This is a genomic window from Thermostilla marina (assembly GCF_054657455.1).
Genome location: NZ_BAAHYR010000001.1, coordinates 1497207 through 1554877 on the forward strand (window position 1 = coordinate 1497207; position 57671 = coordinate 1554877).

Annotated in this window: 48 protein-coding genes (2 of these 48 cut by a window edge); 38 read left to right on the plus strand and 10 right to left on the minus strand. The window is 60.6% G+C overall.

Annotated features, from left to right (window positions below; genetic code table 11):
* The 5 genes from ACYQ2I_RS05350 to ACYQ2I_RS05370 form a co-directional block, all read left to right on the plus strand.
* A protein-coding gene (locus ACYQ2I_RS05350) for a sodium-translocating pyrophosphatase (RefSeq protein WP_460165967.1) crosses the window boundary here: on the plus strand, positions 1-368 show its 3' portion. 2317 nt of this gene lie to the left of the window's left edge; 368 of the gene's 2685 nt are visible here — the last part of the coding sequence; the start codon falls outside the window, past its left edge; the stop codon is at positions 366-368.
* A 320-nt stretch (positions 369-688) separates the two neighbouring features.
* The gene (locus ACYQ2I_RS05355) at positions 689-3274 is read left to right on the plus strand and encodes a hypothetical protein (RefSeq protein ID WP_460165968.1); all 2586 of its coding nucleotides are present in this window, start codon (positions 689-691) and stop codon (positions 3272-3274) included.
* Positions 3275-3367: 93 nt separating this feature from the next.
* Positions 3368-3928 (plus strand): hypothetical protein, encoded by a 561-nt coding sequence (locus ACYQ2I_RS05360; RefSeq protein WP_460165969.1) that lies wholly within the window; start codon positions 3368-3370, stop codon positions 3926-3928.
* 75 nt (positions 3929-4003) lie between these two features.
* Positions 4004-5395: a sulfatase gene (locus ACYQ2I_RS05365; RefSeq protein WP_460165970.1), complete on the plus strand. Its 1392-nt coding sequence runs from the start codon at positions 4004-4006 to the stop codon at positions 5393-5395.
* Positions 5396-5439: 44 nt separating this feature from the next.
* A complete protein-coding gene (locus ACYQ2I_RS05370) occupies positions 5440-7095 on the plus strand; it encodes a hypothetical protein (protein WP_460165971.1) in 1656 nt (551 codons plus the stop codon).
* Between the two features lie 7 nt (positions 7096-7102).
* Here ACYQ2I_RS05370 and epmB read toward each other — a convergent pair whose 3' ends face one another.
* Complete coding sequence (gene epmB / locus ACYQ2I_RS05375; protein ID WP_460165972.1) at positions 7103-8155, minus strand: EF-P beta-lysylation protein EpmB; 1053 nt, start codon at positions 8153-8155, stop codon at positions 7103-7105.
* Between the two features lie 190 nt (positions 8156-8345).
* Between epmB and efp the strand changes: the two genes are divergently transcribed.
* Positions 8346-8915: an elongation factor P gene (gene efp, locus ACYQ2I_RS05380; protein WP_460165973.1), complete on the plus strand. Its 570-nt coding sequence runs from the start codon at positions 8346-8348 to the stop codon at positions 8913-8915.
* A gap of 31 nt (positions 8916-8946) precedes the next feature.
* Positions 8947-9933 carry an EF-P lysine aminoacylase EpmA gene (gene epmA / locus ACYQ2I_RS05385; protein ID WP_460165974.1) on the plus strand — a complete coding sequence of 329 codons (987 nt, stop codon included), beginning with the start codon at positions 8947-8949 and terminating at the stop codon, positions 9931-9933.
* Between the two features lie 79 nt (positions 9934-10012).
* Here the strand turns inward: epmA and ACYQ2I_RS05390 are convergent, their stop codons facing one another.
* From ACYQ2I_RS05390 to ACYQ2I_RS05400, 3 genes are all read right to left on the minus strand, one after another.
* A complete protein-coding gene (locus tag ACYQ2I_RS05390; RefSeq protein WP_460165975.1) occupies positions 10013-10837 on the minus strand; it encodes a thiazole synthase in 825 nt (274 codons plus the stop codon).
* 7 nt (positions 10838-10844) lie between these two features.
* Positions 10845-11060 (minus strand): sulfur carrier protein ThiS, encoded by a 216-nt coding sequence (gene thiS, locus ACYQ2I_RS05395; RefSeq protein ID WP_460165976.1) that lies wholly within the window; start codon positions 11058-11060, stop codon positions 10845-10847.
* A 256-nt stretch (positions 11061-11316) separates the two neighbouring features.
* Positions 11317-11922, minus strand: a complete 606-nt coding sequence (locus tag ACYQ2I_RS05400) for a hypothetical protein (protein WP_460165977.1) — start codon at positions 11920-11922, stop codon at positions 11317-11319.
* A 443-nt stretch (positions 11923-12365) separates the two neighbouring features.
* Between ACYQ2I_RS05400 and ACYQ2I_RS05405 the strand changes: the two genes are divergently transcribed.
* The gene (locus tag ACYQ2I_RS05405; protein WP_460165978.1) at positions 12366-13547 is read left to right on the plus strand and encodes a Gfo/Idh/MocA family protein; all 1182 of its coding nucleotides are present in this window, start codon (positions 12366-12368) and stop codon (positions 13545-13547) included.
* A 142-nt stretch (positions 13548-13689) separates the two neighbouring features.
* Here the strand turns inward: ACYQ2I_RS05405 and ACYQ2I_RS05410 are convergent, their stop codons facing one another.
* Both ACYQ2I_RS05410 and ACYQ2I_RS05415 read right to left on the minus strand, forming a co-directional pair.
* Entirely contained in the window at positions 13690-14370 is a 681-nt protein-coding gene (locus tag ACYQ2I_RS05410) for a zinc metallopeptidase (RefSeq protein WP_460165979.1), read from the minus strand.
* Positions 14371-14837: 467 nt separating this feature from the next.
* Positions 14838-15056 carry a hypothetical protein gene (locus tag ACYQ2I_RS05415; protein ID WP_460165980.1) on the minus strand — a complete coding sequence of 73 codons (219 nt, stop codon included), beginning with the start codon at positions 15054-15056 and terminating at the stop codon, positions 14838-14840.
* Positions 15057-15607: 551 nt separating this feature from the next.
* Here ACYQ2I_RS05415 and ACYQ2I_RS05420 point away from each other — a divergent pair.
* The 25 genes from ACYQ2I_RS05420 (at position 15608) to ACYQ2I_RS05540 (ending at position 47159) form a co-directional block, all read left to right on the plus strand.
* The gene (locus tag ACYQ2I_RS05420; RefSeq protein WP_460165981.1) at positions 15608-16873 is read left to right on the plus strand and encodes a Gfo/Idh/MocA family protein; all 1266 of its coding nucleotides are present in this window, start codon (positions 15608-15610) and stop codon (positions 16871-16873) included.
* 344 nt (positions 16874-17217) lie between these two features.
* Complete coding sequence (locus ACYQ2I_RS05425; RefSeq protein WP_460165982.1) at positions 17218-18219, plus strand: TerC family protein; 1002 nt, start codon at positions 17218-17220, stop codon at positions 18217-18219.
* Between the two features lie 27 nt (positions 18220-18246).
* On the plus strand, positions 18247-18750 hold the full coding sequence (locus tag ACYQ2I_RS05430; RefSeq protein WP_460165983.1) for a hypothetical protein: 504 nt from the start codon (positions 18247-18249) through the stop codon (positions 18748-18750).
* A 184-nt stretch (positions 18751-18934) separates the two neighbouring features.
* Positions 18935-20428, plus strand: coding sequence for a S1C family serine protease (locus ACYQ2I_RS05435; protein WP_460165984.1), 1494 nt, complete (start codon positions 18935-18937; stop codon positions 20426-20428).
* Between the two features lie 240 nt (positions 20429-20668).
* A complete protein-coding gene (gene alaS, locus ACYQ2I_RS05440) occupies positions 20669-23287 on the plus strand; it encodes an alanine--tRNA ligase (protein ID WP_460165985.1) in 2619 nt (872 codons plus the stop codon).
* 312 nt (positions 23288-23599) lie between these two features.
* The gene (rpmF, locus tag ACYQ2I_RS05445; RefSeq protein WP_460165986.1) at positions 23600-23788 is read left to right on the plus strand and encodes a 50S ribosomal protein L32; all 189 of its coding nucleotides are present in this window, start codon (positions 23600-23602) and stop codon (positions 23786-23788) included.
* A 12-nt stretch (positions 23789-23800) separates the two neighbouring features.
* Positions 23801-24709 carry an ACP S-malonyltransferase gene (fabD, locus tag ACYQ2I_RS05450; protein ID WP_460165987.1) on the plus strand — a complete coding sequence of 303 codons (909 nt, stop codon included), beginning with the start codon at positions 23801-23803 and terminating at the stop codon, positions 24707-24709.
* A gap of 82 nt (positions 24710-24791) precedes the next feature.
* Positions 24792-25559 (plus strand): 3-oxoacyl-[acyl-carrier-protein] reductase, encoded by a 768-nt coding sequence (gene fabG / locus ACYQ2I_RS05455; protein WP_460165988.1) that lies wholly within the window; start codon positions 24792-24794, stop codon positions 25557-25559.
* Between the two features lie 214 nt (positions 25560-25773).
* Entirely contained in the window at positions 25774-26049 is a 276-nt protein-coding gene (gene acpP, locus ACYQ2I_RS05460) for an acyl carrier protein (protein ID WP_460165989.1), read from the plus strand.
* On the plus strand, positions 26046-27296 hold the full coding sequence (gene fabF / locus ACYQ2I_RS05465) for a beta-ketoacyl-ACP synthase II (protein WP_460165990.1): 1251 nt from the start codon (positions 26046-26048) through the stop codon (positions 27294-27296). The genes acpP and fabF overlap by 4 nt, the downstream gene beginning before the upstream one ends.
* A gap of 183 nt (positions 27297-27479) precedes the next feature.
* Complete coding sequence (locus ACYQ2I_RS05470) at positions 27480-28760, plus strand: hypothetical protein (RefSeq protein WP_460165991.1); 1281 nt, start codon at positions 27480-27482, stop codon at positions 28758-28760.
* A gap of 255 nt (positions 28761-29015) precedes the next feature.
* Entirely contained in the window at positions 29016-30332 is a 1317-nt protein-coding gene (locus tag ACYQ2I_RS05475; RefSeq protein ID WP_460165992.1) for a beta-ketoacyl-[acyl-carrier-protein] synthase family protein, read from the plus strand.
* Between the two features lie 319 nt (positions 30333-30651).
* Positions 30652-31971 (plus strand): transcription termination factor NusA, encoded by a 1320-nt coding sequence (gene nusA / locus ACYQ2I_RS05480; protein ID WP_460165993.1) that lies wholly within the window; start codon positions 30652-30654, stop codon positions 31969-31971.
* A gap of 229 nt (positions 31972-32200) precedes the next feature.
* Positions 32201-35236 carry a translation initiation factor IF-2 gene (infB, locus tag ACYQ2I_RS05485; protein ID WP_460165994.1) on the plus strand — a complete coding sequence of 1012 codons (3036 nt, stop codon included), beginning with the start codon at positions 32201-32203 and terminating at the stop codon, positions 35234-35236.
* 60 nt (positions 35237-35296) lie between these two features.
* Complete coding sequence (rbfA, locus tag ACYQ2I_RS05490) at positions 35297-35698, plus strand: 30S ribosome-binding factor RbfA (RefSeq protein ID WP_460165995.1); 402 nt, start codon at positions 35297-35299, stop codon at positions 35696-35698.
* Positions 35699-35819: 121 nt separating this feature from the next.
* Entirely contained in the window at positions 35820-36806 is a 987-nt protein-coding gene (locus tag ACYQ2I_RS05495; protein WP_460165996.1) for a hypothetical protein, read from the plus strand.
* Positions 36803-38998, plus strand: a complete 2196-nt coding sequence (locus ACYQ2I_RS05500; RefSeq protein WP_460165997.1) for a tetratricopeptide repeat protein — start codon at positions 36803-36805, stop codon at positions 38996-38998. Before ACYQ2I_RS05495 ends, ACYQ2I_RS05500 begins: the two co-directional genes overlap by 4 nt.
* 28 nt (positions 38999-39026) lie before the next feature.
* Positions 39027-39782: a YebC/PmpR family DNA-binding transcriptional regulator gene (locus tag ACYQ2I_RS05505; protein ID WP_460165998.1), complete on the plus strand. Its 756-nt coding sequence runs from the start codon at positions 39027-39029 to the stop codon at positions 39780-39782.
* 59 nt (positions 39783-39841) lie between these two features.
* Complete coding sequence (gene nikR / locus ACYQ2I_RS05510) at positions 39842-40273, plus strand: nickel-responsive transcriptional regulator NikR (RefSeq protein WP_460165999.1); 432 nt, start codon at positions 39842-39844, stop codon at positions 40271-40273.
* 262 nt (positions 40274-40535) lie between these two features.
* A complete protein-coding gene (locus ACYQ2I_RS05515) occupies positions 40536-43238 on the plus strand; it encodes a GH39 family glycosyl hydrolase (protein ID WP_460166000.1) in 2703 nt (900 codons plus the stop codon).
* Positions 43239-43451: 213 nt separating this feature from the next.
* On the plus strand, positions 43452-44228 hold the full coding sequence (locus tag ACYQ2I_RS05520) for a DUF4198 domain-containing protein (protein ID WP_460166001.1): 777 nt from the start codon (positions 43452-43454) through the stop codon (positions 44226-44228).
* An 87-nt stretch (positions 44229-44315) separates the two neighbouring features.
* A complete protein-coding gene (gene cbiM / locus ACYQ2I_RS05525; RefSeq protein WP_460166002.1) occupies positions 44316-44954 on the plus strand; it encodes a cobalt transporter CbiM in 639 nt (212 codons plus the stop codon).
* Positions 44955-44977: 23 nt separating this feature from the next.
* Complete coding sequence (locus ACYQ2I_RS05530; protein ID WP_460166003.1) at positions 44978-45697, plus strand: hypothetical protein; 720 nt, start codon at positions 44978-44980, stop codon at positions 45695-45697.
* Positions 45694-46464, plus strand: coding sequence for a cobalt ECF transporter T component CbiQ (gene cbiQ / locus ACYQ2I_RS05535; RefSeq protein WP_460166004.1), 771 nt, complete (start codon positions 45694-45696; stop codon positions 46462-46464). The genes ACYQ2I_RS05530 and cbiQ overlap by 4 nt, the downstream gene beginning before the upstream one ends.
* Positions 46461-47159, plus strand: coding sequence for an energy-coupling factor ABC transporter ATP-binding protein (locus tag ACYQ2I_RS05540; protein WP_460166005.1), 699 nt, complete (start codon positions 46461-46463; stop codon positions 47157-47159). The genes cbiQ and ACYQ2I_RS05540 overlap by 4 nt, the downstream gene beginning before the upstream one ends.
* On the opposite strand, the gene ACYQ2I_RS05545 is transcribed toward ACYQ2I_RS05540, so the two are convergent.
* On the minus strand, positions 47142-48290 hold the full coding sequence (locus tag ACYQ2I_RS05545) for a cellulase family glycosylhydrolase (RefSeq protein WP_460166006.1): 1149 nt from the start codon (positions 48288-48290) through the stop codon (positions 47142-47144). The genes ACYQ2I_RS05540 and ACYQ2I_RS05545 overlap by 18 nt on opposite strands.
* Positions 48291-48442: 152 nt before the next feature.
* On the minus strand, positions 48443-49657 hold the full coding sequence (gene ribB, locus ACYQ2I_RS05550) for a 3,4-dihydroxy-2-butanone-4-phosphate synthase (protein WP_460166007.1): 1215 nt from the start codon (positions 49655-49657) through the stop codon (positions 48443-48445).
* 493 nt (positions 49658-50150) lie between these two features.
* Here ribB and ACYQ2I_RS05555 point away from each other — a divergent pair, with 493 nt between their 5' ends.
* Positions 50151-50675, plus strand: a complete 525-nt coding sequence (locus tag ACYQ2I_RS05555) for a hypothetical protein (RefSeq protein ID WP_460166008.1) — start codon at positions 50151-50153, stop codon at positions 50673-50675.
* 271 nt (positions 50676-50946) lie between these two features.
* Positions 50947-52626 carry a thiamine pyrophosphate-binding protein gene (locus tag ACYQ2I_RS05560; RefSeq protein ID WP_460166009.1) on the plus strand — a complete coding sequence of 560 codons (1680 nt, stop codon included), beginning with the start codon at positions 50947-50949 and terminating at the stop codon, positions 52624-52626.
* A gap of 32 nt (positions 52627-52658) precedes the next feature.
* On the opposite strand, the gene ACYQ2I_RS05565 is transcribed toward ACYQ2I_RS05560, so the two are convergent.
* Together ACYQ2I_RS05565 and ACYQ2I_RS05570 are read right to left on the minus strand one after the other, a co-directional pair.
* On the minus strand, positions 52659-53795 hold the full coding sequence (locus ACYQ2I_RS05565) for a PIN/TRAM domain-containing protein (RefSeq protein ID WP_460166010.1): 1137 nt from the start codon (positions 53793-53795) through the stop codon (positions 52659-52661).
* Between the two features lie 376 nt (positions 53796-54171).
* A complete protein-coding gene (locus ACYQ2I_RS05570) occupies positions 54172-54693 on the minus strand; it encodes an HIT family protein (protein WP_460166011.1) in 522 nt (173 codons plus the stop codon).
* A gap of 258 nt (positions 54694-54951) precedes the next feature.
* On the opposite strand from ACYQ2I_RS05570, the gene ACYQ2I_RS05575 reads away from it, so the two are divergent.
* The 3 genes from ACYQ2I_RS05575 to ACYQ2I_RS05585 form a co-directional block, all read left to right on the plus strand.
* Positions 54952-55797, plus strand: coding sequence for a segregation and condensation protein A (locus ACYQ2I_RS05575; RefSeq protein WP_460166012.1), 846 nt, complete (start codon positions 54952-54954; stop codon positions 55795-55797).
* A 94-nt stretch (positions 55798-55891) separates the two neighbouring features.
* A complete protein-coding gene (locus ACYQ2I_RS05580) occupies positions 55892-56785 on the plus strand; it encodes an MBL fold metallo-hydrolase (RefSeq protein ID WP_460166013.1) in 894 nt (297 codons plus the stop codon).
* A gap of 175 nt (positions 56786-56960) precedes the next feature.
* Positions 56961-57671: the 5' portion of a TolB-like translocation protein gene (locus tag ACYQ2I_RS05585; protein WP_460166014.1), read on the plus strand. The gene runs 567 nt beyond the window's last position; the window shows 711 of its 1278 coding nt (coding positions 1-711); its start codon is at positions 56961-56963; its stop codon lies off the right edge, out of view.

The window sequence follows — 57671 nt, forward strand, 5'->3', positions numbered from 1 at the left end:
AGTACGAAATGATCGTCCCGTCGGTATTGGGCTTGGTGACGCCCGTCGCCACCGCTCTGGTACTCGGCGTGGCGGGTGTGTTGGGCCTGCTGATGGGTGCTTTGGCGACCGGCTTCTGCATGGCGGTGTTCATGGCGAACGCCGGTGGTACGTGGGACAACGCCAAGAAGTACATCGAGCGCGGTGCCCACGGCGGTAAGGGGACCGATGCCCACAAGGCCGCCGTCGTCGGCGACACCGTGGGTGATCCCTTCAAAGACACCAGCGGTCCCAGCTTGAACATCCTCATCAAGTTGATGAGCATGGTCAGCGTCGTGGTGGCCGGTTTGGCCGTCCGCTACAGCCTCGCGGCGCTCGGCTGGTTCTGATGCGAGCGCACACGCGAGCTTTCGCGTACGCGGTATGAATACTTGAAGCGGGATCCCGACGATCCCCGGAACGCGACGCCCCTCGAAGCTGTAAGGCTCGAGGGGCTTTTTGTGTGCGCGACTTCAAGTTGCGCCGCCTTTCGCCGAAGCGGACGCTCGCGTCGACCCAGCCTGACCGATGATGCGGCCGGTGAAGGGGCCTTCATGCGTAGGCGGTGTTTTGATTGCGTTTACGCCCTCGCCGTGGTATAGTGAGGCGGGGGGGATGTGCCGTGACGTGGAAAGACGGAACTTCGTCGGTCGCTGGGGAGCAAGCATCTATGCGCATCCGCACACTCGGTTGGGTTGTTCTCGGGATTGGGGCGGTGACCGTGCCGATGGCCGCGGTCGGGCAGGGGGCGGAATTCCCTCCGCCGGACAAGTTGCCCGTTGTCGCGGGGGATTATCCTCGCGTGTTTTTCTTCCGACAGTCGGAATCGTTCGCCCGCGGGAAACGCATGCCCTACGACACGTGGGATGCGTGTTTCAGCCGCTTGATGGGCATCATGGGGAAGACACTCGACGAAGAAATTCCGGGTACGATTCCCGACAACATCGAGTATTTCACCCGTTTCAAGCAACGCCATCCGGAACAGGCGGTGTTGCTTCATTACAACGGGAACGCCCGCGATCCGCGGTTCGAGCGCGATGCGTTTTTCGCCGGGCATTGGTTGTACCATGTAGGATCGACGATCCTGAGTGACGTGCCGGCCGAAGAAGGGGAAACGGTCATCCGCGTGGCCGACCCTTCGTTGTATCGGACGAACATGGGGCGGTATCGCGACAAGAACGAAGATATCGGCCTGTGCGAATTGGATGAGCACGGACGTCCGAACTGGTTTCACGCCGAACAAGTGCAACTGGTAGCCGTCGACGTCGAAAACAAGACGATCACCGTTCGCCGGGGATGTTACGGGACGAAACCTCGGGCTTTCGCGGCAGGGAAGGCCTATGCCGCGGCACACGCAACGGAGGGACCGTGGGGCAGACGGTCGAATCTGCTGTGGTTCTACAACTACGCAACCTGCTGTCCCAAGGACTCTCAAGGGCGCACGTGCTGGCAAGTGCATGCACAAGACGTAGCCGACCGTTTTGCGCCGTCGGGCGAACTGGCAGCCTTCGACGGGTTGGAATTCGACGTGCTGGCCTTCCGACGCAGCGGTGGAAATCGGCCGTTGGATTGCAACGCCGACGGAATCGGTGACGACGGCATTTTCGACGGCGTCAACCTGTACGGTCTGGGCGTGATCCGTTTTCTCGAGGAGCTCCGACGGCGGATGGGTGAAGACAAGCTCATCATGGCCGACGGACAGCAGCAAGACAATGGTCAACGCGGCTTCAGCATCCTCAACGGGATCGAAAGCGAAGGCTTCCCGCACTTGTCGGACCATGAAATTGAAGACTGGTCCGGTGCCTTGAATCGGCACGCCTATTGGGCGGCCTTTTCACGCTCGCCGGTATTCAACTACATCAACCACAAGTTCGTGGCGCCGGGTGAGAATCCGGGAGAACACTACAATCCGGATCTGCCGTGGGGGCGTCATCGGCTTTCGTTTGCCGCGGCAATGTTTACCGACGCGGCCGTCTGTTTTTCGTACACGCCGCCGCGGGGTGACTCGAAATTTCCGATCGCCGTGTGGGACGAGTTTTGGGCGGGCAAAGAGCGGCGGTTGGGATGGCTGGGTAAACCGCTTGGGCCGGCCAAGACGCTCGCAATCGAGTCACCGAATTTGCTGGACACTCTCAAGCAGCCGGGACCGGAGGGCATGACCTCGGTGGCGTTTCCGGTGGAACTGTCCGGCGCCGAGGGCGCGAAGGACATCGGCCGCACGATCGAGTTTCAGCTCTACGGAGAAGACCTGTACTTCCAGATGACGGCCTCGTCTGACCCGCTTGCGGGCTATCCGGCGTCGATGGCCCGGTTTGTGAAAGTTCGCCTGCGTTCGCCGAGTGATGTGATGCGGCCGGAGACTTTGGATTCGGCGATGATGCAGTTGCGGGGCGAATCACCCAAGCCCTTGGATCGAGAAACCGGAGCGTCGTTGCGTTGGTCGGGACCCACGACCTTGGGCGGAAAGACGTTGCCCGCCTTTGCGGCGCATCCTCCGTACAAGACCAAGAAAGGCTCGGTTTGGTGGACATCGACCGTGTACGTTCGCCCGGGGGGCCGGCTGCATTTCGCGACCGGGATGGGCGAGCGGGCTCCGGGGCGCAGCGACGGCGTCGTGTTTCGCATCGAAGCACGCCCGATAGTGGGCGGTGCCGAATCCACGTCGCTCGGGCAGGCAACCGTCCTGTTCGAGCAAAACCAGGTTGCCTCCCGGTGGGAGGAGCACGACATCCCGCTTGCAGAGAAGTTGGGCGCCGCCTCGGTAGGAAAAACCTACGAGCTGCGGTTCATCGCCGATTGTGGGCCGAACGACAACGCGACCACCGACCATGCGTACTGGGGCGATGTTTGGGTGGGGACCTCGGCCCCCTTGCGTCTGTCTCGCCGCTCGGCCGAACACGGCGCTTGGGTGGGGCGGACGCCTTTTACGTCCGGATTCTATTTTCGTGGGTTGAAGCCCGGTCGGTACGCCTTGGAAATCACGTTCGAGGGCGCCGAGAAGGTCGTCATTCACGATATGTCGCTCCACGCAGCGCCGGATGCCAGGTACCGGCGCTTCGAAGGGGGGATTGTGTTGGCGAATCCGTCACTGCATCCGGTCGTGTTCGACTTGGAAAAGATCGCTCCCGGCGTGCGTTATCGCCGGATCAGTGGAACACCGGGGCAGGATCCGGAAACGAACAATGGGCAACCGGTCGGTTCGACCGTGACCTTGCCCGCCTTGGATGCGTTGTTCTTGGAGGTCGCCGACGAGTGACCATCGTCGGGTGGACGGTCGTTTCGCAGGCCTCCGGAGTACGAAAAGAGGGCGTTCTACGTCACGCGTTTCACACGTCGAAGGAGGTGGGCCATGAAACGATTCTCGGTCTTGTCGGTTGCGTTGGGGGTGATCGTCTCGGCACTGGCGAGCGGATGCTCCTCGGTGCATTCGTCGAAACCGATCGGTCTCGAGCCGGTGACGCTGCAACCGGAGGAATGGGAAGGTACCTGGCAAATCGTCGGTTCCGCCGGAGTCTTGACGGCACGCGTCAAGAACGCCGAAAAAGGCGAGCTGGAACTGGCCTCGATCAGTGAGGAAGACGGCAAATTCAAACTATCGACGGTCGCATGTTCGATCCGGAAGACCGACGACACCGTTTTCGCCAACCTGTACGACGCCGAGTCGTCGAAGTACTTGTGGGTCCAACTCAAAAAGGACGACGATCGGGTGGTGTGCTGGGTGCCCGACTATGATCGGATCGCGCCGTTGGTCGAGCAAAATCGGCTTCCGGCGACTCACGACAAGGACAACCGAACGATCGTGTTGGGCGAGTTGAATGCCGATCAGCAGCGGTTGTTGGTCGATCCGGAGCGACCTCCGTGCGTGCATTGGCAAGATCCGATCGTACTCGTTCGGCTGGGAAACAAATAGCGCACGACCCGCGTGAGAGATCGACGCTTGGGAAAAGACACCGAAGAACGAGCGCGCATTGCGAAAGGTAGGGGGATGTCTGCTTACCAAATGTGGGTGGTGGGGATCGTCGGAGGGCTCATCTGCGGCATACCGATGTTCGGCAATGAGTTGTCGGCGCCGGTGGATCGACGACCGAACGTGGTCGTCATCTTGGTCGACGACATCGGGTATGCCGAGTTCGGCTTTCAAGGGGCGACCGACTATCGCACTCCCAACAGCGATCGGTTGGCCGCCCAAGGCGTTCGCTTCACGCAAGGATACGTGACGGCGCCCTATTGCAGCCCTTCCCGAGCGGGTTTGTTGACGGGACGCTACCAAACACGATTCGGTCACGAACTAAACCCTGTGGGCGAAGGGAACCTGTCGCCCGAGGCCGGTTTGCCGCTGACCGAACGGACGTTTGCCGACGTGTTCAAAACCGCCGGATACGCGACGGCCTGCATCGGTAAGTGGCATTTGGGCGGCTTGCCCGAGTATCATCCGCAAAAACGGGGCTTCGACGTCTTTTTCGGCTTCTTACACGAAGGCCACTATTATGTCCCCGACGATGTCGAATCGATCGTAAATCATTTTCGGCCGGTCGAGCCGCCGTACAACGAACACAATCCGTTGTTGCGTGGGACGACTGTGGTCGACCGCTTCGAATACTTGACCGAAGCCTTCTCGCGTGAGGCATGTGCTTTCATTCGGAAACACGCCGATCGGCCTTTCTTCCTGTACTTGGCGTACAATGCGTGTCACAGCCCGATGCAGGCGACGCCCGAATGGTTCGAAAAGTACGCCGACATCGAAGATCCCCATCGGCGTGTGTTTGCCGCGATGATGGGCGCGCTCGATCGAGGGATCGGTGACGTGCTGCGGACGCTTGCCGAATCGGGCCTCGACGAACGGACGTTGGTCGTCTTGCTCAGTGACAACGGCGGTCCCGTCAAGGAGTTGACTTCGCGCAACGATCCCTTGCGAGGCGGCAAAGGGCAATTGTGGGAAGGCGGTATTCGAATTCCCTTTGTCATACGATGGAAGGGCGTACTGCCAGCGGGAACGGTTTACCGGCACCCGGTGATTTCGACCGACATCCTGCCCACGGCGTCGGCGGCCGCGGGCATTTCCGCACACGACGGGATCGCGTTCGACGGCGTCGATCTGCTGCCGTACTTGCAAGGACGAACCGAGGGACGGCCGCACGAGACGTTGTATTGGCGTTACGGGGAAAACATTGCGTTACGGCACGGCGATTGGAAGCTCGTTCGTCAGCGGGAACGGGGCAACGGCTCGCCCCGTTTCCAATTGTTCGATCTGGCTGCCGATCTCGGCGAAACGACCGACCTTTCGGAAGCCCGTGCCGAGGTCGCGGAACGCCTGAAGGCGATCTTGGACGAACTCGATGCGCAAATGGTGCCGCCCCGATACGTCCGAAAACGATGAATCCGCCGGTAACACCCGATTCGTTTTCTAGAAAGAGCATCGAGATGGCTCGCTACGATCGACGTACTTTCTTACTGGCGGGGGGAACGCTTGCGGCTTCGGCCGGAGGCTGGGGCGTTTACCCTTTGCAGTCGAGCAGGGCAGAGGGGCTCCCCTCGGTTACCGGCTCCACGGTACCCCGCGATCTCAAGGCGGGAATCTACGTGATCTGGTATCCGCACGACGAGCGGGCCGACACGTACCTTGGACAACCGTACGTCCGAGGAGGCCAGATCGTCCTGCAATGGGCCGAAGTCGAGCCGGAACCCGGGCGATACGTCTTCGACCGCATCGGCGACGATTTGGCCGACTTCGCGCGACGGGGGCAGTACACGACCCTGCAAATCAATGGGAACCGCAAACCCGCGTGGCTTTACGAACGGGTGCCTTACCTGAACGAGCGGCTTTCCGTCCAAATCAACGATCCGGTGACGTTGATGTACTGGCACCCGGCGCATCGTGACGCCTATTTGGCGATGATTCGCGAATTGGGAAAGTATCTCGACGGCACGGCCCACGGCGATCGGCTTCTGGGAATTCGCATGAACTTCAACGCCCTGGGGACGGAACACCACCACGTTCCGAAGGAATATGCCCGGGCCGACCGATGGACCTTTCCGGCCGTTTGTGACCGCGCGGACGCCGTCGATTGGACCAAGGAAGTCGACGAAGATTATCTGACGGCGGTCGTCGACACGTATGTCGACACGTTCCGCCAAAGGGCGCGAATCTTTGTCCGCAATACGATTTCCGATTCGCTCGAAGCGAAATACCGACGTTTATTCGAGAATGGAACGCTGAGCTGGTTTCACACGTCGAGCGAGGTCGAACCGCGGGCGGGATGGGCGGAGAAAAAATACCTGCGGTTCTATCGCGACTGCCGGTCGGGAAAGACCACCGCCTACGCAGAACCGTGGGCCTCGGCATGGGGCCACCACGGCGGCCAGACTGATTCGCGTTGGTGTAGTCCGGCCCAGTGGTTCTATTGGCGAATCCTGTTCGATCTTCATTGCGGTGTGTCGTATCTCGCGCTGTACGCCACCGATTTGCGAGTAGCGATCGATGGAACCTATGCCGCCGGCGGCGTTCATGTGGAAGACGCCGCCTTGCAACGCGAATTTCAGGCTGCGGTACGTTTTGCCGAAAAATACGTCGGCTATCATGCCGATCCGGCACACAGTCCCGGCGCTTGGGTTGCCTTCCGCGAAAACGACGTCGTAAGGGCCGAAAACGGCATCTCCGAGGAGGCTCGCCGACTCGAGATGTTCACCGGCAACTACGATTTTCTGGCTCGCACGGTCGCCGACGCGGCCTCGGGTGTCCGCGCATTCAACCAAGGGCCCGACAGCGAACGCTTTGGGGCGTTTGCGAAGACGTTTCGTGCCGGTGAGACGGTCCGCGTCGAAATCGATCGGCGTTTCGTACAGTCGTTGTCCGATTCTGCGGCACTGAACGTGGTCGTGCTCGACACGCCCGGCCTGAATCTAGCGCTGCGATGCGGCGGCAAGCTGTTTTCGATCCGCGGCAAAGGGACCGGACGTTGGATGCGATCGCGTTGGACGATTGCCGCTTCCGATCTGCAAAGAGCAAAAGGGATCGTGGAAGCCGTTCCGCAGGGAAACACGGCCACACTCCACATGATCGAAGTAGAACGCGGCTGAGACCCCATTACGCCAACGGCATTTTGAACTCGGCACCGGGGACCTCGCGGACGAATCGAGGCACGGCGTAGCCGGGGAGTCGTTGCCGCAATTCACGCACTATAGCGCGGCCGAGCTCTTCCGGCGTGTCGAAGTGTGCGGCACCCGAAACACGATCGAGTTGATGGAGGTAGTAAGGTATTGCCCTCAGGTCGACCAGTTTTTCGAACAGATCGGTGAGCACATCGGCCGAATCGTTGATCCCTCGCAGGAGGACCGTTTGGGTCAGTACGGGTATGCCGTTATCGATCAAGGCGGCGAGGGCGGCGGTCACCTCGGTATCGATTTCTGCGGGATGGTTTACGTGAACCGCGACGAAACAGGCCGGGCGTGCCCTTCGCAGTATGTCGATCAGCTCGGGGGTCACCCGCGATGGGATGACGATCGGCATTCGCGTGTGGATTCGAATTCGTCGTAAGTGTCGGATCTGCGAAGCGTTACGAATGAGTTTCGCCAAAGTGGAATCGTCGGCGGTCAACGGTTCGCCGCCGCTTAGAATGACTTCATGGATCGACGGATCGTCGGCGATTGCGGCCCACGGCGAGTCGGAGACCGGCCCTGTGTGATCGGCGTCGAGCCGGGAAACCGAGGGGGTGAAGTGCCGCCGGAAGCAATAGCGGCAATGGACGGGACAGCCCCGAGTTAGTACGATGAGGGATCGGTTTCGGTACTTTTGGAGCAACCCGGGCGACCGGCAGGCCTCGCGCTCGTCGAGCGGGTCGATCGTGTAGCCCTCGACCGATTCGAGTTCTTCGGGCACCGGAAGCACCTGGCGCAGCAGGGGGTCGTTTGGATCACCGGGCCGCATTCGGCGCACGAACGGGCGAGGAACGAGAAGCCGAAAACCGCCGTCGGCACGACGGGCCGCCTCGGCCAAGGTTTCGGGCAGACGGAGTTCCCGGCACAGTACCGCAGGATCGGTGATCGCTGCCGCGATTTCGCGTTTCCACGTTGGAGTGCGCGGTAGATCGGCTTTGTCGGCGTTTCGATTGCCCGGCGGAGTCCAGATGAACGATCGCATCGGCGGGAGCTTTCGGACCTCGAAGGTTGCGTCGTAGGGTTTCCGGTTCATCATAGGCCGAACCGCCGCGGGCGAACACCGAGACCGCCCCACGAATCGAGACACGGGCGACGGGACCGGCGAACTCGCCGTGTATCCCCGCCAGGGACAAAGTTGGAAACACATCAGGACACAAAGGAACAGTTCAGTCGTGGCCACCTACAACACCAGCGAATTCCGGAAAGGGCTCAAGGTCCAACTCGATGGTGAACCCTACCTGATGATCGAGTGCAACTTCGTCAAGCCGGGGAAGGGGCAGGCGTTGTACAAGTGCAAACTCAAGAACCTCATCCGGCAGACGGTGATCGACCGCACGTACAAGAGCGGCGACAGCATCGAGGCGGCCGATGTCGAAGAGATCGATGCCCAATATCTGTACCGGCAGGCCGATACGTTCGTCTTCATGGACAACAACACGTACGAGCAATACGAGCTGACCAAAGACCAGGTAGACGATGCCTGGAAGTATCTCAAGGAAGGAATGGTGTGCTCGATGGTGTTGTTCAACGGCAATCCGATTTCGGTCACGCCGCCGAACCATGTCGTCTTGAAGGTCGAGTACTGCGAGCCCGGGGCAAAGGGGAATACGGCGACGAACGTGACCAAGCCGTGTACGGTCGAGACGGGCGCCGAAATTCTCGTGCCCGCCTTCATCAACATCGGCGACCTGATCAAGGTCGATACCCGTACCGGCGATTACATCGAACGCGTCAAAGAGTGACATCGACGGTGCGGCCGGGAACGACGTTGGTATGGCCGACGATTGGCACCCTACGGCGAACTTGGAAATGCTCGTCCGCCGCGCCGAGCTGTTTCGCTCGGTGCGGCGATTCTTCGACGAGCGACGTTTTCTCGAAGTCGATACGCCGTTGCTTTCGCACGATACGGTGATCGATCGGCATATCGATCCGTTCCGGGTGTACGATCGTGATGCGTTACCGAGCGATCACGACAGGCCGCTTTTCCTGCAAACCTCTCCCGAGTTTGCGATGAAGCGTCTGGCGGCTGCCGGTGCCCGGGCGATCTATCAGATCACGCATGCCTTTCGACGGGGCGAATGCGGCGCCCGTCACAATCCGGAATTCGCTATTCTCGAATGGTATCGGGTCGGTGACGATGCAGCGAAAGGAATGGCGCTGCTGAGTGATTTGGCCGAGCATCTGTTTCGTCGAGGACCGGCCGAAATCGTGACGTATCGCGATGCCTTTCGACGCTTCGCCGGTGTCGATCCGTTCGCCTGCGGAGGGGAATCGAACGACGATTTGATGCAAGCGATCCGCGAACGGCAGATCGTGTTGCCCGACGGCTTCGACGTGTCGGACCGTGATGCCTTACTGGATGTTCTCTTGGTCGAGTGCGTGCAGCCGAACCTGGGAACATCCCGGCCGGTGATCCTTTGTGACTATCCGCCTTCGCAAGCTGCGCTTGCCGTCGTCCGTGAGGGTGATCCGCCGGCGGCCGAGCGATTCGAGTTGTTCGTCGACGGTGTCGAGTTGGCGAACGGCTACCACGAGCTGCGTGATCCGGCGGTGTTACGAGTTCGACAGCAGGAAGCGAACCGCGCACGCGGCGCCGACGGTAAACGCCCCTTGCCGGAGGAGAATCGATTGCTCGCGGCGATGGAAAGCGGTTTTCCGCCGTGCGCCGGAGCGGCGATGGGATTGGATCGTGTGCTCATGCTGCAAACGGGAGCGGCCGATATCCGCGAGGTGATGCCGTTTCCGTTCGATCGCGCGTGATGCCCGGCCGGGGACGGCGCATAAGAAAACCGCAGGGAATCGCCTGCGGTGAGAATCGTGCAGCGTGCGACGTCGCCCCTCAATCGACGATGGTTCCCTCGACGGGGCTGCTGGCGGTCGCGTACAGTTTCTTTGGGATGCGACCTGCCAGGTAGGCCAGGCGTCCCGATTCGGCGGCCAATCGCATGGCACGGGCCATCCGCAGCGGATCTTTGGCGTGCGCGATACCGGTATTCAAGAGGACGCCGTCGACCCCCAATTCCATGGCGACGGTGACGTCGCTGGCCGTACCCACGCCCGCATCGACGATGACCGGATAGTCCGGATCGCCGTCCTTGAGGTATTCCAGGCAGATGCGAATGTTGTTCGGGTTCAAAATCCCTTGACCCGAGCCGATGGGGCTTCCGGCCGGCATGACGCTGGTGGCACCGGCTTCTTTCAATCGTCGGGCGGTGATCGGATCGTCGGTGGTATACACGAGCACTTGGAAGCCGTCGGCGACCAACTGTTCGGTCGCTTTCAGGGTGGCCACCGGGTCGGGCAGAAGCGTTTTTGTGTCGCCCAAGACCTCCAGTTTTACCCAGTCGGCACCGGGGTTGCCCATTTGACGCAGGATCTCTCGCCCCAATCGCGCCACGCGAACTGCATCTTCCGCCGAAAAGCAACCGGCGGTGTTGGGCAGAATCGTATATCGCTTGGTATCGATGAAATCGAGCAGGTTCTTGCCTTCGGCGTCGATCAACCGCTCACGGCGGACGGCGACGGTGATGCACTCGGTGCCGGAGATGTCCAACGCTTGCTGCATCAACTCGTAGGTGGCGTACTTTCCCGTCCCCACGATCAATCGGCTGGAGAACTCGTGGTTACCGATACGCAGGGGGGTGTCGTCCGGAAGTGTCGACATGGCGATATCATCCTCCACCGACCAAGGTGACGATTTCGATGCGGTCGCCTTCCGCCAGGATCGTTTGCGCGTGCTGTTCGCGTGGCACGACTTCGAGGTTGTGTTCGACGGCGACGAACTTGTCGGCCAAATTCAACTCGCGCAGAAGTTGCGCGACGGTCGTACCTGAGGGAAGCTCTCGTTCTTCCCCATTCAATCGAACACGAATCGTCGTGGGCGACATGGCGTAAACCGGTTCGAAGGCTTGAAGACCGTCGCCGACGAATACCGGCTTCGTGTGAAAGGGCCGTCGGCGACACGCTGCGGAAACACCGTCTGGGGACGATTCCCTCGACGATGTCCCTCATTTTAGAGGGGGGGCGTCGGAGTGTCCATCGGCGCATCGTCAAAGGCTGCCGATCCGCATGGTGGTCGGACGAAAAAAGCCGTCGGCCTTCGAGGGACGACGGCTGGCGGATCCGACACCGATGGGCGTCCGATCATTCAGGACGCAAGACCACGGCCGAGAATTGATCGGCCGCCCACAAGGTCAGCGGTTGGGCGAAGGGACGGTTGGCCGCGTGATTTTCGGGAGACCACGGGACGGCGTACGCGAGTACGATTCCCGTGTTGGTTTCGGCGATATACACGACCGATCGGCCGGGACGCACCGATCCTGCGGCTCCGCGACGCAGATCGGCATATCCGGTCACCATCACGTAGTGCGGCGTTTTGGGGAGTTGAATTTCGGGCGTGGGTTGGACGGCCGTGTTGCGCCGACCCGCGTTCGCTGCGCGGATCTGCGTATTCTTCATCTGAATGACGCTGGTGAGGTCTTGCAGGACGTTGGCGTTGTACAGGGTTTGGAAGTCCCGCGTTTGGTTCGAGACGACCGCCCCGCGCAACTGACCGGTGAGGAAGTCGAGGAAGAAGAAGGCCTCGGTGTTTTCGTCGACCGGTCCGGTCGCGATGGCGAAGTTTTCGCCGCCGTCGGTGGCGACCGCGTGAATCGGGGTTTCGGGCCAGAAGCGGCCGGCCGCCCAGCCGAGAACCAGGCTGAGTACCAGTAAAAGCCCGCGACCGGTCCAGGAATGTCTCCAGCTCATGGGTTACCTCCTCGTTGTCCGCAACGTCTTGAGATGAAATTTCGAACTCGAAGGGCGAGTCCGCTTGTCGATAGGCCGAAACTGCGGCTGATTTTAGCCGGTTTTCTTGTCGGTTCCCATAACAATTGGACGGGAGTGAAGGCGAGAAAGTTCTGCCCCCGTCGAAAGAGGGGGTTCTTCTTGCGGGAGGCAGATCGGGCTCATCATGGAGGGGACTTCGACGGCCTCGATCGTGTCGGCTACTTGCAAACCGGGGCGAAATCGTTATAAACGCCGTCGGTAGGGTGACAGAAATCGGCGTCGGCCGGGGGGAATATGTGCGTTTTCCCATCCCCGACGGCCCTCGGTTGCTCCGGATCGTACGTGGCCGGTGCCGAGCGGGGTTCTGACAAGCCGACAAGCTGGTCGCAAAGTTTGCTTCATTGCTTGCAAAGGAGTTGGTTATGCAAACGATCAATGTGGCGCTGATCGGTCAAGGCTTCATGGGCCGTTCGCACTCGAACGCCTGGGGCCAGGTGAACAAGTTCTTCAAGCCGCCTATCAAACCGGTCATGCACACGGTTTTCGGCCAACCCGAAGAGAATCCCGAGGCCTTTGCGGCCAATTGGGGCTGGCAGAATGCGTCGACCGATTGGGAAGCGTTGGTCAAGTCGGATGAGATCGGGCTGGTCGACATCGTGACGCCGAACTACATGCACGCGCCCGTCGCCCGCGCGGCCATCGCGGCCGGCAAGCACGTCTCTTGCGAAAAGCCGATCGCCGGTACGCTCGCCGACGCCCGCGAAATGGTTGAGGCCGCCAAGAAAGCGAACGTGAAAACCTTCGTGTGGTTCAACTATCGGCGTTGTCCGGCCGTCGCCCTGGCCCACCAGTTGGTGAAGGAAGGGGCGTTGGGCGAAATTCGCCACGTGCGGGCGGCCTACCTGCAAGATTGGGCCGATGAAAACGTGCCGCTGTTGTGGCGGTTCGACAAGAACCTGGCCGGCTCCGGCGCGCACGGCGACTTGAATGCGCACATCATCGACATGACCCGCTTCGTGACCGGCATGGAAATCACCGAGATTGCCGGAGCAATCGCCCACACCTTCATCAAGGAACGCACGTTGCCCACCGGCGTGGCCACCGGCGGAATCGCCGAAGGGCGTCAAGGTGCCGGCGGCAAAGGCGAGGTCACCGTCGACGACACCGTCTTGTTCCTGGCCCGATTCTCGAACGGCGCGGTCGCCAGCTATGAGGCCGCTCGTCAGGCAACCGGAAACCAGAACCGCAATATGTTCGAAATCAACGGTACGAAGGGTGCCTTGAAGTTCGATTTCGAGCGGATGAACGAGTTGTGGTTCTACGATGCGACCGTGCGGCGGGCCGTCCAGGGATGGACGAACATCATGGTCACCCACGGTGCCGATCATCCCTACGTGGCGAACTGGTGGCCGGATGCCCACATCATCGGTTACGAGCACGGCTTCACGAACCAGGCGTACGACATGATGAAGGCTATCGCCGGTGAAGAGCCCACCGTTCCGTTGCCCGACTTCGAAGACGCCTACCAGACGCAACGCGTCCTCGAGGCGGCGTTGATCTCGGCGGAAGAACGCCGTCCGGTGAACATGGACGAGGTCAAATAGCACCGCGATTCACCCCTCGGTCGATTCTTCAGCCGGGAGCGTGCCGAAAAAATGTGCCGCATGCAAGGTCTTCAAGGGCCTGCATGCGGCACGTATGTTTCTTGCGATGACGATGCGCGGTAGCTTGCCGGCGTGTTGCCGGTCAATCGCTGCGACGATTGGCCAGCATCAGGTAATACAGCAGCGTCAGAATGGCCTGAAGCGTCGCGGCGACGTAGGTCAATGCGGCTGCGTTCAACACGCGATTCACGTAGACCATGTCGCTTTCGGGAACGATCCCCAAGGCTACCAGTTGGGCTTTCGCCCGCGAACTGGCGTTGAATTCGACCGGCAAGTTGACCAGTTGGAAGAACACGACGCCGGAGAACAACGCCAAGCCGATCAATAGCAATGGTTGAAAACTGAAGAGCAACCCCACGAAAAACAGCAAGATGCCCACATTGCTCCCGAACCCGGCCAACGGAACGGCCGCGTTGCGAACCACCAACGGCAGGTAGCTGCGGGCGTCCTGGATGGCGTGTCCCGCCTCGTGCGCGGCGATTCCCACTGCCGCCAATGAACGGCCGTTGTACACGTCGGGACTCAACCGCAGCACTTTTGCCCGCGGATCGTAATGGTCGCTGAGAAAACCGCCGACCATTTCGACGCCTACGTCGTGCAGCCCGGCCGATTCGAGAATATGCTTGGCCGCTGCGGCTCCGCTCAACGGCGCCGGAACACGAGACGCCTTCGCGTACGCGCTTTTCACCATGAACTGGGCCCACAGACCAAGCAGGAGCGCCGGCCCGATGATGATGAAATACATAGGATCGAAGATAAACATGGCTCGTTCCGGTTTGGCTTTCGTGAATTGGGTGGTTTTCGGATTCGACGTATAGTTCCGGGGGTTCGTTACAGGATTTCGGAACGCCGGGGGCGATATCTTTTGCCGACTTCTGCGTCGTCTCGCCGCTCGTTACGATGCACCCTGCAACATATCTTTCCAATTATACCGCTTTCGCACCGCGGGAGTTCGGCGAGTGCCCTATCGAATGATTCGTTTCCCGGCGAAAAGAATTGTTGCCGAGCTTGGACACCTTTCGACCAAGCTGATCGGAACCGTTCAAAGAGCAGTCGGCCGTGAAGAAAAACGAAACGAGCCTCGGCACCGTTTACGGCATGGTGCTGCGAGGCTCGCAGGGCAGGGGACCTGATCGGCCGCAAGCGACCGACTATCGGCATTCGGTTGGCGGACGCCGACGAAAGATCATCGGCGGTCGAGTTTCCTCTGCGGTTTCGGCTGACGTGCGATCAGTCGCGATAACGCGGGCCGCTGTACGCGAAGTGCATCGCCGGAGGGGCTGGGCGGTGCGGCGGTTCGGCGGTCCGATAGGCGACACACGCACACGGACATTGCGATTCACAACGGCTGATCAACAACGGACTGGTCGGTCGAAAGGGGACCGCGGCGGTCTGCGACGGCGAACGACTACCGTCGGCGGGATCGTTCGAATGCGGGCGGGAATTCATGACGCATACGACTCCAGCAAGGGGAACGTTCGGATTCTCTACACGCAAGAATCCACAAGCGGCGATGGTTGGCGGGGAATCAAAGGCGGGGAAAGGCAATCAACCTTCGCACTCCAAGCTGACGTTGCGTCCCGATGTTTGTCAATTTATTTCAGGAGAATTTGGCAGATATCGCCCCCCAATGCAGGCGTTATGGACGACATCTCTGTGGATTGCTCCGGAAAGCACCCCACTTAGAGGTGCAGCGAAAGTTCTGTCGTGGGGTGATCAATGCGAGGGGATCGCGAGCTGTGCTGCCGGCCTTGTCGCGGACGCGTCGACGGGCGGTGAGCGGTCCCGAACAATTGGCATCCGGACGCTACGCGGTTTATGATAAGAACGAAACGATACGAACGGCTGCGAATCCCGTCGCCACTGCGTCCTCCGGTTTCGCGGTCGCATCCGTTGCTTGCCTTTCGCTCTTTTCGGCTCTATCGGCCGAGCGAGCGCCCGACAAACCGTCCCCATCCTCGGCTTTCCCTCGATATCCCGTGATACGGAAGGAGTGTTTCATGCGCCCGTCCAACTCGATTTCCCGCCGTAACGTGCTGAAGGCTGCAGCCGCCGTCGCAGCGGCGCCGACGATCATTCCGGCCACCGCGTGGGGGACGGAGGAGAAGGCCCCGCCGAGTGAACGCGTCACGCTGGGGCATATCGGTGTCGGTGGTCGCGGCGGTGGATTGTTCCGCGGCTTCCAGTCGTGCAAAGACGCCCAATCGGTCGCCGTTGCCGATTGTTATAAAGACCGTCGGGAAGCGATGGCAAAGGCGATCGGCGGAACGGCCTATGCCGACTTTCGGGAGTTGCTCGCACGTGAGGACATTGATGCGGTCGTGGTGGCCACGCCGGATCATTGGCACGTGCCGATCGCGATCGCGGCCGCAAAAGCCGGGAAAGACGCCTACGTCGAAAAGCCGTTGGGTGTGAGTGTCGAACAGGACCTCGTGTGTCGCAAGGTGTTTCAAGAAACGGGGCGTATCTTCCAGTACGGTACACAGCAGCGGAGCATGGCCCACTGCCGATTCGGCTGCGAATTGGTGCGTTCAGGCAAGATCGGTGAGTTGAAAGCCCTTGAGGTCGTGGCTCCCGACGGTGGGGCGGGCGGTTCGACCGAGCCGACCGATCCGCCGCCGACGCTCGACTACGATATGTGGATCGGTCCGGCCCCGATGAAACCGTTCACGGCCGACCGTTGCCATCCGCCGGGGACGTACTGGATCTATGACTACTCGATCGGCTATCTGGCCGGTTGGGGGGCGCATCCGCTCGACATCCTTATTTGGGGATGTGACGCCGACCTGGCCGGGCCGATGACCTTCCACGCCAAGGGCATGATTCCCGACAAGGGCCTGTATGATACCGTCATTCACTGGGACGTGACGGTCGAAATGGGCAACGGGCTGACGATGACCTTCAAGCCGGGGCGCGACAGCACGAAATTCATCGGGACCGAAGGTTGGGTCGAAATCTGGCGCGGCGGCATCGACGCCGAACCGAAATCGTTGCTCGATCTGAAATTGGGCCCCGACGACTTCCATTACCCGGTCAGCCCGCGGCACGATCAAAACTTCATCGACGCCGTGAAATCGCGCAAGCCCGCCATTACCTCGATCGAAGAAGCCGTTCGCTCCGACGTCATCAGCCACATGTGCGACATTGCCGTCCGCACGGGCCGCCCGATCACTTGGGACCCCAAAAAGGAAGAGATCGTCGGCGACGAAGAGGCGTCGAAGATGCTTCATCGCGACATGCGGGCACCTTGGACGTTGGAAGGGTAAGCGCGCAAGAACCGGGATACGAAGGCGATCGTGGGGCGTCTTCGCAATGCCCCACAAGCTTCACATGTTCTCAGGAGATGCGGCAGCCGAACGGGTTTTGTTTCGGCTGCCGTTTTCTTGCTGCGGGGGGAAAGGAATAACCCGGGGCGACCGGGGCTCGTTGCGGGGCGGCTCTCTGTTCAAACGGGGCGAGATGCACAACACTAACAGTTTTGCCGTTCGGGGCAGCGTATCGCGACGGCGTGGAATCGTCCCGCACCCGGCGCAGCGACGACGAACGGAAAATCACTTCGTCGATCAGGACGCCGGAGTCTACGATTTCTCGATCGGACACGACCTAGACGATGGAAAACCTCCTTTCGATTCACTGGTGGCATTGGCCGGCGTTCCTCGGCTTGGTGATCGTGCTGTTGTTGGCCGATTTGGTCGTGTTTCACCGGCACAGCGAGCGACCTTCGCTCCGGCAGGCCGCCTGGTGGAGTTTCGTATGGATTGCGCTGGCCTTGATCTTCAACGCTTTCGTGTGGTGGTGGGGATGGTATCAGCACGGTACGTCGGAAGCCGGTGTCAAATTTCTCACCGGATACGTCGTCGAAAAATCGCTCTCGGTCGACAACCTGTTCGTGTTCGCCGTCATTTTTCAATATTTCGGCATCGATCTACGCTACCAGTACCGCGTACTGTTTTGGGGGGTGCTGGGGGCGATCGTAATGCGGGGGCTCTTCGTCTTTGCCGGTGTCGAATTGATTCGAATGTTCGATTGGGTCATGGTCGTGTTCGGCCTGTTTCTGGTTTATACCGCCGTCAAACTGGCCTTCAGCGACGACGAACAGGTCGAGCCGGAAAAGAATTTCATGCTGCGCATTGCCCGCCGATACTTTCGAATAACCGACCGCTTGCACGGCGAACGGTTCTTCGTTCGCCTGGACGGCTTGTGGTACGCAACACCCCTGTTGCTGGTGTTGCTCGTGATCGAAAGCAGCGACGTGTTGTTTGCCGTCGACAGTGTTCCGGCCGTGTTGGGGGTTTCCCGCGACCCGTTCATCGTGTATTCGTCCAACATTTTCGCCATTTTGGGCTTGCGGGCGCTCTATTTCTTGTTGGCGGGAATGCTGGATCGGTTCGAGTACCTGCAATTCGGATTGAGCGCCGTGTTGGGGTTCATCGGCGTGAAAATGGTCGGTGAATACGCGGCCGAGAAATGGTTCGGGCATCACGGACACTTGATCGGGCCGTGGTGGTCGTTGGCGATCGTGGGGGGCATCTTGACGTTGTCCGTCTTGCCGGCCTTTTGGAAGCGGGGCGGCCCGGCCGATTCACTATCGGAACGGAACGGTGAGCCGTAGAAACGCAAGGAGGAAACACGAAATACGATGACCGAGCACGTGATCCGTTTGCGGCGGCCGTGGCAGCGGTTGCGTCTACCCACGGTCGGGGCGTGGCGACGCGTCTTTCATCGTCCGACGGGATTGGGGCCTTCGGAACGTGTATTCTTGCAACTGGTCCGGCCGACCGGTTGCGGGGTGATCTGGTTGAACGGCAGCCCGCTGGGCCGATGGGATGCCGAAGCGGAGGGCTGGAAGTCGGATGTGACCGCCCGACTCGAACCGGAAAACGCGTTGCTTCTGGTGACGACGTCGGATCAGAAACCGGCCGCTCCGGATAGGCCGGCCGCTGCCGATCCGAACGCTTTTCTTCAAACGTTGGGCTTGTCGGCCGACAAACCGGCGGCCGAGCTGGTGGACATGTATGCGAGGCTGGATCAACTCGCAGGCGCGCTCGCGGCATCGCCGGTTTCCGGCTCGGGCGGATTATACACGTGGTTCCAAGTGGACGAAGAACCGACCGACGTCCGACTCGTTATCGCGACCACATGACCCCCCATGCGAGTGGCCTCGTGTCTTGCCAATCGCCGGCCGGAAACCTACGGTGGATTGGAGAGGGCGGAATTGTCGAAACAATCTCGGCGGGCCGTCCGGTTCGCCGAAGGGAAGTCGCCCCGGCTTTCCACGCTGCTGAAGGGCGTCTGACGCAAAGGGGCCATTGGATCGGGGACGAATCATGCAAACCGTCAACGTGCGGATCGCGACCTGGTGCTGCCTGTTGATCGTCGCCGGAACGTCGCGTATCGCGAGGGCGCAACCCTCCTCGGGCAGCGAGGTATCGGGCCTCGCGGCGGCTGCGGCGATCGAGTCGGCGATGGTTCAGGCGATCGCCCGAGCCGAGCGTTCGGTGGTTGCGATTGCACGCGTTCGGAACAACGTGGGAACGAGCGTGTTGGGGCTCGAGCCGCGTCCGAACCCGTTCGGCGGGGCCGCGCGGTTGCCGACTCCGGCCCAACCGACCGATCCCGATTTCCAGGCGGGCGATTACCTGGCGGGCGTGATCGTGGATCCGCGAGGACTGATCCTTACCACCTATCGCGGATTGGGTGAAAACTACGATTATTACGTGACCACGCACGATCGCCGCGTGTATCGTGCGTGGATCAAAGGGGCCGATCCTCGCAGCGACCTGGCCGTGTTGCAGATCGAGGCGAGCAACCTCGTGCCGATCCGTTTCGGCAATGCCTCGACGTTGCGGAAGGGACAAATCGTCATCGCGTTGGGTAACCCGTTTGCGATCGCCCGCGACGGGCAGGCATGTGCCTCGTGGGGAATCATCGCCAACCTGGGCCGAAAGGCACCGCCGCTTCCGTCGACCGAGGAGCCGACCGGTAAGCCCACGTTGCACCATTTCGGCACGTTGATCCAAACCGATGCCAAGCTGAGCATGGGAACCGACGGCGGCGCTTTGATCAACCTCAAAGGCGAGATGGTCGGCTTGCTGACCTCGCTGCCCGCCGTTGCCGGGTTCGAGTCGGCTGCCGGCTACGCCTATCCGGTCGACGACACGTTCCTGCGGGCGGTGGATCGTTTGAAACGCGGCGAGGAAGTCGAGTACGGCTTCTTGGGCGTTCAGCCTGAAGACCTTTCGTTGGATGAGTTGGTCCGCGGCATGCAAGGCATTCGCGTGGATCGCGTCGTACCCGGCGCGCCTGGTGATCGCGCGGGATTGCGTCCACGGGATGTGATTCTACGCGTGGACGGCCGGCCGATCTACGACAAAGACGGGCTTGTGCTGGCGGTGGGGCAATTGCCGGTCGATAAACAGGTCGACCTGGACGTGCAACGCGAAGGTCGCATGGTCAAGGTATCGGCCCGTCTTACGAAGTATCCGATCCGCGGCAAGCCGATCGTCACCGTGCCGCCGCGGCGGTGGCGTGGAATCCAAGTCGAATACACGACCGCGATGCTCGATTCGGAGGAGATCGGTTTGTGGGGATTGCCGTTGGACCGCGACGCCGTTTTCGTCGTCGATGTCGAGCGCGATAGTCCGGCATGGAAGGCGGGACTGCGCCGCGGCATGTTGATTGAATCGGTAGACGGTCGGTCCGTTCGCACGCCCAACGAGTTTTTTGCGCAGGTTCGGGGGAAAAAAGGTGAAGTGGTCGTCGGGCTGGTCGACGACGGTTCCCGCGATTTCCAACCGACCCGTCGCATTCCCGCCCCTTAGTCGGTCGGTTGGCCTTCGGCGGCACGTTTCGACTTTGGGCGACTTGGTCGATCGCTCTCGTGATCGCCCGATCCGAGCGTTCGCCGTTTTCGTCTCACTTTTCAGGCTTGTCGACAGCCGATATGATGACAAATTCGGCTGTTTTGCGTCCCGTCGACGTGGTTTTGTGACCCCTTTCACGAGGTCCCGGGCGGGTGGCGCCTGTCTTCCGTGTTCCTGCCAGCAGGTCGGGATTTGATCATGAAAACCGACGAATTGCGTGAAAAATACTTGCAGTTTTTCGAGTCGAAAGGGTGTGTGCGTCGGCCCAGCGACGTGCTCGTTCCTCGATGGGATCCTTCGGTGCTGTTCACCCCGGCCGGGATGAACCAGTTCAAGGACCATTTCTTGGGCCGCTGCAAGCTGGAATTCACGCGGGCGACCACCTGCCAAAAGTGCTTGCGAACCGGCGACATCGAGAACGTCGGCCGCACGGCGTATCACCACACCTTTTTTGAGATGCTGGGGAACTTCAGCTTCGGCGACTATTTCAAGCGCGAAGCGATTCTATGGGCTTGGGAGTTCCTGACCGACAAGAAATGGTTGGGATTGGATCCCCAGCGGCTTTCGGCGACCGTTTATTTGGACGACGACGAAGCGGCCTCGATCTGGATCGACGAGGTCGGTCTGCCGCCCGAGAAAGTGACCCGCATGGGCGAAGACGAGAATTTTTGGCCCGCGAACGCTCCCAGTCAGGGCCCCGATGGGGTTTGCGGTCCGTGTTCCGAAATCTACTACAAGACGGACCACGGCGAGGTCGAGATTTGGAATTTGGTGTTCACGCAATATAACCGCGTCGGACCGCCGCCGAACAATTTGCGCCCGCTGCCTAGCCGGAACATCGATACGGGCATGGGGCTCGAACGCACGGCTGCCGTGCTCCAGGGAGTCGAATCGAACTTTCACATCGACATCCTCCTGCCGCTGGTAGAAGCGGCGGCTGAGGTGTGTCACATGAAGTACGATCCGGCTTCGGACGACGGACGCCGCTTGCGTCGCATTGCCGATCACATCCGCGCCTGCACGTTTGCCATCCATGAGAATGTGACGCCCTCGGCGAACAAGCAGGGGTATGTCATTCGGCGATTGTTGCGTCGCGCGCTTTTGGATGGGCACCGCTTGGGGGTGCGCGATCCGTTCCTGTTCCTCTTGGTGCCCAAGGTCGCCGAGTTGATGAAAAACCCGTATCCGGAACTCGGCGAAACGATCGAGCGGGTAAGCAACGTCATCAAGGCCGAAGAGGAGAACTTCCTGGGCGTCATCGAAGGGGGGCTGGACAGGATCGAAAAGATCTTCCGTCAAATGGAGGCCGAGAACCGCGGCGTCGTATCGGGCGAAGAAGCCGCAGAGCTGTACCAGACCCACGGTTTCCCGCCGGAGCTGTTCGAGGCGATCGCCGCCGAGCGAAAATTCACCTTCGACTGGGAAGGGTATCGCCGCGAAATGGAACGCCACGGGATCGAGTCGGGCGCCGGACAACGCAAAGAGTTGTTTGCCACCGGGCCGCTCGATTCGCTCAAGAAGGCCGGTTTGACGACCGAGTTCGTCGGCTACGACCGACTCGAAGTGGGCGACGCACAGATCATCGGCGTCATCGCCGACGGACGGCTGTGCGAGTCGATCTCGGCCGAAAACGGTGAAGCCGAGGCCGTGCTCGTCCTGGATCGTACCCCGTTTTACGGTGAAATGGGCGGTCAGGTCGGCGACAAGGGAGTGATCGAAAGCGGTGACAATCGTTTCGTGGTCGACGATGCGCAAATCGACGGCGACTTCGTGCTTCATCGGGGGCGGTTGGTAAGCGGCACGTTGAAACGCGGCGGGACCGTACGGGCGATGGTGGACGAGCCGAATCGGCAGGGGATTCGCCGTGCACATAGTGCAACACACCTGTTGCACGCGGCCTTGCAAAAGGTCCTCGGAAAGCATGCCCAGCAGCAGGGATCGAAAGTCGACAACGATTGGCTGCGATTCGACTTCGGGCATCATGCCGCCCTCACGAAGGCGGAATTGCAGCAGATCGAAGACGAGGTCAACGGCCGCGTACTCGAAGCATTGCCCGTCGAATGCCGGAAGATGCCTTTGGAGGAAGCTCGCCGGGCCGGCGCCATGATGCTCTTCGGCGAGAAGTATCCCGACGAGGTCCGAGTCGTCTCCATCGGCGATTACAGCAAGGAGTTGTGCGGAGGAACACACCTCGACAACGTGGGACGCATCGGGCTGTTCAAGATCATCGGCGAAGAGAGCGTCGCGGCAGGGGTGCGGCGGATCACGGCGCTCACCGGTCGCAAGGCGTTGCAACATGTGCGCGAGACGGAAGCCGTCCTGCAGCGCATCTCGGCCGCCCTCAAGTCGCCGGTTGCGGAGCTGCCTCGACGGGTGGAGAACCTAGCCGCCGAGGTTCGCAAACTGAAGAAAGAGTTGGCATCGGGCGGTCGCGCATCGGGCGTTTCGGTCGACCGGTTGATCGAAGACGCGACCGAAATTGCCGGCACGAAGGTGATCGTCGCCCAGGTCGAATCGGCCAATCCGGCCGCGATGCGAAACCTGATCGACCAAGTGCGACAACGCATGGGAGATTCGCCTTGGGTGTGCCTGCTGGCCGGCACGAGCGACGATGCCGTGACGCTGGTTGCCGGTGCGCAACGCGAGCTGACCAAAAAGGGCGTCCACTGCGGGAACTGGGTGAAAGAGACCGCCAAGGTCGTCGGCGGAGGCGGTGGAGGACGCCCCGACATGGCGCAGGCCGGAGGGAAGCAACCGGAAAAACTGCCCGAAGCCCTGGAGAAGGCCCGGGAAACCGTCGCCGCAATGTTGCAATAGGCCTAAATAGGGATACGGCTCCCCTCGTCAGTGTCGGACGCCTGGTCGGGTGGGGCAGCGTCGGCATCGGTTGACATCAGGATGGGCCGCGTCTACCATTAGCGGTTTCGGACGACAGACGTATGCCCCAACCAGAGGGGCATCGTCCGGTGCTTCTGCTGCGAAGATCGCACGCAAGTGGCGTCGTTTTCAGCGAGAAAACACGTCGAAACGGGATCGATTCCCCTAGCGGGGGTGAAACCATCCATCGTGACCCGCCGGCAGGGCGGGTAACAAAACACATTTTCAAAGCGTGGTCGGAGTGTTGATCCAATGGCTGTTCCGAAACGTAAGCAAAGCAATGCCCGCACCGGTTCGCGGCGCGCACACGATCACTTGAAGCCGAAGCAGTTGGCGAGTTGCCCCGAGTGCGGTACCGCTGTGCCGACGCACGTCGTGTGCCCCAATTGCGGACATTACATGGGGCGCAACGTGGTGGACATGGAGACGCAACGGAAATAGGCGAGGCGACCTTTGAGCAAGATTGCCTTTCTGTTCCCCGGGCAAGGGGCGCAATTCGTCGGAATGGGACAGCGGCTTTACGAGTCGCTGCCTGCGGCACGTCGCTTGTACGACCAGGCGGGCGAGATACTCGGCTACGATCTGGCGAAGCTGTGCTTCGAGGGACCGGCCGAAGAACTCGATTCGACGGTCATCAGTCAGCCGGCGATCTTCGTCACCAGTTTGGCGGCGCTGGAGTGGCTGCGACACGAGTCGCCCGATGTCGTGATGAGCTGCGAAGCGGCCGCCGGTCTCAGTCTTGGTGAATACACCGCGATGGTGTTCGCCGGGGTCATGAGCTTTGAGGACGGGCTGACGGTCGTGCAAAAACGCGGCGCGGCGATGCAGGAGGCCTCCGACGCGACCCCAGGCGGAATGGTCAGCGTGCTCGGGCTGGAACGCGTCGAGGTCGAACGCTTGTGCAACGAGGTCCGCGGTGACGATATCCTTCAGATCGCGAACCTGTTGTGCCCGGGGAATATCGTCGTTTCGGGCACGCTCGAGGCATGCGAACGAGTGGCCGAAAAGGCCGAGGCTTTCGGGGCCATGAAGGCCGTACCGCTGGCCGTGGCCGGGGCTTTTCACACGTCGATCATGAAGCCCGCCGACGAACGGTTGGCGGAAGCGTTGGCCGAAGTATCGTTGCAACGGCCGCGGATTCCCGTGATCTCCAACGTCGATGCGCAACCGCATGACGATCCGGAAGAGATCCGGCAGTTGTTGATTCGGCAGGTCGTGCAACCGGTGCTCTGGGAAGAGGGCGTTCGGCGGTTGCTCAAAGAGGGCTTCGATTGCTTCTACGAAGTCGGACCCGGCCGGGTGCTGCGCGGATTGATGCGGCGAATCGATCGCAGTGTGACGTGCCAGACGGTCAACGTGTAACCCGCGATCAGGGACGCCGGCCCGCTGCGGTGCGGTGCGGTGACTCGGTGTGAAACAAGGCGAATTCACGGTGGAGAGAGCGATGGCGGAAGCAACTGGGCGTTTGACGTGCGATTTGAGCGGCCGGACGGCGTTGATCACCGGTGCCGCACGGGGAATCGGTAAGACGATCGCGACGACCTTGGCAAAGAACGGTGCGAACATCGCTTGTGTCGATGTGAACCCCGAGGCGCTCGAGACCGCCGTCGAAGAGATTCGGGCCCTGGGAGTGGAGGCCGAAGGATATACCTGCGACGTTACCGACAGCAGCCAGGTGGATGAGACCGTCAAGGCGCTCGTGAAGCGTTTCGGTGGTCTCGACATCCTCGTCAACAACGCGGGAATCACCCGCGACGGATTGTTGCTGCGGATGAAAGACGAGCAATGGGATGCCGTACTCAATGTGAACCTGCGGGGAACCTTCCTGTTCTCCCGAGCTGCGGCACGTCCCTTGATGAAGTCGAAGTGCGGGCGGATCGTCAACATCGCCAGCGTGTCGGGGTTGATGGGCAACCCCGGACAGGCGAACTACTCGGCCTCGAAAGCCGGCGTGATCGGGTTTACGCGAACGATTTCGAAAGAGCTGGCCGCTCGTAAGGTGACCGTCAACGCGGTGGCGCCGGGCTTTATTGCCACCGAGATGGCGCACGCCCTGGGCGAAGAAATCCTCGAACGCATTCAACAAGAGACGCCGCTGGGCCGTCTTGGGGATCCGCAAGATGTAGCGGACGCCGTGCTGTTCTTGGTCAGCGACGCCGCAGAATTCATCACCGGAACGGTCATTACGGTAGATGGCGGTTTGACGGTTTGATTGTGTTTGCCTAGATTGGCCAGCTTGCTGCTTGGTGATGTGGACATAAAAGGGGGAATACGGTAATCTTGACGGGCTGCCGGAGCGGTCCTTTGCGTCGACGGAGGTTGCGACGGCAGATTTGCTTTAACTGTTAGGCGGTTGTCCCCGGTTCGCTCGTCGTTGCACGGGCACCGACGACCGGGGCGGAGAGCACATGAGGAGGAGAACAAACGTGGCTTCGGTTGAAGAACGGGTCATCGACATCGTTGCCGACCAGCTTGGGGTCAGCAAGGACGAAATCACGCGCGATTCCCACTTCGTCAACGATTTGGGTGCCGACTCGCTGGATCTGGTCGAGTTGGTGATGGAACTCGAAGAAGAGTTCGACATCGACATCGACGAGGAAGATTCGGAAAAGATCCAGACCGTCGGACAGGCCATCGAGCAGATCGAAGCGGTACTGGCCGGGGGTAACGGGGAAGGCGGAGATTCGGAAAGCGATTCATGAAACGTCGTGTCGTCGTAACCGGACTCGGAGTCGTCACCTCGCTGAGCTGCCGGGTGTCGGACCTGTGGGAACGCGTGTGTCGCGGCGAAAGCGGCATTCGCGAGATCACCGGTTTCGACACTTCGCAATTCCGCGTCAAGTTCGGTGGTGAGATTCGCGATTGGCCGCCCGAAGGGTATCTTGATCCCAAAGACCTGAAGCGAATCGATCTCTTCGGACAATACGCCTTGATCGGCGCGATCGATGCGGTTCGCGATGCCGGGCTCGATTTCTCGAAAGAGAATCCTCGACGTTGCGCAGCCATCATCGGTTCCGGTGTCGGCGGATTGGGCGAAATCGAAACGCAGCACAAGCGGCTGTTGGCCAAGGGCCCCGAGCGGGTGTCGGCGTTCACGATTCCGAAAATGATGCTCAACGCAGCGGCCGGCCACGTATCGATTCATTTCGGATTGACCGGGCCTGCCTACGGCGTTGTCACAGCCTGTGCCAGCGCGTCGAGTGCCATCGTCGAAGCGATTCGGACGATTCGTTACGGCGAGGCCGACGTCGTCATTACCGGCGGCAGCGAAGCCGCCGTGACGCCGTTGGGGATCAGCGGCTTCTCCGCGATGCGAGCGCTTTCGGAACGCAACGACGCACCGACCGAGGCAAGCCGGCCGTTCGATGCCGATCGCGATGGCTTCGTGCTCAGCGAAGGCGCGGGAATCGTCGTCCTCGAAGAGTACGAACGGGCCAAGAAACGCGGGGCGCCCATCTACGCCGAAATGCTCGGGTACGGGGTCAGTTCCGACGCAGGTCATATCACGCAACCCGACCCGCAGGGAGCAGGGGCTGCATTGGCCATGTCGAATGCGTTGGAGGACGCCGGGATTTCTCCCGATCGCGTGGCCTACATCAACGCACACGGGACGAGCACCCCCCTGGGAGATAAGGCGGAAACCGCGGCCGTCAAATCGGTCTTCGGCGACTACGCGAAGCAGGTGAATATCTCCAGCACGAAGAGCCAGCTCGGGCATCTGCTGGGTGCCAGCGGAGGCGTCGAACTGGTTCTCAGTATTCTCGCCATTCGCAACTCGACCATTCCGCCGACGATCAATTACCACACCCCCGATCCCGATTGCGATTTGAATTACACGCCGAACGAAGCCGTGGAACGGCCCGTTCCCGTGGCGATGTCGAACAGCTTCGGCTTCGGCGGACACAACGTGTCGTTGGTGGTCGGTGAGGTCGGAGCCAACGCCCAGTGAGATAATTTGCCCTGATTGCGCATTTTGCCCGACGCATTAACACGCGTCGGGCTTTCGTCTTTTCTGGGCGGGGAAGCGTGAAGAGACTGCCGATTCGTCTTGTCGACTTTCTCTGCTTTGCCTTATACTGCCCGCTGATTTCCGGGACTTGTGCGCGTTTCCTTCAGCAAGGAGGCTGAAGTCATGCGTTTTCGGCGGATGGACGGCCCGTCGCGGGCTGAGGTTTACATGACCGTTCGCGCCTCGGCGTGGATGGCCGGGGTTTGCTTGGTGTTGTGTTGCCGGCCGCTCTCCGTAGTGGGCCAAACGACCTTGCCGCCGTTGGCTTCTCCGGCAACTCCGATCGCCGATCAACGAGCGACCGACGTCCACCGGGACGATCGGGTCGAGCCCGCCTCGAAGGTCGAAGAACGGCCGACGGCTCTGTCCGAGATCTATACACCCCGGTACGCCCAAGTAACCGGCGGAACGGGCACGTTGCCGCACGAGCACGGGCAGGTGTGGCGAGAGTACGATATTTCCCCGTTCACGCTGCGGGTTGCGTCCACCAGCCACCCCGAGCAGTTGATCATCGATTGGATTCTTCGCGAAACCGGGTACGAGATTTGGCATTCCGACGTCGTTTCGGTTTTATCTTCCGACGGTAGTCGACTGCGCGTTTACCATACGCCCGAGATTCAGGCCGTCGTGGCTCGAGTGGTCGACCGTTTCGTTCGTGCGGCCGCCGATTCACGGTATTTCAATTTTCGAGTGGTGACACTTTCGGATCCGCAGTGGCGTGCCAAGGCCCGCGGTGTCATGCAGCCGGTGCAAACGCAAACCCCCGGCACGGCGGCCTGGGTGATGGATCGTGAAGATGCCGTGATGTTGCTCTCGGAGCTACGGCGCCGCGTCGACTTCCGGGAACTGAACAGTCCGCACCAAATGGTGGCGGCGGGGCGGTCTACCGTACTCAGCTCATCGAGGGCGAAGAACTTCATCCGCCGGGTTACGCCCCAACCGAACGTATGGCCCGGATTCGTCCGCGAGATGGGGGCTGTCGACGAAGGTTACGCGTTGGAATTCAGCCCACTGCTGTCGGTCGACGGCAACGAGGCCGACCTGGTGGTGAACATGCAAGTGAACCAAGTGGAAAAGTTCGTGCCGGTCATCTTGGACGTTCCGACGACCGTCGGTGGCGTGGAACGCGTCAAGATCGAAGTGCCGCAGACCGTGCAATGGCACTACCAAGAGCGATTTCGTTGGCCTGCCGATGCCGTATTGCTGATCGACTTGGGTATGGTTCCCGTGCCCGAGTCGGAACAGCCTCCCCAGGCATTTCCCGCCTTTGCCCTGCCGATTCCCAACGAAAAACCGGGGCGTGCGAACGCGTTGGTGTTCGTGGAATGCCAAGAGGCACCCGCTCGCGGGCCTGCTGCGAGCATTGCCTCGCCGATCGATCGATCGTACAACGGCCGCTACTAAACGTTGTCGAACGGTATGTCGTGCTGTGGAAGGGACCGGTGCTTTCCGCATGTGGGGGAGCGGCTTGTTTTGCTCTCCACCGGTTTGGGGGCGGGGCCGTCACGCCTCGACGATCGCGTTGCCGGGTGATAACATACGTTGTTTACGGTATGCCTGCGGGCTGATATGCGCAGGGCAGCGTGTGCATCTGTCCCACCGACGAACAGTTCCGGCCTTCGAGTCAACGGGGCTGAGTAGGAATCGAGGTCTGCGAGAATGACGACGACGCGGGACCGCGTGGTAGTGACGGGAATCGGATTGATTTGCCCCCTGGGAAACTCTACCGAGGCGTTGTGGGATGCCTTGCGTGAAAGACGCAGCGGCGTGGGGCCGTTGACGACGCTGCCCGAAGGGGCCGTGCCGGTGCGGTGTGCCGCCGAGGCGAAGCAGTTTACCGGCCACATCAAGGAATTCGGCGACCTTCCGGCGGAGAAGAAGAAGACGATCCGCAAGGGGCTGAAGGTCATGTGCCGGGAGATTCAAATGGGCGTTGCGGCGGCCGAGTTGGCGATTGCCGATGCCCGGCTCGGCGATGCCGGATTCGAGCCCGGCCGAATCGGTGTCGCGTTCGGCAGCGACTACATGATCACCGAGCCGGACGAGTTTACCGAGCCCGTCAAGGCATGTCTGAGCGAAGATGGCTCCTTCGATTACAGCCGATGGCCGACCGACGGCATGGCGCGCATGTCGCCGCTGTGGTTGTTGAAGTATTTGCCGAACATGCCCGCGGCCCACATCGCGATTTACAACGATTTTCGCGGCCCGAGTAATTCCCTCACGTTGCGCGAAGCGACACCGAACATGGTACTTGAAGCGGCGCGGAACACGATCTTGGCCGACCGCGCCGACGCCTTGGTCGTCGGATGCACCGGCACGCGGCTACACGTGCTGAAGACGATCCACGCGCTCCAGCAAACCGAGATCGCTACCGGCGAAGGCATGGCACCGGAGACGGTGAGTCGCCCGTTCGATGCCGATCGAACCGGAATGGTGTTGGGAGAAGGGGCGGCCTGCTTGATCGTCGAGCGGATGGATAAGGCACTCGAAAGGGGGGCGGTGATCCAGGCCGAGATTCTTGGGGCCGCATCGAACACGGCCGTGGATCGGAACATGGTTGCCGATCCGCGAAAAGCGATGGCGCTTGCCATGGCCGAAGCGATGCGGCGAGCCGGACTGGAGCCGGACGAAATCGACTTCGTCGTAGCACACGGCCTGGGAACCCGTTCGGGCGATGCCGCCGAGGCCCAGGCAATCCGCGACGTATTCGGGGATCGCGATGTGCCGGTCACGGCGCCGAAGAGTTACTTCGGCAACCTCGGAGCTGCCTCCGGCGTGGTCGAGACGATTGCCGGTATCTTGTCGCTTCGCGAAGGGGTTGTTTGTCCGACGTTGAACTACGAGACGCCGGATCCGCAGTGCCCCGTGCATGTCGTCACCGACGGTACCGTTCCGGCCGGGCGACGGTTCTTGAACGTCAACGTTTCGCCCCAGGGACAAGCGAGTGCGGCGGTCTTGGCTCGCGTCGAAGCGTAAACGCCGCGTCTCATCCATATCGGTGACGGTGTCCCGTTGGGGGGTGTCGGGCCGCCTCACTTGACACCCAAGCGAGGGACCGTTATCTTATCGAGATTGTTTGTGCTACAAACAGTAGCACTGAGGGGGCGTTTTGCGCCGATTTGCCTTGGGTTGCGTTGGGAGTGCGTTGATCCAGGGGTAAAATGACGTTTTGACGGAGTTGCCCGCCGGGGTGGTACGGTTGCGGGCCGCGCAACACGTTCCGTTACCGCTCGCCCGACAGCGTCGGGCGGTTTGTGTCCTTAGGCCCACGTTCAACGGGGAATACCGGTAATCGATGAACCCTCGCGAAATCCTTCGGATCGTGGACGCGATCCACCGCGACAAGAACATCGACAAGGAAATCGTGTTCCAGAGCATCGAGGCTGCGCTGCTGTCGGTGGCTCGTAAGCGGTTTGGTGACGATGCGGATGTGACCATCAAGATCGACCGTGAAACGGGCGTAATCTCCGGAACGCGCGAGGGTCAAGACCTTGATCCCGAGGAGTTGTCGGCGAGAATCGGGGCCCAATCGGCGAAACAGGTGATCATCCAGAAGATTCGCGAGGCCGAACGCGATACCCTGTACGCCGAGTATGTCGAGCAGATCTATCAGTTGGTGACCGGAACGGTTCAAAAGATCGAACGCGGAACCGTGTCGGTCGCGTTGCCGAATATCGAGGCGATCCTGCCCCGTGGCGAACAGATCCCCGGTGAGCAGTTTCATCACAATCAACGTGTTCGGGCAATCGTTTGTGAGGTAAAGAAATCGGGCACGCGGCTGAAAGTGATTCTCAGTCGCACGCGGCCCCAATTCGTGCAGCGGCTGTTCGAACAGGAGATTCCCGAGGTCGACGAGGGCGTCATCGAAATCAAGCAGATCGCTCGCGAACCGGGGTACCGAAGCAAGGTGGCTGTGGCGACGACCGATCCGCGAGTCGATTGTGTCGGTGCGTGTGTTGGTGTTCGGGGGAACCGTATCCGAAACATCATCGACGAATTGAGCGGAGAGCGGATCGACATCGTCCGCTGGGACGACGATTTGATGGTCTTGATCCCGAACGCCCTGCAACCGGCCGAGGTCGACGAGGTCATCCTCTGTCAAATGCTCGGGCGGGCGATCGTCCTGGTCAACGAAAGCCAGCTGCCGTTGGCCATCGGAAAGAACGGGCAGAACGTCCGCTTGGCCAGCAAGTTGTGCGGGTGGGATATCGAAATCATGACCCGCGAAGAACTCGACGAGCAACTGGAAAAGGCCTTTGTCGGGTTCGGTGCGCTCGATGGGATGGATGAAGCGTTGGCCGATCGCCTGGTCGGAGAAGGCTTCCTCTCCTACGACGATCTTTCCGTCATCGAGCCGGACGATCTGATGGAAATGGGAGGACTGACGGCCGAGCAGGCGGATCATATCATCGAGCAGGCCGAGATACTCGCCGAAGAGGCCGAGCGGCAGGCGAAGGCCGAACGCGAGGCGGCTCGACAGCGCAAACGCGAACAGGCGATCGCCGAACAGGCGGAAGCGGCAAAAGCCGCCGCTGAATCGTCGTCGGAGGAAGGTGCGCCCGCGGAGCCGGCCGAGTCGTCCGCCGATGTCGATCAAACGCCCTCCGAAACGTGAGGCTGCTCGAGCGATTGCGGACTTGCCGATCGATTCGCCGGGCCTCCTTCGGAGAACGGGCTTCGCGGAGCTCCTTTCGAACAGCGGACTGTTTCGATAACGCAGACCGGGCGGTGCACCAGTCTCGGCCTGCAAACATGGGAGGACGCTCGAGATGGTGCACTAGGAATCAAAAGCATCGATGCTGGGGATTTGGCGGGTGCCCCCGTCGAAATCCGGAGGGAGATTTGTGTCGAAGATACGTATTTTCGCCCTGGCGAAACAACTGAAGATCGAAAGCAAAGACCTGGTTGCCGTTTGTAACGAGCTGCAACTAGGAAAAGGGTCGGCTTTGGCCAGCCTCACCGAAGACGAAGTCGAGAAGGTTAAGGCCTATCTCAAAGAAAAGTCTCAAGGCGGCGGACGAACGGCAGCCGGCTCAGGGGCTGCGCAAGAGGGCGTGCGGGCGATCAGTCGAGAAGATTACATCGCCCCCGGCGGCACAAATCGCATTGAACCGATTCCCGTGTTGCGGGCCCGACGCTCGCCTCCGACCCTGAAATCGACCAAGTCCGCTTCGGCACCCGCAGACGAGCCGACCGAACGCAGCGACGAAACCGTGCATCACGAAACCCCGTCGGTGGCAGCGTCGGCCGGCGAGGCGGTCGCCGTTGAAGAAGCCCCGGCGGCTCCCGTCGACGAAGTTGCGACCGTCGCGACTCCGGCAGAAGAAGCCCCGGTCGCCGAGCAAGAAGCCGTAGCTCAAGCCGAAACCGTCGACGAGACGGCGGCCTCCGGGACGACCGCGGCCGACGTGGAAACGCCTTCGCAAGAGGAGGAAGCACAGGAGCAGGAAGCTGTCGCCGAGGCGGCGGAGACCGCTGCAGCCGAGGAGGCTACCGAACAAGAGGCGACTGAAGAAGCGGCCGACGAAGGCGGCGTCGCCGAGACGGAAGAGCACGCAAAGCAGCAGACACCGCTGCCGCCCGTTCCTCCCGTCGATCCCAAGGCCCCGGTGCGACCGCTGGACGCCGGGCCGACGCGATCGCCCGACAAGGCCGCGAAGCCGCCTCGTGAAAAGGCGAAACCCAAACCGAAGTTGCCTCGGTTGTTCAAACTGGCACCCATCCCGAAGGCAAAACTTCCGACGACGCCGAAGCCCGATGAGCAACCGGCTCAAAAGCCGGAAATCCGCTTGAAGCCGAGCGCCTTGGGAAGCAAACCGCTGGCCGAGCACATGCGCCAGCAGGAAGCCCGGCGCAAAGGAAAGAAAGAAGGCGATGTCAAGGAAGCCGGTTCGGTGCCGTTGTTGCCTCGCCAGCGCGGGCGCCGTGGAAAGCTCGACGAAGAACTCGAACGCGAACGCGGGCCCAAGGGCGGGAAACGCAAGCGGACGGAGCGTCGTGTTCGTGTGGAAGACGATGACGATTCGCCGCTGACTGCCCCGACGCCGCAGGTACGGCAAACACGTCTGCGCCGTACTGGAAAGACATCGACGGCTGCTCCGCGAAAGGGGACGGTGGTGCTCGAGTTGCCTTGCACCGTGCGCGATTTCACCGAGGCACTGGGTGTGCCCGCGCAGACCGTGTTGGCCAAGTTGCTCGGAATGGGAATCATGGCGAACATCAATGCCGTGCTTGATCCCGAGACTGCCGAGTTGCTGGCGATCGAGTTGGGGGTCGAGGTCGAGTTCCGCAAGGAAGTCGACCCGGAAGAGAAGGTGGCCGCCCTTTGGGATTCTCTCGACGACGAGAGCCGTTTGGCGCCGCGCCCCCCGATCGTGACTTTCTTGGGCCACGTCGACCACGGAAAAACCTCGTTGTTGGACCGGATCTTGGATTTGAACGTGGTCGCCGGAGAAAAAGGGGGCATCACGCAACACATCAGGGCGTATCGCGTCGAAAAAGACGGTCGCGCGATCGCATTTGTCGACACGCCCGGTCACGAAGCATTTACGGCGATGCGGGCGCGGGGAGCGAACGTGACGGATATTGTCGTCTTGGTAGTCGCCGCCGATGACGGCGTCATGCCGCAAACCGAAGAAGCGATCAACCACGCGAGGGCCGCAGGTGTCCCCATCGTCGTGGCTTTGAACAAAATCGACTTGCCGGGGGTCGTTCCCGAAACGACGCTTCAACAATTGGCCGGAATGGATCTGCTTCCCAGCGAATGGGGAGGCGATGTCGAAGTCGTACGCACCAGCGCCCTGACCGGACAGGGAATCGACGACCTGTTGGAAACCGTCCTTACACTGGCCGAGCTTTACGAATTCAAGGCCGATCCCGAACGTCCGGCTTGCGGAACGTGTCTTGAGGCGGAGGTTCAACCGGGACGCGGCGTCGTGGCGAAGGTGCTCGTCCAAAAGGGGAAATTGAAAGTCGGCGATGTGGTCGTCTGCGGCCCCGGCCACGGTCGCGTGAAGGCGATGTACGATACGCTGCAGCCCCGCAAACGACATTCCGAGGTGGGACCGTCGACACCGGTCGACCTGGTCGGTTTGGACCAGGTGCCCGACGCCGGAGATCGCTTCTACGTGCTGGATGACATTGCCGAGGCACGTCGCATTGCCGAGGCGAGAGCCGAACGGCTGCGCGAGCAGGAACTCGCCGAACGCCGACCGCACGTGACCCTCGAGAACCTGTTCGAGCGACTGGAAGAAGATCAGATTCGCACCTTGAATATCATCTTGCGGGCGGATGTCCGCGGCTCTCTCGAGGCCGTCTTGAAGGAACTCCAGAAATTGGAGCATCCCGAGGTCCAAATCAAGGTGCTCCAGGCGATGGTCGGCGGTATCACCGAGGCCGACGTTCATCTTGCCGACGCTTCCGACGCGGTCATTTTGGGATTCAACGTCGTACCCGACGAAAAGGCCCGTCGATTGGCCGAGCAGCTGAAGGTCCAAATTCGGCGATACGACATCATTTATCAGCTTACCGACGATTTGAAAGCCGCGTTGGAGGGCATGCTCAAGCCTGCCGAGCAGGAAATCGACGTGGGCCGGGCCTTGGTGCAACGTGTGTTCCACATCAGCCGGATCGGCTCGATTGCCGGTTGCCGAGTGTTGGCGGGAATCGTGCCGCGCGACGCGAAGCTGCGGGTGATTCGCGAGAATCGCGTGATCGGTATCTATCCGATCGAGTCGTTGCGGCGTGAAAAAGACGATGTCCGGGAAGTGCGCGAAGGAATGGAATGCGGCATCAAGTTGGCCGGATTCAATGACGTCAAAGAAGGGGACATCCTCGAAGCCGTTCGCGTGGAAGAAGTGCAACGCTCGCTCGACGAGTAACTCGGGCAGCGAATGTGATTGCATCGGGAGGCTGGGATGACCTCACGGCGTGTTTTAAAAATGGCTGAGGCGGTGCGACAAGTCGTCAGTTCCGCCATCCTGTTCGAACTGAAGGATCCGCGGGTACGTGATGTGACGGTGACTTACGTCGAAGTCGCCGCCGACATGCGGTCTGCCAAAGTGCACGTCTCGGTGATGGGGGATGAAAAACGGCAAAAGCTGGCGCTTCGCGGGTTGGAAAGCGCCGCTGGTTTTTTGCAGGCCCGATGTGCCGACAAGATCGACACGCGGTATACCCCCAAATTGAGATTCTTCCTCGACCAAGGCGTGAAGAAATCGATCGAAGTATCTCGCATCTTGGCCGAGGTCTTGCCTCGCGACGAAACAGCAGCCGGAGACGACCGGCAGGAAGAAGACTTCGGCACGGACCCGGCCGACGAAGAGCACGCGGGCGATGCCTGATCAAGCCCGGCGAAGCCGCGCCGGATCGGTACGCAACGCGAAACGGGTGATGTTCCGGCCAGAGGAGCCCCCGGGACATCGATAAGACAGACAGCCTTCTTCATGAGCGATCAGGGGAACCATGGGCGCGAGCAATCGAAGTCAACAGTTCGTGCGACTGTTCAAGGCACTCAAGAAAGCGTACAAGCCCTTCGTCCCGGACGAAGACATGCCCCTGCTCGACAGCTTGCTCTTTGCCGCATGCCTGGAGGATACCCCGTATACCAAGGCCCGCAAGGTGTACGACCGCATTCGCGGCGAGTTCTTTGATTGGAATGAAGTTCGCGTAAGCTCCATCCGAGACTTGGTCGAGGTGATGACCGAGCTCCCCGATCCTGCGGCGGCCGCCGCCCGGGTGAAGCAAACGTTGCAACACGTCTTCGAGAGTCGGTTTTCCTTCGACTTGGAAGGACTTCGACGAGAGAAACTCAAGGCCGTCGTTGCCGAGCTTGAAAAGATCGACGGCTGCGACCAGTTCATGATTTCGTGCGTGATTCAATGGCAATTGCAAGGGCATAGCATTCCGTTGGATCGCGGAGCCCTGACCGTGCTGAATTTGCTGGGATTGGCGCGCGAGGAAGACATTCAAGCAGGTACCGTGCCGGGGCTTGAACGGGCGATTTCCAAGAAAGACGGTCGTGAATTCGGGAGCTTGTTGCACGAGTTGGGAGCGGCGTACATTGCCAATCCGTTTTCCACGAACGTGCGCAAGTTTATTGTCGGGCTGCGTCCCGAGGCGGCCGAGCTGCTGCCGACGCGACGTTCCGCCAAGCGACGACGTGCGGCGATCGAAGCGAAAAAGGCCGAAAAAGCGAAAGCGCGTCGTCGTAAGAGCGACCAAGAGAAAACCGAAAAAGTGGAGCCTGCGGCCGATTCGGCCGGCGAGAAATCTGCCCGCAAGAAAGCGAGCTCCGGCAAGAAGAAGGCGACGACGAGCCGAAAGAAAGCTTCCGGAGCCAAGAAAACCGGTAAGTCGGCCAAAACGAAGAAGACCGCCAAGCGGAAAACCGCGTCGAAATCCCCCAAGGCTAAAAAGGCGGCGAAATCCTCTCGCCGAAAGCCGCGGTGACGGCACTCGATTGCTTCATCGAAGACCGGCAAACGGTACCGAATACGTCATACCAGCCGAATCCGGTAGCTGCGTTCGTTCCGTCGGTCGGCGAGCGCAATCGCGTCGCTTTGATGGTTCTTCTCCTGTGCGGAGTCTTCACGGGGAGCACAGAAATTCGCTCGGCTGCGGCTGTTCCCCGCGATACCGACTCTACCCCGTCCGTCGAAACGCCGGCCGATCCGGGGGAAGATGCCCGCCGGGCGCTGCTTCTCTTTTCGCTTGGTTCTTCCTACGAGAACGAGAAGCGTTACCTTGAGGCGGTATCCTGCTTCCGGCAGGCAAATGTATTCGCACCGAATAGCCCGACAGTGATTACCGCTGCCGTGAACGCTGCATTGCGGTCCGGTTTGCGCGACGAAGCTGCCGAGCGGATCGCTGCGGCCGTGTTGATGACCGATTTCGAACCGCCGCGTGAATGGCTTCGGTTTGCCGCACGCTACTTGGCGCAGCGGGGAGAAGACCCTCTTGCGGCGGCCGTCTATCGCCGGCTGGTGGCGAATCTTACCTGTGAAGATCAGGAAGAGGTCGAAGCCGTAGAGACGCTGTGCCGTCTTGCATGCAGTTTGTACGCCTTGGGCAAGGTCGACGAGGCGGCGGATGCCTTCGAGCAAGCGAGGTCGATTGCCGCAACGTGTTTGAGCGAGGGACGCGATACGGAACGAAAAGCGACACTCGCGGCGGTACGCCATGTGTGGCCGGCTGTTCCTTGTCTTCTGGCAGCCGAACGGGACGATGCGGTGCCCTTGTGGTTTCGCTTGGTCGACGCAATTCCCGATGATCATGCCCGGTATGCGATTCCCGAGGCGTTGTGCACCGCAGCGCGTCTTCAATGGTTGTGGGAACAAGGTAAAACAGAGGCGGCGACCGCGTCGTTGTGCGCCGAAGTCGAGGCGGGGCGGCCGATCGCCAAAGAAGTACTCGACGTGATCGCAAGCCTATCCGAACCTCAAGCAAGGCGATTGTCGGCGGCACTCGAAGCTCGAGCCCGCGAAAACCCGGCCGAGCGATCGACTTTTTTCTTGCGACTCGAAGCTGCTCTGCGCAGCGACGACGAAATCACGGCAACACGCCTGTTGCACGATGGCTGGCCGACGATGATGGCCGGTATCGATCCGGTCACGAGGAAGCCCGGCGTATGGTTCCGCGAGGCGTGGAAAGATGTCCTTCAGGACGAAAGTGATCAAATCGCGAGCGATCCGGCCGTCGCTTTGGTTTGGCTGACGGCCGTCGACGGTGAGAACGATCGGACGGATCGGGCGATCGCGTGTCTATTGCGGGAAAGTCGTGACTATTCGATTCCGGCAGCCGTGGCCCGACTGTTGGAATCGCGGGAACGATGGGCCGATGCCGCGCGGTGTTATGCGCTCGCAGCGCAATGCATCGACGACTCGGCGAATGTGCTCCGCCTTTCGCTGGCGCTGAACGCGGCGCGATGTTGGAATGCATCGGGCGAATATGGTCGGGCACAGGAACTGATCGATCAGTTGCGGCGTAGCCTGCCGACGCTCGATGACGCGCAACGCGAACACATCGAGCTGTCGATCACCGCGACCGAGGCCTCGCTTGCCGCAGCCGAGGGTGATATGCAGAGGGCGGTGCAATTGTGGATGCTCGCCTGGAAAGGTTGCAAGCGGGCGACCGTTGATCGATTGACACGTCGCGAAATCGGCCTTGCTTCGGCGGGACTGCTGCTATCGACGGGAAGACGTCGCGAGGCCGAAAGAATCCTGCTTGATCTCGTCGCTGAGTTTCCGACGTGTGATCGTGCGTTGAATGACCTGGGATACTTGTGGACCGAAGAAAGACGACATCTTGCGACAGCCGAAATTCTCCTTCGGCGCGCCGTTCTCTTGGTACCCGATCGAGCCGCTTATCGCGACAGTTTGGGGTACCTGCTGTACGTGAACGGACACGTGGATGAAGCGATCGCGCAACTGGAACAGGCGGTGGCAATCGCAGAGGACCCTGCTATATTAGATCATTTGGGAGATGCCTACGCGGCCGCGGGACGCATCGAAGACGCTTTGCGCGTTTGGACGCGTGCCGCCGAAGTATGCGAGCATGAAAACGACAATTCCAAGCGGTTGTCGCTTCGAAAAAAGATCGATAAGTGGCAGGCCGACGCGCCGAAACGCGATGGCGGCCGGTAATGAACACCAAGCGAAGTGAGCGAGTTCCATGGCTGGTCATTCCCATTGGGCCGGTATCAAGCACAAGAAAGCGGCCAATGATGCCAAGCGAGGGAAGATCTGGAGCAAGATTTCCAAGGCCATTATCGTCGCGGCGCGGATGGGCGGCGGCGACCCGAAAATGAACCCGCGATTGCGCGTCGCCATCGAGGATGCCAAAGCCGCCCACATGCCCAAAGACAACATCGAGCGGGCGATCAAGCGCGGCACCGGCGAACTCGAAGGACAGCAGGTCGAGGAAGTCGTTTACGAAGGTTACGGTCCCGGCGGTGTGGCCATCTTGTGCGAAGCGCTGACCGACAACCGGAATCGAACCACCGCGGAACTACGCAAGATCTTTGAAGTCGGCGGCGGGAAGATGGGAGCCGCCGGAAGCGTCGCTTGGATGTTCAAGAAAAAGGGAATCTTCGTCGTTTCGGCCGACAAGGTCGACGAAGAAAAGCTGATGGAAGTCGTTTTGGAAGCGGGCGGCGAAGACATTCAACCCGACGACGGTCGCTTCGAGGTTACCTGTGACCCGGGACAGTTTTCCGACGTGAGCGAGGCGTTGGAAAACGCCGGGATCGAATGCGAGTCGAAATCGGTGTCGCTCATCCCCAATGACTATGTCGATCTCGATACCGACACCGCACGTAAAGTGTTGAAATTGCTCGAGCGGCTCGACGATCATGACGACGTGCAAAACGTCTCGTCGAATTTCAATATCCCCGACGAGCTGATGGCCGAATTGGGGAGCGACGGTTAGTCGATCGCCGCGGAATGCCCGTAGGCTGCACGACGCTGTTCCAGGCGGGAGGATGATGCGTGTCGCGAATCGTGCGTCTTTCCATTTCGCTGGAAGAGGATCTGCTCGAGGAGTTCGATCGGTTCTGCCGGGACGAACGATTCGCTACCCGCAGTGAAGCCGTTCGGCAGCTCATTCGCGAGACGTTGACTCGCCGCGCATGGATGGACGATGCCGGCGACGTTGCCGGGACGTTGACGCTGGTATTCGATCATCACCGGGCAAAGCTGCGCGATCAGCTTCTCGAATTGCAGCACGATGCCGGTGATCTGATCGTCTCGACGATGCACACGCATCTCACGCACAGTTTGTGCATGGAAGTGATCGTATTGCGCGGTCCGGCGGTGCGGGTGCGTGAGGTGGCCGCTCAATTGAAGGGGCTGAAGGGAATCTTCCGCGGCGAGTTGGTCATTGCTCGGGCCGAAGACGTACCGGATGAGTCGACCGACTGATACGAGATCGCGTTCCCGCCTCTGAGGCGTTTTCTTGGTCTTGACCCGGCGCCGAGCGGCTGCACGTTCGACATGCCTTGATCCCCGATTGGGCCGTCGTCTTGGCGGGGAAACTCCCCCGGCGCCATCCCTACGTTTTCTCTCGAAGATAGCAACCGGCGAACTTTCGCCGTCTGTGTGCCGCCCTGTGTCGGCGTGATTATACTCGTAAAACCGCCGCATGTTTTGTCGGTTCTACGATACGCACAAGAGGAAGAACGAAATGCCCGGCCGAAAACCGCTTGTTGCTGTACACCTGATCGGAATCGTGGTTGTTTCCCTGGCGATCGTAGTACGAGGAGGTTTCGTACGCGCCGAAGCATCGGACCGCTCGCTTCCCGCGACGTCTCGAATCGAATGGAGCGAGTCGGGAATTTCGCGGATCGGTGGTCGCTTCGACGGTACGTGTCGCTTTCGGGATCAGGGCGGTGTCTCGGAGGTGTTCTTGGGCGATCAGGGGTACATTACGCTGCCGGTCGAAAAGCTTTTCACGCCGAACGAGGGCACCCTTTCGTTTACCGTCGTGCCCGATTGGAATGGTGACGACGGTGAAGCGCACACGTTCGTCCATTTGGCCGACGGACAGTGCCATGTGACCGTCTTCAAGACCGACAACGGGCTGTTGCGTTTTGCCTACCGTGGTCGCCCCGAAGTCCATGTTGCGTGCGATCTGGATGTCTCGCATTGGCGGCCGGGTGAACGTCACGACGTTGTGGTCGGTTGGCGCCCGGATTTCCGCGGTGCGCTGTGGTTGATGTTGGAGGCGGATGGCCGCCGCGCGTACAAGAACAACGCTGTGATTTTTTCCGGTGCGCCTACCGCGATTTACGTCGGAAGACGGGGGCCGGCGGCGCAACCGGCGCAAGCGTGGATCGGTGACTTGCGCGTCGCAGCAACGCCGCCGCGTTTGCCGTATGCCGACGGACCGAAAGAAGACGTGGTTGCCGTCGTCGATTGCAATGTGCGACGGCCGTTGCGACGCGTGCACGATTGTACGACCATCTGGAACAGTCGCCAGCGTCCCATTCCTTTCGACGAAAACAGCCCGGAATACCGCCTCTTCCGTCAGGCGGGTTTCCGCATGGTGCGGTTGGTCGCGTTCTCCGAAGGGTGGCTGTGGGGAACACGCGTCGAGCTGGACGATGCCGGACGGCTGGTGACCGACTTCTCGGACTTCGATCGGTTGCTCGACATTTTCTTGTCGGCCGGTGCCGAACCGTATGTGCGATTGGCGTATCATACCCCCTCGGCACTCGTCGATCCGTCGATTCCGAAAACAGAACGCGCGTATGCACCGCCGGCCGACTTGGCCTTGTGGGACGAGTTGATGACGCGGATCGTGCGACACTTGGCGGTCGAACGGAAGGTGCCCGTCCGTTACTGGGTGACCGCACTGAACGAGGGGGATTTGCCCGTCGGTCGCGGACAAGCTGTTCCCGAAACGATCTACCGCTTGTACGAGCGAACCTCGCAAATCGTGAAACGAATCGCTCCCGACGCGAAGGTCGGCGGTCCGGCGTTGGCCCGTTCGATCGACGCTGCGGGAAAGCCCTCGTCGATGCTGGTCGGGTTCTTGAAATACTGCCGCGAGCACCGATTGCCGCTGGATTTTCTGTGTTTTCACGCCTACCGAAAGGCCCATCCTCGGGAATACGAGGCGGTGACGCGGGCCATTCGTTTGGCGGTCGAGACCTATTATCCGGAACAGGCCTCGGCAATGGAGTACGTGCTCGATGAATGGAATCAGTGGGCACGGACGGCGGAGCAAGACGACGAGTTCGGCGCTGCGTACTTGGCGGCCGCGCTGCATTATCAACGCCGCGCCGGATTGACCAAGTCGAGCATCGTCAGTTTCAACCACTTCCTGCCCGTCGAGCAAGCACCGGTCACGTTGATCGAGCACGAGGGTCCGTTTTCTCGCAGTTCCGAAAGCCCGGTATGTTACGAACCGGGCATGTTCACCTGTGCCGGGACAGCACGGGAAGGCTTTCGGTTGCATCCGCCCAACGGAGCGGGAACGTACAGCTTTTGCCGCGTGGAGGTCGACGTGCCGGAGAACGGTGATCCGCGATTGGAAGTCGGAACCGGTGTCGTGCGTTTGCCGGTCGGCGGGGACGGCTGCGGATTCCAGTTGTGGGCCGACGACGGGGCTCGTGCCCGGAAGTTGCTCGACGTCCATGTGCGTCCCGACCAATGGACGACGCATCGCATTTCTCTGGCCGCTTACGCCGGAAAGCGCATCCGGTTGGAGTTTCGAACGAACGCGGGGCCGGCGGGGAAATCGACCGCCGACTGGGCCGTATGGGGGGATCCGCGGTTGACTGTGGCCGGGGAGAACGGCGCCGTTGCGACTGCCTGGCGGTTGTTGGACGATCCCCGACGGGCCGTTGCCGGAGCCCGACGGGAAGGAGTGAAGTTTCATTACGACGATCAAACGATCGCCCGCTACAGCGGTCTGCCGTTGATCAAGGGATTCGTGGCGACGACACCATATTTCGTGTGGGTGATGCACAATCGCCTGGCGGACGACGAGGTGCACGTGTCGGTTCCCGGCGAGGACGGCATCTTGGAAGACGATAGCGGCGGACTGACGGCCACCGCCGACGCGAACCGCGTCGTGCTGTTGTTGTGGCATTTCGACGTGTTGCGTCCCGAATCCCGTCGCTGGCACATCGAGTTGAGGCAGTTGCCGTGGGATGCCGCCCGGCTTCAAGTCAACGAGTACCGAATCGATCGCGCGCACAACAATCCGTACACGCGATACGTGCGCGAGCAGGGAGACGACAACAACGGTCGCTACAACTTGGAAACGGCCGCCTTGGAAGAAACGTCGCGCACCCGCATCGACCTGAACGAAGGCCGCGCCGCGTTGGACGTCGTGTTGCCGAACATGGCGGTGTCGCTGATCGAGATTCGCCCCGAATAGGCCCGCCGAAAGGTTTTTACCTCGCCGCTTTTCGCACATGACCTCTCCGGGAAAAGCCTCGTTTGGAAGCCGTCTCGTGGGATTTGGGATGGATCGTTGACCTCACTGCCGCAGCGGTATTACAATGACTCAAATGGTAATACCAGTCGCAGTGGTTTGCGGCCTGGAGGAAGCACCGTGAGTCGGGTTCTGTGGTCGACGAGGAGGGACGTCATGTTACGGCAACTGGTTGCCGGTGCGATCGTGTTCGGGATGTGGTGTGTCTGCCCGACGGCAAACGGGCATTTCCTGGTGCTCGTTCCCGATCGCGACGTGGTAGATTCACCCCAAGAGCGAGACGTTACGTTGGATATCCGGTTCACGCATCCGATGGAGCGCGGGCCGGTCATGCAAATGGAGGAACCGTCTCGGTTCGCCGTGCGCATCGGCGATCGCACGATCGATTTGAAAGATCGATTGGAAGCCCGCCAAATCGACGGCCACCAAGCCTTCACCGCCGATGTCCGTTTGGCGATGCCGGGCGATCACGTCTTTTGGATCGAACCGGCACCGTATTGGGAACCCGCCGAAGGGAAGATGATCGTCCACTTTACGAAGGTCGTCGTCAACTTTTTGGGTAACGAATCGGGCTGGGACAAATCCGTCGGATTGCCTGTCGAGATCGAGCCGTTGGTGCGTCCGTACGGTATCTGGACGGGGAATACGTTCCGGGGAATCGTGCGGAAACACGGAAAGCCGGTACCGTTCGCGACGATCGAAGTCGAGTATCTCAATGACGCGGGTGACGTGACCGCGCCGAACGATGCGTTTGTGACGCAGGTGATCAAGGCCGACGCGCAGGGGACGTTCAGTTACTCGATTCCCAAGGCGGGATGGTGGGGCTTTGCCGCATTGGTCGACGGCGACGAACCGATGACGGCGCCGACCGGTGAGAAGGTGCCCGTCGAGTGGGGCGGGTTGTTGTGGGTCAAGGCGGTCGATATCCGCTGATCGCCGGGCGAAAACGTCGATGTCGAGGAGCCCTTCGGCGGCGACTCGACGGTTCGAGCAGGCGCGTCCCTGGTGCGGTGACGATTCATGCACATTCCCGACGGCATCTTGAGTGAAACGACTTCCGGCAGTATCGTGCTGGCCGCAGGCTGGGGGCTTGCCGTCGGCGGCATCGCTCTGGGCTTGCGCCGTCTGCGCCCGGAGCGGTTGCCGGAGGTGAGCCTGCTGGCCTCGGCGTTTTTTGTCGCCTCGTTGATCCAGATCCCGATGGGATTCACGACGATCCACCTCGTTCTTTCGGGATTGTTGGGGATGCTTTTGGGGTGGACTACGTTTCCGGTCGTGTTCGTCGGCGTGTTCCTGCAATACCTGTTGTTTCAAGAAGGGGGAATTACCACCCTGGGACTGAACACGTTCAACATGGCGGCACCGGGGGTCGTGTGCTGGTACCTGTTTTCAGGACTCGTTTCGCACGACGATGTGCGCCGGGTGGCGATCGGAGGCGCTTTGGCCGGGGCGTTGAGTGTGCTCGTGGGAGCCGGTTTGGTGGCCGGTGCGATTTGGGCGTGTGGACGCGATTTCCGTGTCTTCTCGCTGGTCGTCTGGGCGGGAGATGCCGTCGTAGCGATCATCGAAGCCGTTGTAACTCCCTCGATTGTCGTCTTTTTGCGGCGAGTAAGGCCGGAAACGCTCGATGCGCCGCGTTTGGCAATGCGGGAATGGTGACGTTGGAAAACGGGAGCGAATCGGTGAACAGAGCAAATCGTCGCGAGGGCGGGACGACTCGGCGATACCTGCACGCGGCCGCCTTGGTGATCACGTTCTTCAGCATGGGGCTCTCGGCGGAGACGGCCGCCGCGCACCAGGTGTATGTCTTCGCGGCGCCGGTCGGCATGCGGATCGAAGGCCGGGCATACTTTCGCGGCGGTAGCCCCTGCAAGCACTGTCCGGTACGGGTGATTACCGAGGACCAATCGGAACCGGTCGTGATCGAGACGGACGAGCAGGGCAACTTTTCGTACGAAATGCCCAAACCGCAAGATGTGCGAATCGTCGTCGATGCCGGGGAAGGGCACACCGCAGAATATACGATCACCGCCGAAGAATTCGGCACCGAGGCAGGCGACATCCAAACGGCGGCGGCCGAATCGGAATCGGCATTGCCGAAAGAGGGGCCACCTCAAGGCGATAAAGTCGCGTCTGCCGCAGTTGAGACATCCGGCGAACACGAGCCCGGAGCCGAGAGCGACGCAGCCGTGCAAGTAGCCGCGCTGAGAACGCAAATCATCCGACTGCGCGAGGATGTCCAAGCACTCCGCGAGCGATTGTGGTTGCGCGACATCTTGGGCGGTATCGGTTTCATCTTGGGATTGACCGGCGTGGCCTACTATTTCGCCATGCGGAAGCAATCGGTCGGGGCGTCCGAAACGCGTCACCCGACGAGCGAAGAAGACGGCGATCTCGCATGAGTACGGCGCCGCTGGTATTTCGATTCGATGATCGGTTGCGGCATTCCCCGTTGAACCGAATCGATCCGCGAACGCGCGTGCTGGTGTTTGTCGCCTTTGCATTCACCACTGCGTTCTTACAAAGCGAGTCGGCGCTGGTTGCGGGGTTGGGGACCGCCCTTCTCGTGGCAGCGATTGCGCGCTTGCCGGCCCAATGGTTTCTGCGGAGATTGCTGCCGGTCAACGTATTCGTGTTGGTGATGGCGCTTGTCGTGCCGTGGAGCGTGGAAGGTCGGCCGTTGGCGACGGTCGGCCCGTTGACGTATTCGGCGACCGGGGTGCTGGTCGTATGGCATACGGCCTTGCGGGCAAACGCGATCGTGGCGGTGATGTTGGCGTTGCTGGGCACGATGGAATTGCCGATGTTGGGCCATGCGCTCGCTCATCTGCACGTGCCCGACCGATTGGTGCACTTGTTGTTGTTTGCGGTACGGTATTTGGAAGTCTTGTTCGGCGAATACGTTCGCCTGCGAACGGCGATGCGACTGCGCGGTTTCCGGCGTAAAACCTCGCGGCACGTGTATCGGGCGTTCGGATACTTGATCGGCATGTTGTTGGTGCGTAGCCTGGAACGTTCCGAACGCGTTGCGCGTGCGATGCGATTGCGGGGTTTTCGCGGCCGATTTTACCTGTTGGATCATTTCCACTTTCATTGGATCGACTTGCTTTTCGTGGCGGCGGCGTTGATCGTGTTGGCGTGTATGATCGTTCTCGAAGTGACGGCATGAGCGAACCTCTGGTGCGACTGAACGACGTAACCTTCGCCTACGCCGAGCATTTGCCGGTGTTGTGCGGATGTTCGTTCGCGTTGCGCGCCGGGGAAAAGGTCGGCCTGATCGGTCCGAACGGAAGCGGCAAGACGACGTTGTTGGGGTTGATCGTCGGTTTGCTTTCGCCGAACTCGGGAACGGTCGAAGTCTTGGGAAAGGTGCGACGGCGAACGGCCGATTTCGACGAGATTCTCGGTCGCGTGGGGCTGTTGTTTCAGGATTCCGACGATCAGCTTTTCTGCCCGACGGTAGCCGAAGACGTCGCGTTCGGTCCCTTCAACCAAGGGAAGACCCGAGACGAAGTCCGGCGGATCGTGCGCCGTACGTTGGACTCGTTGGGCCTGTCGGGTATGGAAAACCGGATCACCTATCGGCTGTCGGGCGGCGAAAAGCGCATGGTCGCCCTGGCGGCCGTGCTGGCGATGGAGCCGGACGTTCTACTTCTGGACGAACCGACGGCGGGGCTCGACGAAACGGCCGTGGAACGCGTGCGCGAAGCGGTTGCACGATTGCCGCAGGCGATGCTCATCGTATCGCACGATCGCCCGTTTCTCGAAAGCACGGTCGATCGACTCGTCGAATTGCGCGACGGGGCCATCGTTCCGGTCGATGGCCCGACCGACTGCGCGAAACGGTCAGTACCGTTGCAGTAGGCTCAGTAAAGTGCGGTCGAGCTGGTGACCGTGCCAATCCTCGTACTCGATGTCCGTTCTACCCGAATCGAGAATCCCGAAGGGACCGCGGAAGTTCCACAAGGCGTACCCGATCCCGTGGCCGGTTAGGATGTCGAGGACGTCTTCGAACCAGCCCAGGAAGACGCGATAGGGCGTCTTGTTGAAGCAGCCGCATTCGCCGCAGTGAACGCCGATTCCGCTGCGGGCGAGTTCTCCCCAAGGACGGTAAAGCTCTTCCAGCGTTTCCCTTCCGATTTTGATCGACCCGTCTTTGTTGAGGATCGGCCACGTGGGGGTGGGGAACTTGCTCTCCTTGTCGACCCAGCTTGCTCGGTAGTGACTGATCTGGGCCGGGTAATAGGCGTGGGTGCTTTGCGCGACCTTCGTGGGAATCAGCCCTTCGACGACGTTCCGACCGACCGACAGGCCGTCGACGATAATGATGCGATCAGGAGAAACGGCACGAATCGCATCGATCGCGAGCTTCATGACCCGGCAGTAGTCCTCGGCGGTCATGTAGCCTTCCTTCGGCGTGGGAGCCTCGTTCACAAGATTGAAGCTGACCTGTTCCCGAGGAAAACCGCGGTAGCGTTTCGCGAACAGCGTCCAGTGGTAGACGAACGCTTCCTGCGCCGTTTTGTCTTTCCAGAGCACGAGGGGTTCACGATCAGGATTGTTGATGCAATAGCCGGGAGCCCGGTGAAAGTTGAGATTCACATGTAGCCCGTACTTCACGCAAAGCTCGACCGCGCGATCCACTTTTTCGAGCGTACTTTCTTTGATCTTGAACAAATCGTCCGGGCGGAGTGTGCGGGTTTGCCGCCAATCGGAGTCGATCCACATCCAGTAGTCCATCGGGAGTCGAACGAAATCGAAGCCCCACTCGGCCATCCAGCGTAAATCGTCTTCCCGCACAGTCATGTCGCCCGGTTCATCCGAGCTGAAGGCCTGGAAGAAATTGATCAGGTTGAAGCCTCGCCATCGAGGCAGGGCTTGCTTGGGCGGCTCGATCGACTTCTCGGCCGCGGGCAGGCGACCTCCGAGCGAAGCGGTCAGCGTGAGAGCACCGGCGGTTTGCAAAAATCGACGACGCGAAGCGGTGTGCGACATGATTTCCCCCGTTCGTGACTTGGCGTGGCGTGAAAGGTAGGCCTCGGGCATTCCCGTGTATCCGTCCAGAATGCACAGAGCCGCACCGCAATGCAAGCCGACTTCGCACGCTTTGCGGAGGACGAGCGAACGGAGCGTACCGTCAGGATGAATCAGAAGTCGTCCGGCAGCCTGTGGCCCATCTTGTCGCGCTTGGTGGCCAGATATTTCGCGTTGAATTCGTTGACCGGGCCGACGATCGGAACCTGGTCGACGACTTCGATATCGAAGCCGCTGTAGATGAAGGCGTCGGTCTTTTTCGGGTTGTTCGTCAGCAGCCGGATCTTCGTCAACCGCAAATCTTTCAGGATTTGCAAACCGACGCCGTAGTCTCGGCAGTCGGCGCGATGGCCGAGCGCCAGATTCGCCTCGACGGTGTCCATCCCTTGGTCTTGCAGATGGTAAGCCTTGATCTTCTCGGCGAGGCCGATTCCTCGGCCTTCTTGCGGCAAATAGACGAGCACCCCGGCGCCTTCCTGGGCCATCATTTGCAACGCCAAGTGCAATTGGTCGCCGCAGTCGCACCGCAACGAGGCTACCAAGTCGCCGGTGAAGCAGGAGGAATGCAAGCGCACCAAGGGCGCTTGTCGCTGGGCCGGATCACCAAGCACGATCGCGAGCGGCTCTTGATCTTCGTATCGCACGCCGTAAACGACGATGCGCCCTTCGCCGTACTTGGTCGGCAAGAGGGCTTCGGCCTGGCGATACACGAGCTTCTCCCGAACGCGGCGATGCTGGATCAACTGCTCGATCGTGATGATTCGCAAGTTGAAGCGCCGGGCCAATTCGAGGAGTTCATCGCGCGAAGCACGGTCGCCGCGATCGTTGAGGATTTCACACAGGACGCCGGCCGGTGCGAGATCCGCCATGCGGGCGAGATCGACTGCCGCTTCGGTGTGACCGGCACGCCGCAAGACACCGCCTTCTTTTGCGGCCAAAGGATACACGTGCCCCGGCCTCACGAAATCGCCGGGACGGCTTTTCGGGTCGACGAGCGCCTTGATCGTCGCGGCGCGCTCTTGGGCGGTGATGCCCGTCTTGCAGGTGCGATGATCGACCGGCACGGTAAACGAGGTCGCCAGAGGCGCCGTGTTGACCTTGACCATCTGCGGCAAGTCGAGGCGCTCACAGACCTCGGGCAACACGGGAGCGCAAAGCAACCCCCTCCCGTGGGTTATCATGAAGTTCACGATCTCGGGGGTGACTTTTTCGGCTGCGCAGATGAAATCCCCCTCGTTCTCGCGTTGTTCGTCGTCGAGAACGATGACGACTTCTCCACGGGCGATGGCGTCAACGGCTTCTTCCACCGTCGAAAACTGGCTCGTCACCGATCTAATCCTCGTCTTGGCGTAGCAAGTTATTGTGTGCCTAAGAGTTATGTTGCTTGCTGAAGGCGTGTCCGCAGGCCCGCCGGCGGCCGACGTTTTTTGCGCGGGCGGTCGCACTCGTCGGCAATGTCGTTCGTTCTCCGCCGAATGAGGGGCGCCGACGATGTTCCCCTGTTCATTGTACGCTGCGAGGAAATCGCTCGGAAGTGCCGTCAAAAACAGCTCGTATTCTGCGGGAGCTTGCACGCAATATTGTGTTCTACTGGGGGGGAGAGTAATCGGTTCGCTCCAACACCACGCGGCCGGCCGGAGAGCCATCGGCATTTGCAAGGCAAAACGGGAAAAGAGTAGCGATTGTAGGGATTTTGTGGATTCTGCTGCCCCCTCTGGCCGATGGACGTTCAGGAAAGACTGCGTGGCTTCGGAACCGGTGCGGAATTCGGTTCCGAGCCGGATCGTCGAGAGCATTCTTCACGACAAGGCGAGATATTCGATGACCACACGGTATTTGGCTCTGATTGCGATGCTGTTGGCGACGGTTTCGCTGGGCTGTTGTGCCGTCCACTGCAGGCCGGTGTATGCTCCCGCCGGAGCGTGCGAGGCGTGCGGCGAGACACCTTGTGCGACTCCCGGCACCTGCGGCGCGACGGGATGTTACCGTGGCCCTTTGAGCTGGTTTTTCGACATGTTGGCCGTCGGCTACGCGTGTCCCGACTGCGGAGAGCGATATTGGGGAGATTGGGGCGGCACACCTGCCGAATGTGAGAACTGCGATCACCTCGGCAACTGGACGGGAACGCCTGCGGGAACGATCGGGCCTGCCGTAGTCGGCACGCCCGTCGGGAGCGGCTGTGCCACGTGCGGTGCCAAGGTACATACCTCGCCCGTAACGGATCCGATGGTTTCCAACATGCCGAAGGTGGTAGAAAAGCCGACTCCGGCCGAGCCTGTGCGGGTGGCCGCCAAACCGTTGCCGCGTCCGAAGACGGCGAGCGACGACGGTTCTACGACTCGCTAGTGACATACAAACGGCACGGCGTTTGAGCAAACGCCCGACAATCGACAAACACCTCCGACGAAAACGCCCCTGGATCGAACCATTCGGTCCAAGGGCGTTTCGTGTCGGCGGGCTGGCGGAGCGACGCTGCGATACGACCTTGCGAATGCCCGAACGCAAGCCGCCACCGACGGTTGAAGGAACGCCGTCCGGCCGGGTACACTCGCAGCAGTCGTGCTGTCCGATTGTTCGGAGCCGGTCGGCGGAGTCTGTTCCGGGAGGAAGGTGCGTCATGCCGATGACGGGAATTCGCGGATTATTGGCGATCTTGGCCGAGGCCGGAGTGCCGTACATCTTCGGCAATCCGGGGACGACCGAGCTGCCGTTGAACGACGCGTTGCTCGACGAGCCGAGACTCGAGTACATCATGACGCTGCAAGAGATTCCCGCGGTGGCGATTGCCGACGGGTTTGCGCAGGCCTCCCGGATTCCCGGTGTTGTCAATCTGCACATCAGTTGCGGCCTTGGGAACGCGATGGGGATGCTCTACAACGCCTTTCGCGGGAACGTTCCCTTGGTGCTGACGGCCGGGCAGCAGGACCAGCGGATGATGTTCGAGGAGCCGATCTTGTGGGGGGAGATGGTCGACGTGACGCGACCGTGGACGAAATGGTCGGTTGAGGTCCGTCGGGTCGAAGATATCCCTTCGGCCGTGCGGCGCGCGATCAAGACGGCGCTTACACCGCCGACGGGACCGGTTTTCCTCTCGCTGCCGTTGGACGTGCAAACCGCCCAAGCCGATTTGGACACGCACGCTCCGCATGTGCCCGACGATCGCGTGCGTCCGCCCGTCGGGGCCGTTGAGCGGGCCGCCAAGATTCTTGCCGAGGCAAAATCGCCTGCCGTCTTGGTCGGTTCTCGCGTCCAGGAGGCCGGCTCCGTGGAGTCGTTGGTGGCATTGGTCGAAAAGCTCGGGGCGCCGGTGCTGGTCGAAAATGCAACGACGCACGGCCGTAGCGCGTTTCCGTGCGATCATGATCTGTTCGGAGGTTACCTGCCTTTTTGGTCGCCGCAGATTCGAGAATGTCTCGAACCCTACGACGTATTGCTGGTGGTGGGCATGAAACTGTTCCAACAGTACATCTACCACCAGCCGGGACCGATGCCCGAGCACGTGCAGATCGTGCAACTCGATGAGGATCCCTGGGAACTCGAAAAGAATCACCGAATCGAGGTCGGTGTGTTGGGACACCCGGCCGAGTCGATGAACGCGTTGACGGCCGCGTTGAACGACTATTGGACTCGGGATGCGGAAGAACGCGCGTCGGCACGGCGCCGGGACTGGGCGGCCAGGAATGCTCAGCGGCGCGAAAAATTGCGTCGTGATGCGGAAGCCCGGATGGATGCCAGGCCGATGGAACCTCCGGCGGTCATGGAGACTTTGGCAAGAATCCTGCCGCCGGATGTCGCCGTGGTCGAAGAATCGCCGACCACGACCGGCGCCTATTTGGAACGCAGCGGTGCGCTGCCGAATACCTCCGGGTATTTTGCGCATCGAGGTTGGGCTTTGGGCTGGGGCCTGAATTGCGCGATCGGGGTCAAGCTGGCCTGGCCCGAACGCCCCGTGCTGGCGATTCTGGGCGACGGTTCCGCCCTCTACGGGATCCAAGGTTTGTGGACGGCGGCACGTTACCGGATTCCCACGGTCTTCGTCGTCACGAACAACCGGCAGTACAAGATTCTGAAAGACTGTTCGCGCGTGTTGCAATTGCCGCACGCGTGTCGCGATGAGTATCTGGCGTTGGATCTGGATCAGCCGGTGATCGATTTCGTCGGCCTGGCGCAGGCGTTCGGCGTGCGTGCGGCGCGCGCCGAGTCTCCCGACGCGCTGGCCGATTTGGTGCGAACCGGCTGGGCTTCGGAAGAGCCGCTGTTGGTCGAAGTTCCCGTCCGGCCGGCGAATTGGGACTAAGCCGCAGGATTTCAACGTCCGAAAGAAGGAACTCAGTTCCGGCGGCGCGCGTTGCCGCGTCGAGAATCGGTTCCTGTTTTCTCCCGGCCGTTTCCTTCGTTTGAGGACGCTTGTGCGTTCGACTGGTCGTTCGGCGAGTCGTGGTCGATCGTGCGCACATAACGGCCGAATACCATTCGCCCGGCGCTGGTCTGGAGCACGCTGGTGACCGAGATGCCGATGGTCTGGCCGATGTAAGGCTTTCCATCTTCGACGACGACCATCGTACCGTCTTCGAGATAGCCGACTCCCTGCGACGGTTCTTCACCGGGGCGCAGCACGTGGATCTGGATTTCGTCGCCGGGCAAGAATTGCGGTTTCAGGGCGTTGGCAAGATCGTTCACATTGATGACCTTCACCCCGTGCAATTTGGCGATCTTGTTCAGGTTGTAGTCGTTGGTGACGAGCTTGCCTTCGAGATGCTTTGCCAACGTGACCAGCTTCATATCCACCGATTGTCCGGCGAATTCAGGCAAGTCGCGGTCGTAGATGCTGAAGTCGACGTGCGGTGACGACCGCAGGCGGTTGAGGATGTCGAGTCCGCGGCGTCCTCGCACACGTTTTTGGCGATCGGAACTATCGGCCACCATTTGAAGTTCGTGGATGACGAACTTGGGCATCACCAGCCGGCTATCGAACAGGTTCGTTTCGACCAAGTCGAGAATACGTCCGTCGATCACGGCACTGGTATCGAGGATGAACGGCTGGCGCCCTTTGACTTCCTTCGTGAATTCGACGTAAGGAATGATGAATCGAAACTCGTTCTTGGTTTGCATCAACATGCTGATGCACACGTAACACAATACGCAGGCAAGAACGAGCTGAACTTCGTTGCGTATGAGCGGATCGGCCTGCCAGCTTTCCAGAACCGGCGTGAGGGCAAGACCGGCCACGTACGACAGGAACAACCCGACGATCAGCCCGAAATACACGGCCGAAATCGTGTCCAAACGCTTGCGGGGGACGAGCGCGTCGATGGCAATGACCGTCACGGCGATCGCCATGATGCCGAGAAAGATTCCCCACGGGAGCATCGGCGCGTCGGGAGGATACGTTCCCGATTTGACGATGATCACCGCCACGCCCGCGGAAACCAAAATGAACACGCAACGTAGAATCGCTAAGGCCATGAGATCGAATCTGTTCCGCTGAACTGTCGTCTTAATCGGGAACGGGGAAGTAGGGTGCGGCGCTGCGACGCTGTTTCGGTGTCGCTGTGGCTAGATTCGTCGTTTCCTTCCTCCCGAAACATAGGGCAGAAAACCCTACGACTACCCTATCGAGCCCCAAATGTTGCCTCTTCTTCGTGGATCTCGTCCTAAGATGTGCCACGATATTGTTGATTCGGTGAGGAAAATTCCCCTGCTTGTGAGTATGCACTTTCCCTATCGGTGGGACACCATTTCGTATTGTACGTCCAGAACCGGACCGACGAAAGTCCCAACTTTTCGCTTTCGGCGGCACCACGTTATTGGGGGGGCGCGCCCTACGCTTCCCGACGATTTGCTAGAGCTTCTTACGCAAGGCTTCTCGGAGGGATTCGAGACTTTGGGGGATGACCTTGGTGTCGGCCAAGACGGGCATGAAATTCGTGTCGCCGTTCCAGCGCGGAACGACATGCCAGTGGAGGTGTCCCGGTAGTCCGGCCCCGGCTACTCGCCCGAGGTTAGCACCGACATTGAATCCATGCGGCTGCAGGATGTCTTCGAGCAAATCGAGCATTCGCGTCATTGTGTCCATCAGGGCGGCATGCTCGTCGCTTGTGAGCTTGCGAGGGTCGCCCACATGGCGGCACGGGGCGATGAGCAGATGACCGTTGTTGTAGGGAAACCGATTCAAGACGACGATCGTGCGTTCGTCGCGAGTGACGACCAGTCGATCGGGATCGTCGGGAGCAGCAACCGCCTGACACAGAAAGCATTCGGGATCGGCGTCGGGCAGGAGCTTTTCCGGCGGAATGGGAGCCGGTTTGCGCTCATCTGCCGATTGTACGTAGGCCAGTCGCCACGGTGCCCAAATGCGATCCATACTCACGGCGCGATCCTCCCATCATAGGGTGTGGTACGATTCTCGATCCGGGGCCGAGGGGCCGTTTCGCCCGAAAACGCTCATTATCGCCCTCGACCGGCATTGCCGAAAGGACGCGTCGATGCGTCGCCCGGCTTGTGTAGCAAGCCTAGTGGCGGAACATCGTAGGATGGTAACGACAAAGACGTCTCCCGCAAAGCGGGGAAAAACGGTAGACTGGTGAAAATGCTTTCGACCGTGGGGGCTAACGGGGGCCGTGTGAACGCCGGTGGAGATCGCTGGGGCATCGAGACGGGAAAACCGATGACCGGTACCGACTTTCGGGTCGATTTGGACGTGTTTCGCGGGCCGCTGGACCTGCTGCTGTACCTTGTGCGCAAGCACGAGGTCGAAATCACGGAGATTCCCGTCTCGGCGATTACCGAGCAATTTCTCGAGTTTCTTGACGCCGTCGAAGTGCTCGACGTAAACGAGGCTGCCGAATATCTCGCCGTCGCGGGCAGACTCATCGAGATCAAGTCGCACGAGATTTTGCCCCGGCAAGAGGTCTACGACGAGGAAGGCGAACAGCTCCGCGAGGAATTGGTGCAGCGGTTGCTGGAGTACAAGAAGTACCGCGATGCGGCCTCGGTACTGGACGAACGCAGCCGGCAATGGCAGTTGCAGTATCGCCGCATGAGCGACGACATCGGCAAGCGCGAGCGAAATCCGGCCGAAGAACCCGTCCAAGAAGTCCAGCTTTGGGACTTGGTGAGCGCCTTTGCCCGAATCTTGCGGGACAACGTGGCCGTCAAGCCGTCGAGCATCGTCTACGACGAGACGCCGATCCATGTGTTCATGGAGAGGATCTTCACGCGGTTGCAGCGGGAACGTAAACTTCCCTTTGTGCGGCTGTTCCGGCCGGGAATGCACAAATCGACGTTGGTCGGCATGTTCTTGGCCTGCCTCGAGCTGGTGCGCTACAAGTACGTTCGATTGGAACAGAACGAGTTGTTCGGCGAAATCTGGCTCTTTGTCCGAGACGACGCACCCGCCGAGTTCCGTTTCGGTCGAGGCGACGAACACCGCCTTCCGAATCGATCTACCGATCCCACGGCGGCGTGAACGCAAGCGGCAAAGTGCCAAAAGCACTCTGGCCCGGCGTCGCTAGGGATCACCGCTGTTTCTTCAAGCCTACGGATTCAATTGCAGACGAAGCATGCAGGAACCGGAAAACACCCGGCGCTCCGTCGCCGATCAAGATGAACCGACGATGCTGGACGACCTTCCCGTTCGGTCGTTGAAGTTCAAGAACATCACGATCGAGGGGTATTCGCGGGCGGCCGTTCAGTCGTATTGGCGCATTCCCGAGATGCGTTTGGGATTCGACCTGGGCGCGCAGCCGTGGGCGTTCATGGGAACGCCCAATTGGTTTGTCACGCACACGCATATCGACCATGTAGCAGGCGTTGCGGCTTACGTTTCACGCCGCCGAATGATGAAGATGGCGCCGCCGACGATCTATGTCCCGAAGTCGGCCGTCGAACCGATCCGCCGGTTACTGCGGGCATTTGAACGGCTCGATCGCGGAAGGCTTCCCTGCGAACTGATCGGGGTCGAACCGGGCGAAGAGTATTCACTTTCGCGGGATTTGCTGGTTACGACCGTCCCCACGCGTCACACGGTGCCCTCGGTCGGATACATGGTTTGGGAATGCCGGCGGAAGCTCAAAGAAGAATTCCTGGGCCTACCGGGCGAGAAAATTCGCGACCTGAAGCTTTCGGGCGTCGAGATCACGAATGAGCTTCGGATTCCGCGGGTGGCCTACCTGGGCGATTGCCTGATCGATGTATTGGACGAGGTGCCCGACCTTTACCGAAGTGAGGTTTTGATTCTCGAATTGACTTTCGTGGCGCGAAAGCATCGCCGTGAGAAGATTCGGAAGTTCGGCCACATCCACTTGGACGACCTGCTCGAACGCCGCGATCGGTTCGCCAACGAATTGATCATCGGTGCACACTTCAGTACGCGGTACCACACGCGCCAAGTGGCGCGCTATGTCCGCCGGGCGATTCCCGACATGCTCGACGGCCGTTTGCGGCTATGGTTGTAGCGATGAGTCGGGAGTATCGGCACGGCGTTCCTCCCGCGTTTACGAAGCCACGAGAATCTTTCATGCCGACGGAATCGCTTTCGAACCGTTCCCCGGTGTGTCTACAATAGGGCGTTGCCCGTCGGTGGATGACGACGTGGCAAGGCATCTTCACCGATTCCGAGAGGAGTGCGAAATGAGCACGCACCGCAAGATCAAGCGTCGCGCGTTCTTGAAGGCGGGAGCGGGAGCCGTCGTAGCAGGCGTGGCTGTCGGGAAAGTATCGGCACAGACGCCGAAACGGCTGGAAGGCTGCGAGGTTTTCGTGCCGTATCGCACAATCACGAAAGGCCCCGAGCATCATTGGTTCGGATACTACGACAAGCTCGAGTTTGATCCGCAAAACCGATTCGTTTTGGGGATGGAGGTCGCGTTCGAGCACCGCTCTCCGACTCCCACGGACGAAATCCGGGTGGGAATGGTCGACCTCGAGGACAATGACCGCTGGATCGAACTAGGACGCACGACGGCCTGGTGTTGGCAGCAAGGATGCATGTTGCAGTGGCGACCGGGCGACAAGCGTGAGGTCGTGTGGAACGATCGCGAAAAGGATCATTACGTTTGCCGCATCCTCGACGTCGAATCGGGGGCGATGCGAACGATTCCGCATCCGATCTACGCCCTGTCGCCCGATGGAAGATGGGCGGTCACGACCGACTTCCGGCGAATCAACGACATGCGACCGGGGTACGGTTATGCGGGTATTCCCGATCCGTACGCCGACGACCCGGCCCCCGAACAATCGGGGATTTGGCGCGTCGATCTGGAATCGGGCGAGGCCGAGCTGATCCTCTCGTTGGCCGAAGTAGCGGCCGTGCCGTGTGCGATGGATACCACTGGGGCGAAA

Excerpts from the sequence above, each read along its gene's own strand:
- ACYQ2I_RS05355 (WP_460165968.1), top strand. The coding sequence starts at position 689 with ATGCGCATCCGCACACTCGGTTGGGTTGTTCTCGGGATTGGGGCGGTG.
- ACYQ2I_RS05360 (WP_460165969.1), top strand. The coding sequence starts at position 3,368 with ATGAAACGATTCTCGGTCTTGTCGGTTGCGTTGGGGGTGATCGTCTCG.
- ACYQ2I_RS05365 (WP_460165970.1), top strand. The coding sequence starts at position 4,004 with ATGTCTGCTTACCAAATGTGGGTGGTGGGGATCGTCGGAGGGCTCATC.
- ACYQ2I_RS05370 (WP_460165971.1), top strand. The coding sequence starts at position 5,440 with ATGGCTCGCTACGATCGACGTACTTTCTTACTGGCGGGGGGAACGCTT.
- epmB (WP_460165972.1), bottom strand. The coding sequence starts at position 8,155 with ATGCGATCGTTCATCTGGACTCCGCCGGGCAATCGAAACGCCGACAAA.
- epmA (WP_460165974.1), top strand. The coding sequence starts at position 8,947 with ATGGCCGACGATTGGCACCCTACGGCGAACTTGGAAATGCTCGTCCGC.
- ACYQ2I_RS05390 (WP_460165975.1), bottom strand. The coding sequence starts at position 10,837 with ATGTCGACACTTCCGGACGACACCCCCCTGCGTATCGGTAACCACGAG.
- thiS (WP_460165976.1), bottom strand. The coding sequence starts at position 11,060 with ATGTCGCCCACGACGATTCGTGTTCGATTGAATGGGGAAGAACGAGAG.
- ACYQ2I_RS05400 (WP_460165977.1), bottom strand. The coding sequence starts at position 11,922 with ATGAGCTGGAGACATTCCTGGACCGGTCGCGGGCTTTTACTGGTACTC.
- ACYQ2I_RS05405 (WP_460165978.1), top strand. The coding sequence starts at position 12,366 with ATGCAAACGATCAATGTGGCGCTGATCGGTCAAGGCTTCATGGGCCGT.
- ACYQ2I_RS05410 (WP_460165979.1), bottom strand. The coding sequence starts at position 14,370 with ATGTTTATCTTCGATCCTATGTATTTCATCATCATCGGGCCGGCGCTC.
- ACYQ2I_RS05415 (WP_460165980.1), bottom strand. The coding sequence starts at position 15,056 with ATGAATTCCCGCCCGCATTCGAACGATCCCGCCGACGGTAGTCGTTCG.
- ACYQ2I_RS05420 (WP_460165981.1), top strand. The coding sequence starts at position 15,608 with ATGCGCCCGTCCAACTCGATTTCCCGCCGTAACGTGCTGAAGGCTGCA.
- ACYQ2I_RS05425 (WP_460165982.1), top strand. The coding sequence starts at position 17,218 with ATGGAAAACCTCCTTTCGATTCACTGGTGGCATTGGCCGGCGTTCCTC.
- ACYQ2I_RS05430 (WP_460165983.1), top strand. The coding sequence starts at position 18,247 with ATGACCGAGCACGTGATCCGTTTGCGGCGGCCGTGGCAGCGGTTGCGT.
- ACYQ2I_RS05435 (WP_460165984.1), top strand. The coding sequence starts at position 18,935 with ATGCAAACCGTCAACGTGCGGATCGCGACCTGGTGCTGCCTGTTGATC.
- alaS (WP_460165985.1), top strand. The coding sequence starts at position 20,669 with ATGAAAACCGACGAATTGCGTGAAAAATACTTGCAGTTTTTCGAGTCG.
- rpmF (WP_460165986.1), top strand. The coding sequence starts at position 23,600 with ATGGCTGTTCCGAAACGTAAGCAAAGCAATGCCCGCACCGGTTCGCGG.
- fabG (WP_460165988.1), top strand. The coding sequence starts at position 24,792 with ATGGCGGAAGCAACTGGGCGTTTGACGTGCGATTTGAGCGGCCGGACG.
- fabF (WP_460165990.1), top strand. The coding sequence starts at position 26,046 with ATGAAACGTCGTGTCGTCGTAACCGGACTCGGAGTCGTCACCTCGCTG.
- ACYQ2I_RS05470 (WP_460165991.1), top strand. The coding sequence starts at position 27,480 with ATGCGTTTTCGGCGGATGGACGGCCCGTCGCGGGCTGAGGTTTACATG.
- ACYQ2I_RS05475 (WP_460165992.1), top strand. The coding sequence starts at position 29,016 with ATGACGACGACGCGGGACCGCGTGGTAGTGACGGGAATCGGATTGATT.
- nusA (WP_460165993.1), top strand. The coding sequence starts at position 30,652 with ATGAACCCTCGCGAAATCCTTCGGATCGTGGACGCGATCCACCGCGAC.
- rbfA (WP_460165995.1), top strand. The coding sequence starts at position 35,297 with ATGGCTGAGGCGGTGCGACAAGTCGTCAGTTCCGCCATCCTGTTCGAA.
- ACYQ2I_RS05495 (WP_460165996.1), top strand. The coding sequence starts at position 35,820 with ATGGGCGCGAGCAATCGAAGTCAACAGTTCGTGCGACTGTTCAAGGCA.
- ACYQ2I_RS05505 (WP_460165998.1), top strand. The coding sequence starts at position 39,027 with ATGGCTGGTCATTCCCATTGGGCCGGTATCAAGCACAAGAAAGCGGCC.
- ACYQ2I_RS05515 (WP_460166000.1), top strand. The coding sequence starts at position 40,536 with ATGCCCGGCCGAAAACCGCTTGTTGCTGTACACCTGATCGGAATCGTG.
- ACYQ2I_RS05520 (WP_460166001.1), top strand. The coding sequence starts at position 43,452 with ATGTTACGGCAACTGGTTGCCGGTGCGATCGTGTTCGGGATGTGGTGT.
- cbiM (WP_460166002.1), top strand. The coding sequence starts at position 44,316 with ATGCACATTCCCGACGGCATCTTGAGTGAAACGACTTCCGGCAGTATC.
- cbiQ (WP_460166004.1), top strand. The coding sequence starts at position 45,694 with ATGAGTACGGCGCCGCTGGTATTTCGATTCGATGATCGGTTGCGGCAT.
- ACYQ2I_RS05540 (WP_460166005.1), top strand. The coding sequence starts at position 46,461 with ATGAGCGAACCTCTGGTGCGACTGAACGACGTAACCTTCGCCTACGCC.
- ACYQ2I_RS05545 (WP_460166006.1), bottom strand. The coding sequence starts at position 48,290 with ATGTCGCACACCGCTTCGCGTCGTCGATTTTTGCAAACCGCCGGTGCT.
- ACYQ2I_RS05555 (WP_460166008.1), top strand. The coding sequence starts at position 50,151 with ATGACCACACGGTATTTGGCTCTGATTGCGATGCTGTTGGCGACGGTT.
- ACYQ2I_RS05560 (WP_460166009.1), top strand. The coding sequence starts at position 50,947 with ATGCCGATGACGGGAATTCGCGGATTATTGGCGATCTTGGCCGAGGCC.
- ACYQ2I_RS05565 (WP_460166010.1), bottom strand. The coding sequence starts at position 53,795 with ATGGCCTTAGCGATTCTACGTTGCGTGTTCATTTTGGTTTCCGCGGGC.
- ACYQ2I_RS05570 (WP_460166011.1), bottom strand. The coding sequence starts at position 54,693 with ATGGATCGCATTTGGGCACCGTGGCGACTGGCCTACGTACAATCGGCA.
- ACYQ2I_RS05580 (WP_460166013.1), top strand. The coding sequence starts at position 55,892 with ATGCAGGAACCGGAAAACACCCGGCGCTCCGTCGCCGATCAAGATGAA.